A 56873-nucleotide genomic window follows, 5' to 3' on the forward strand; every position below is an offset into this window, starting at 1 on the left:
GGCCGGCACCTCGTTCAACAAGGGTTCGTCCGTCGGCGTCGCCGCCGCCGGCCTGCTGGGCAAGACTTTCCCGAAGACAGGCATCGACCTGTCCGCCGACCGCAACTTCGCCGGCGACTCGACCAGCACGCAGCAAAATGCGCTGTCCGGCGCCATCACCGTGATCGTGCAGGAAGTGCTGCCGAACGGTTTGCTGCGCGTGCAGGGCGAAAAAACCCTGACCCTGAACCAGGGCGAGGAATTCGTGCGCCTGCGCGGCTACCTGCGCTCGGCCGACATCGATTCGAACAACCAGGTGTCATCATTGCGCATCGCCAATGCGCAGATCGCCTATTCCGGCCAGGGCACCCTGGCCGAAGCCAACAAGCCAGGCTGGCTGACGCGTTTCTTCGTCGGCCCATGGATGCCGTTTTAAGGTGACATCATGAAATTTCGCTCCGCCCTGCCCCTGGCAGCCATGCTCGCAGTGCTGTCCGGCCTGTCCCTGCCCGCCAGCGCCGCGCAAGTGCTGCGCAACCTGGTCAGCATCGAGGGCGTGCGCGACAACCCGCTGGTCGGTTACGGCCTCGTCGTTGGCCTGAACGGCAGTGGCGACACGACGCAGGTGAAGTTTTCCAGCCAGTCCGTGGTCAACATGCTCAAGCAGTTCGGCGTCAAGATGCCGGACGGCGCCGAATCGAAAAGCAAGAACGTCGCCACCGTCATGGTCAGCGCAGTGTTTCCGCCCGGCTACCGCCGTGGCCAGGCCATCGACGTCACCGTGTCCTCGCTGGGCGACGCGAAAAGCCTGCGCGGCGGTACTTTATTGCTGACGCAGCTGCGCGCGGCCGACAATGAAACGTATGCGCTGGCGCAAGGCAACGTCGTCGTCGGCGGCCTCAACGCCACCGGCAAGAGCGGCTCGTCCGTCACCGTCAACACGCCCACCTCGGGCCGCATTCCGAACGGCGCCAACATCGAGCGCGAAATCCTCAGCGATTTCTCCACCAAGCCGACCGTCACCCTGAACCTGCGCCACCCGCACTTCGAGACGGCCATCAACATCGTCGAAGCCGTGAACCGCCGTTTCGGCGCCGTCGCCACCACCAGCGACGCCACCAGCGTGGAAGTGCTGGCGCCGGAAAACCCGACCCAGCGCGTGGCCTTCATGGCCAAGCTCGAAGCCTTGAGCATCGACGTCGGCGCCGATACGCCGAAAGTGGTCTTCAATTCGCGCACCGGCACCGTCGTCATCGCCGAAGGCTTGCGCGTGAAGGCGGCCGCCGTCACGCACGGCTCGCTGAAGGTCATCATTTCAGAAAGTTCGGCCGTCAGCCAGCCGGCGCCGTTCGGCCGCGGCCAGACCACCGTCACGCCGCAATCGAAGGTGTCCGTCGACCAGGGCAACGGCAATATGTTCAAATGGCCGGCCGGCGCCAAGCTGCAGGCGATCATCGACGTCGTCAACAGCCTGGGCGCCTCGCCCGACGACATCATGGCAATTTTACAAGCCCTCGACCAGGCAGGCGCCATCGAAGGCGAACTGGTAGTAATTTGATGATCAATATCAACGACAGCAGCAGCGCCCTGCCCTCGGCGCTCGACGACCGCTCCCCCGCGGCGGCCACGCCGGCCGATCCGCGCTACGCGGCCAAGGCCACCGAGGCGGCCGTCAAGTTCGAAGCCTTCTTCATCTCGCACATGCTGCGCCAGATGCGCTCGGGCACGCGCGAGATGGCGGGCGAAGACAGCGTCTTCAAGGACCCCATCAACAGCGACATGCTGGAAATGGCCGACAATCTGGTGGCCGACAAGATGGCCGGCCAGCGCGCCTTCGGCATCGCCGACGCCATCCTGCGCCAGCTGCTGCCGGCGGCCAGCGCCCCCGTTTCAGCCAAAGGCGCTGTCAAAACCGACAATATTGCAGCGGCGCTTAATAAGTCCGTCTGAAGCGTCGCCTGTTGTAGGTAACAACGAATCCAGGCCTGTCCACCCGCACGCGCCACACTCTTCACGAAAGAACCTTGCCCAATGAGCATCATCAGCAATGCATTGTCAGGCAGTATCGCCGCCCAGGCCGCACTCAATGCGGCCAGCCAGAACATCGCCAACCTGCAAACGGCAGGCTATACCCGCCAGGGCGTGCTGCTGTCCTCGCTTGGCGCCGGCGTCGGCGTACGCTCGGCCGGCAATGGCGTGGAAGTGTCGGCCCTCCTGCGCTTTGCCGATGCCTACAAGAGCCAGCAAATGTGGCGCGCCGCGTCCGACCAGGGCGCCCGTTCGCAGACCCAGCCTTACCTGACGCAGCTCGAACGCGTGATGGGCGACGATGCATCGAGCATCAGCAACGGCCTCGACGGCTTTTTCGCCGCCCTCAACGCGGCTGCCGTCGACCCCACGTCGACGCCGCTGCGCCAGCAGATCATCACGGCGGCCGACGCCATGTCGCAGCGCTTCAACAGCATCAGCACCGTCATGGGCAACCAGTTGCTGTCGGTGCACCAGCAACGCGCCGCCATCGTGCCGCAGGCCAATACGGCGCTGCAGAATATCGCCGCGCTGAACCAGCGCATCAGCACCTCGACGGCCTCGGGCACGAACGTGTCGTCGCTGATGGATGCGCGCGACCAGCTGATCGACGGCCTGGCCGCGCAAATGGGCATCGAAGTGCTCGACCAGCCCGACGGTTCGCGCAATGTCTCGCTGAAATCGGGCCAGCCGCTGGTCATCGGCGGCATCGCCGGCTCCCTGAGCAGCACCATGACGGCGACGGGCGACCAGACCCTGAGCCTGGACTTCGCCAAGTCGACGTACACCCTCGACACCGTTGCCATCGGCGGCCAGATGGGCGGCCTCGGCGAATTCGAACAGAACACCCTGAAGCCGCTGCAGCAGTCGCTGCGCGACATGGCCAGCAGCGTGGCCAGCAAGGTCAACGCGCAGCTGGCCCTGGGCCAGACCATGACCGGCACGACCGGCGGTCCCCTGCTGGTGTACGCGAATGACAAGCTGAGCATCACCGCCGGCTTCAACGCCAAGGACCTGGCCCTGTCGCTGACGGGCGCTGCCGGCGACAGCGGCAACTTGCAGAAATTGATCGACATCAAGAATCAATCGATCAATGTCAACTGGGTGGGTTCGGTCCTGATCAGCGACGCCGACACGCAGCTGGTCGGCAAGCTGGGCATCTACAGCCAGCAGAACCAGGCCTTGCTGAAGACGGCCAATACGGTGCGCGCGCAAGCCATCGACGACTGGAAGTCCACCAGCGGCGTGAACAAGGACGAGGAAGCGATGAACCTGGTCGAATTCCAGAATATGTATCAAGCAAACATGAAGGTCATTTCCGTGGCGAATACCTTGTTTGACGCCACTTTGGCAATGATGGGTTAAGGAGAAGATCATGCGTGTCGCCAGTAGCCAGTACCAATCGCTGATCAATATTTCGCTTCAGCAAAACCAGGAACGCATCAATTACCTGACCCAGCAGATGTCGTCGGGCCTGCGCATCCAGCTGCCGTCGGACGACCCGATCGGCAACGTGCGCATTTCGCGCCTGACGCGCGAGCAAGCCATGGTCTCGCAATACCAGGACAATATCGCCACGGTAAAAGTGCGCCTGCTGAAAAATGAAAATTACCTGTCGAGCATGGTCACCGACATGGGCCAGGCGCGCGACCTGCTGGTCTGGGCCGCCGACGGCGGCAATGCGCCGGACGACCTGAATGCGATGACGCAATCGCTGACGGCCATGCGCGACAGCGTGCTGTACACGGCCAACCTGAAGGACCAGGAAGGCCGCTACATGTTTTCCGGCACCGCCACCGACCAGCCCGCCATCAAGTACGACCCGACGGCCGCCGTGGGCGCGCGCTACACATATATTGGCAACACCGACACGCAAACCGTGGTGGTGGGCAATGGCGTGACGCAGGCGGCCAACGTCGACGTGAAAAACCTGGAAGTGTGGCTGAACAAGATCGACCAGGCCATCACCACCCTCAGCGTCCCGGGCGTCAACGCCAACGATCCGGCCGTGCGCACGGTGGTGGGCGCCGCGCTCGACGGCACGGATGACGGCATGGATTTGCTGGCCGGCAAGATCGCCATCTTCGGCGGCGCGCAAAACATCCTGACCACGCTTTCCGGCAACCTGGACAACGTATCGCTGTCGAACAATACCGCCCTGCTGGACTTGAAAAAGACCGACATGGGCGCGGCCGCCATCGAACTGACCGGCTACCAGACGGCCCTGCAAGCGACTTACAAAGCCTACGCCAAGGTGGGCACCATTTCCCTGTTTGACCTTCTCTGACCATCATGCACATCGCTCAGACCTCTTCCTCCTCCGGCGTCAGCGCCAAGGGCGCCGGCACAGCCCGCGTCGTCGATGACGCGTCCGCCGCCATCAACGGCAGCGCCAGCTCCAGCGCGCGCCCTGAAGCGCCGGCGCCGGCGGCGAGGAGTTCGACGGCGAGCCTGAAGCGTGGCCTGAGCAACTGGGATCACCAGCTGCAGGGAGAAATTTCCAACGCCCAGCAAACGCTCGACTACCTGGCGCGCAGCAGCAGCCAGCTGCAGGCGCTGAAAAGCGAGCTGGCCGCCAAGCTGGTCGCGCGCCAGGGCCGCGAGGGGCAGGTCGAGGCGCGCGTGCGCCAGTTCAGCAATACTTGGCGCCAGCGCGCCAGCGCCTCGGGCGGCACGCTCGATGCACAGCTCAGCTACACCAGCCCGCAGCCGGCGCAGCAGAACTTCAGCATCCGCGGCCTGACCATGGCCAGCCTGCAGGAAGGGCCGCAGGAAGTGCTGGCCTTCTCCGTGGGCGGCGCGAACCAGGCCTTGCGTTCCGTGAATATCGAACCGGGTCTCAGCGGCGAGCAGATCATCGCCCGCTTCGACCAGGCGCTGATGCCGTCGGGCATCCGCGTCAAGCAGGGCGAGAATGGCGAACTGGTGTTCAGCACGCCGGAAGCGGCGTGGGCCAACGTGCGCGACAGCCTGTCCGTGCGCGGCAGCGGCATCCGCTACCCGACCGGCCAGATGAGCCGCGTGCGCACGGATGCGGAACCGGCCGCCATCGCGCCGGAAGAATGGAATACCGGCGACGTCGAAGCCCTGCGCGCCACCTTGCAGCAAGTGGTGCAGGCGCTGGCGCACCTGCAGCAGGCACGCAGCTCCGTCAGCCTGGCGCTGGCGCAAGCCACCGGACGGGTGGCGCGGGCGCAGCCGGCGCAGGTCAGCGTCAGCATGGACACGCTGGCGGAAAATTTCACGGAAAAAGCCAGCAAGCCCGGCTATGAATCGCTGCTGGCGATCAGCTCGGCCCTGGTCGGCATCAGCCGCGAGCGCGTGGTCGCCCTGCTGGGACTGGGCTAGGCGCCGCCTGCGCGCCGCGCCGTCACGCGGCGCGGCGCACATTAAAATCGGCGCTCCCCTATCTGCCGGCGGTGAAAATCCGTAAGATGCTGCTGGTGCGCCGGCGCCATGCGATGGCCGCCAGCACATCCCCGTCATCCACACCCGGAGTTCCCTTGATTAAGACCGTCGCCCGGCTGATCAGTCATGCCCTGCTGGGCAAACGCGGCAAGCAGCCGCTCGATATCGCGCGCGTGCGCAAGGTATTGATTTTACGCAATGACAAGATCGGCGACATGATCGTCACCACGCCGCTGCTGCGCGCCTTGAAGCAGCATTATCCCCACTGGCAGATCGACGTGGCCGCCAGCAGCGCCAACCGCGCGCTGCTGGTCGGCTGTCCGCATGTCGACGACGTCGTAATCTGGGACAAGCAATCGCTGCTGCGCGATCTGCGCACCACCATCGCCGAGCTGCGCCGGCGCCGCTACGACGTCATCTTCAACCCCTACAACCGTTTTTCCATTCCCTTGCTGTTGCGCATCAAATGGCTGGGCGCCCGCTATTTGACGGGCTTTGCCATCCCCAAGTACGGCACCTCGACGGCCAGCCTGGGCATGTTCGACCATACGGTGCCGTGCGACCGCAACGCGCACATCCTGCGCAGCTACTTCGCCGCGTTTGCCGCCTTTGGCTTGCGCGACATCGATGAGCGCTACGAACTGTATGGCGTCGATGCGCATGCGGCGCCGGTCGATGCGGCCTGCGACGCCCTGCTGCGCGACTACGCGGGCCTGTTTTGCCTGAATTTCCAAGGAAGCAATACGCAACGCACGGTCAGCGTGGCCGACGCCCAGCGCTGCTGCGCCGCGCTGGCGGCGCGCTATCCGCGCCATGCCTTGCTGGTGATCGCCGCGCCGGGCGGCGAAGCGCGCGCCGGGGAAATCGTGCACGGCGCCGCCCGGCCGAATGTGCTGCTGGCGCCCGCGACCGCTCATATCCTGGCGCTGGCGGCCCTGGTCCGCCGCTGCGAACTGGTGGTGTCGCCCGACACGTCGGTGATCCACCTGGCCTCGGCCTACGACAGGAAAATCGTCGGCTACTATATCCGCACCGACAATTACCGCTGGTTCTACCCGGCCAGCAGCCGCTACCGCGTCCTGCTGGCGCCCGGCCTGACCCTGGACAGCGTCAGCGCCGCCGACACCGTGGCGGCCGTCGAGCAGCTGATGGACGGCGATGGCGAGGCAGGCCAGCCCCTTCAGGCAGCCGGCTGAGCGGCCAGCATGGCGCCCAGCTGCGGCGCCGGCAAGGCATCGGAAAAGAAATAGCCCTGTGCATAATCGCAGCCGGCCGCGCGCAGCAGGTCGCGCTGCACGGCCGTCTCCACGCCCTCGGCCACCACTTTCAGGCCCAGCCGCTGCGCCAGCGCGATGATCGCTTCGCACAGGGCCAGTTCGGCATCGCCCTGCCCCAGTTCGCGCACCAGCGAACGGTCGATCTTGAGAAAATCGATATCGAACTTCTTCAGGCAGCCCAGCGAGGCCTGGCCGCTGCCGAAATCGTCGAGCGCCAGCGCCAGGCCCATGGCGCGGAACTGGCGTAGCCGCTCGCCCACCTGGCGCGCCTCGTCGAGCAGCACGCCTTCCGCCATGTCGATCACGATGGCGCCCGGCGCCAGTCCTTCGCGCGCCAGGTGCGCCGTCCAGTCCTGGTACAGCGCCGCATCGCAGCGAAATTCCACGGCGGACTTGTTGATGCTGATCTGGAATGCGGCGCCGGACGCGGCCTGCCACTGCCGGGCCTGGCGCACGGCCTGGCGGAAGACCCAGTCGCCGATATCGATGATCAAGCCATTGGCTTCCGCAAACGCCATGAATTCGGCGGGCGCGAGCAGGCCGCGCTGCGGGTGGCGCCAGCGCAGCAACGCCTCGGCCCGCGCGATGCCGCCGCCCTGCAGGCTGACGATGGGCTGGTAATGCAGCTCGAACTGTTCCTGCGCCAGCGCCAGGCGCATGTCGCGCGCCGTGTTGCGGCGCAGTTCGGCCGCCTGCTGCAAGGCCGGCGTGAAATAGCTGTAGCAGTTGCGCCCCGCATTCTTGGCCGCATACATGGCCTGGTCGGCATGGCGCAGCAGGGTTTCCGTTTCCTCGGCGTCAGCCGGATACAGCGCCACGCCCACGCTGGCCGATACTTGCGCGCTGTCGCCATCGAGCATGAAAGGCGCGGCCAGCGCCGCGATCAGCCCCTGCAGCACGCGTTCGATGCCGCCCAGCTGGCCCACGCCGGCCAGGAGGACGGTGAATTCATCGCCGCCCAGGCGCGCCACCGTATCCGTCGAGCGCACGCGCTCGCTGATGCGCCGCGCCGCCAGGCGCAGCAGCTGGTCGCCCTTTTCGTGCCCGAAGCGGTCATTGACTTGCTTGAAATGGTCGAGGTCGATGAACAGCAGGGCCAGGCAAGCACCTTCTCGCTTGGCGCGGCGCGCCTCGTTATGCAGGCGGTCGAGGAACATGTGGCGGTTCGGCAAGCCCGTCACCTGGTCGAAGTTGGCTTGCTGCCAGATGCGCTCGGACGCCTCGCGGTGGGCCGTGATGTCGCTGACCAGCGCCAGCGCGCCCAGGTAACCGCCGCCGGAATCGAAGATGGGATTGGTGGCCAGCGTGGCCCACAGCGCGCTGCCGTCGCGGCGCAGGAACTTGAATTCATGGCGCTCGGCGATGCCGTCCTGGCGCCGCGCGATGTTGCGCTCGAGAATGGCGCGCCCCTCGTCGTCCATGAAGGCCACCAGCGGCTGGCCCAGCATGTCCTCGATCTGGCAGCCCAGCATGTGCGCCATCTTCGGATTGACAAAGCTCGTCAGCGCCTGCGCATCGATTTCCCAGATGCCCTCCTCGGCGCTGTGGACGATGCGCCGGAAACGCTCCTCGCTGCGTTCGAGCGCGGCCAGCTTGCCTTCGGCCTGCTCCAGCACCAGGCGCAGCGTCTGCCCGCCAGGGTCGGCGCTGCCCAGCAGGCTGACGGGCAAGCCCGGTTCCGGCGCATCCGGGCGCAACCGCACTTGCAGCTGGATGCGCTCCGGTTCATCGCTGTTGAGCACGCGCTGCACGAACTGCGCGTAATCGTGGCGGAACGCCTCGTGTACATAGGAACGGAACAGCACATGGCCGGGGCAGCCGCGCGCCAGGCCGAACAGTTCGGCGGCGACCAGGTTCAGCTGCAGGATCACGCCATCGAGGCCCAGCACGAAATAGGCGACGGGCGCCAGCAGGTACAAATCGTTGAAATACGCCTGTTCGCGCTCGACCCGCACGCGCGCGGGGCTGAAGACGCCGTCGTCGAGCAGGGGGGCGTCAGGCCGCGGCGCGCCGTCGTCGGGACGCGCGGAGGAATCCAGTCCAGGTACCGCATGCGGTGGTTTGTCCATGGCTATCCTTTGCAGCGCCGCCCAGACAATCAGGCGGACACTGCCCCGAGACTAGCACTTAGCCGGCCCAGTGTCGAGCCATGCGCGCCATGGATAACTTTTCTACAACAAGCGCCTCAGCGTCCGTGCGCCATGGGGCGCCGGCGCAAGCCGAAGTCGTGCCCCACCACCAGCAGGGTGCTGGCCACCAGGCTGGACAGGCCCACGATCAGCTGGATCAGCTTATCGTCAGGCAAGATCCACAACGAGGATGCGGGCGTCTCGCAGCCGGTGGCGGCGCTGATCAGGGGCGCCACCCAGGCCGCGTCCGGCGTCACGTCGAGCACCACCGCGCCATCGGCGCTGGTCTGCATGTAGATGTCGCCGCCTTCGGCCAGGGTGAAGCAGATGCCGACGCCCGTTTCCGTGGCGCGGATATTGTCCTGCATGCTGCGGTTATGTTCCTCGATCCACACTTCCACGTCATACGGCGTTTCCAGGTGCTCCCAGGGGCGGGGGCGGAAACGCGGGCGTTCGTCCGGCGTGGCGGGGGACTCCGGGGTGTTGCTGTCTGCTGCGCCTTGCATGCTCTTGACCTCATCTGCGGTGATACGGCGGAACCAGTTGCCCGCCAGCCCACATTATCCACCGTCTGCCCGTTGCGCGGTATGCCGGCGTGCGCCTTCATTCCATGGAGCCATCAGAAAAACTGACAACTATCAACTTCAAACATCAGCATGACTGACTTAAAATATGCGCCACTTCTTCTTTACAGGCTTTACATGCAAGGCATCAAGCGCAAAATCGTCTACGTCACCGCCTTTGAAATCATCGGCATGGCCATTTCCACACTCTGGCTGACCCTGCTTTCGGGCGAATCGCCCACCAGCACGGGGCCGCTGGCGATCATGATCACCACCATCGCCGTCATCTGGAACCTGCTGTACAACACGGCCTTCGAATACTGGGAAATCCGGCAAGTGTCGCGCACGCGCACCGTGTGGCGCCGCATCCTGCATGCGATCGGCTTCCAGATCACCCTCGTCATCTACCTGATCCCGCTGATCGCCTGGTGGCTCGATATCAGCCTGTGGCAGGCGTTCGTGCTCGACTTCGCGCTGATGCTGATCATTCCCTGCTACAGCTTCATCTTCAACTACTTCTTCGACGGCCTGTTTGGCGTGCCCCTGTCGGCGCAGCAGCCGAAAGAAGAGCCCACCGACGTTCAGGCCGCTTCGCTGAGCAACTGAAGAAAGGACCGCGCCGCCATGCCCAGCGGCCGGTCCTTGCACCACACGAGGTGGATAGGCAGCACCAGGCCATTGCCCGTGTTCTTGAACGCGACGCGGCGCACGCGCCCCGCCGCCAGCGAATCGGCGATGGCCGAGGCGGCGAAATTGCCCCAGCCCAGGCCCGCCTCGACCATGGACAGCGCCATCGGCAAGCTGTCCGTGCGCCAGTAGGACAGTCCCACCACGGGACGCGCATCGGCCAGGTCCAGTTCGCGGCTGGCCACGATGATCTGGCGCAAATTCACCAATTCCTCGATATACAGGGGCCGGCCCGCCTCGCTGGGTGCATGCTGCGTGGAAATAATCGCCAGCAAGGCATCGCTGCCCACCAGCTGGAACTGCTCTTCATGGTTGATGCGCCCGCCGCCGAAGGCCATGCAGGCGCTGATGCGGCCCCGGTGCAGCATGTCGAGCACGTCATCCTGCGGCGCCGTCAGCACCTCGATGTCGAGCAGCGGGTGGCGCTGCGACAAGGCCCGCACGGCGCGCAAAAAAGGCGCATGATCGAGTTCTGCCGCGATGCCCAGCGAAATGCGGCTTTCCAGGCCTTGCGACAATTGCTGCGCATGCAAGTGCAACTGTTTCAGCTGGTCGGCGATCAGGCGCGCATGGGGTATCAGGGCCACGGCGGCCGGCGTGGGCACGGCTTCGCGCGCACCGCGGTCGAACAGGACGATCCCCAGTTCCGCCTCGATATTCGCGATCGCCATGCTGACGGCCGACGGCGCCCGCCGCAAGGCGCGCGCGGCGCTGGAAAAGGAACCGCCGTCGACGACGGCCAGGAACAGTTCGATGTTATGGCTGGACAGTTTCATGGGGCAGGAAGGGAAAAGCGGCACTTTTGCGCGCGCCGGCGGTCAAACAGCAAGGACAAGCACAGGAGCAGCCATGCATCATGCACTCACCTACCGCCGCGGCGGCTATGTATCGGACTTTACCCGCTTTATCGATGGCTATCTGCAAGCGCATCCCGAGGTGCAGGCCAGCCAGCGCCGGGGCTGGCGCATCTTCTGGGAGCGCCCCGTGAATTTCGACGCATGGCGGCGCGCCGGCAACGATAGCGTGCCGGAGCCGCCCTACCACTACGATTAGCGAGCAAGCGCCTGACAACATCGTCGTGGCATCGTCGTGGGGCAGCGACTGGCGGGCAGGACTCCAGCCGTACCAGGGCACGGCTGCAGTGGCCATCGCAGGCCGCAAGGCGCGCCGCGCGCGGTTGGGCCTGGCGCTTACCCTTTCCAGGTGCGCTGCAGCCCCGTATCGGCATGGATCCAGCCGCCACGGGGGCCGGAACGGTAATAGAAGCCCACGCCGCCCTGCTTGAAGCTGCGCACGAGCGAACCGAGCACTTCCGCGTTCAGGTTGGCCACGCGGATGTCGGCGGCACGGCCCGAGATGTGCAGCGACTGGCGCGCGGCCGGCACGCCCGCTTCGCGCAGCCGGCTGTTCGACTCGGCCGTGCGGTAGCCCGACAAAATCTCCAGCGGCTGCTCGATGCCGTAGCGGGCCACGAACGCTTGCGTGCCCCACAGGGTTTCCAGCAGTTTCGGGTCGATCGGCGCCGTCTTCTTGCCGTTGACGTCGCGCAGCAGATGGCACAGCTCCTGGTAGGCTGAATCGATGACCTCGCCATCTTTCCAGTACAGCAGTTTCGCCTTTTCATTGCTGGCCGGGCGCACCACTTCCAGCGTGCGCGGCTTGAGCCAGAATTCCAGGTCCAGCGCCTGCGCGTCGAAGATGTCGGGTGGCGGTTCCAGCTCCGTGATGGGCTGGCGCGTCTGCGAGGTGACGGAGCGGTCGATGCTGGCCAGCTGCGTCGGCTGCGGCGGCACGCCCGTGCGCGGGGCGCGCGGCTTGGCGCTGGCCGTGGCCGAGGCGGGAGCGGCCGTGCGCGAGGCGCAGCCGATGAGGGGAGTGGCAACCAGGCCCAACGCGGCCAAGCTCATACCGTGGTGTAGAAAATTTCTGCGCGATGCCATAGTCATTCCAATATAACGATACGAATACTATAGCGTATTGTGCTGCGAAGAAAAACCCTCAATGCCTATCGTACGGGCCTGATTGCGGCCCATGGCGCCTCAGGCGGCAAAAGCGACGGGCGCGATCGCCCCTTTTGCCTGTGCCAGCGCCGTCAGGGGCTTGTCCAGCAAATAGCCCTGGGCCACGATGGGCAAGCCCGTAGCCGCGGCGATGCGCTGCAGCGCGGCCAGCGCGGCCGGCGTATCGAGGCGCTTGAAGACGACGCGTATCTTGGCCGCATGGCAGAGGGTGACGAAACTGGCGGCCGCGTCCTCGTCGCTGAGGTTGCCCGCGTCGAGCTTGAAGGCGTGCGGATGCAGGCGCTCCAGCATGCCCGTGGCCTCGTGCACGCTGGCCACGTTGATGGCCAGGCGGAAACCGTTGCGGCGGTAGTTGTCGGCCACGTAATTGAGCAGCCAGCCCTGGTTCGGCGTAACGGCCGGCAATTGCAGCACGATGCGCTCGATCGGCAAGCCCAGCGCGTCGAGGATGCGCTGGAAGGCGTGGCCATGGTTGCTGCTGACGGCGCTCAGCAGGCGGTCATGCACGTTCAGGTACAGGTCCGACTGTTCCGCTTCCGGCTGGCGGAAGAAATTGATGGCGTGCAGCATGCGGCACAGGCGGTCCAGCTCCACGGATTCATCGTCGCTGGCCGCGTGGTCGAGCAAACGCCACAGCGACAGGCCCTCATCGGCCCTGGAGACGCTGCGCGCCAGGCCTTCGAAGGCCACCAGCTTGCCGCTTTCCAGTTCGCGCAGCGGCTGGAAGGCGCTCGTCATGGTGCAATTGAAGAAGCGCCCCAGCGCCCTGCCCTCGTCATCGAGCCAGACGCTGGTGCCGGCCTGGGTTTGGTGCGACAGGCGGGCCAGGTAGTTTTTCAGGACGGGAAACGGCATGGAGGGCTCCTTCATCGGGCTGCACCAAAGCCCCTTATGGGGACGGCGGTGCCAAAGTGTGCAGACTAAGGCAAGGCGAATCGCAGGAGAACGAATGGTTTCGCCGTTTGATATGCGCCCAGCGCATAAGGAGAAGACAACGGCCGGCGCATAACGATAGTCAGAAACATTCCTTCCCGCCCCCTGGTGCAGGCTTTACTGTTGCCGTGTACCGATATCATCAGGAAGGGCCGCCATGTGCCAGTTACTCGCTATGAACAGCAGCAAGCCCGCCGCGCTGGGTTTTTCATTCGCCGGCTTCGCCGAACGGGGCGGACGCACGGACGAGCACCGCGACGGCTGGGGCATCGCCTATCATTCCAGTAGCGGCTGCACCCTGCTGACGGATCACCTGGCCGCCATCGATTCGCCGCTGGCGGCCACGGTGCAGCAGCATCCCGTCAAGGCGAAGAACATCGTCGCGCACATCCGCAAGGCCACGCAGGGCCGCATCGCGCCGGAAAACACGCACCCGTTCGCCCGCGAGCTGTGGGGCAAGACCTGGTCCTTCGCCCATAACGGCGACTTGAAGACGTGGGCCGCGCCCGCCAATGCGCATTACCGCGCCAGCGGCGACACGGACAGCGAACAGGCGTTCTGCCACTTGCTGGCCAGCCTGCGCGCGCGCTTTCCCGGCGGCGAACCGGCACGCGGCCTCCTGCGCGCCGCCATCGCCGAGGTCGCCACAGAGATCGCCGCGCATGGCAGCTTCAATTTCATCCTCTCCGATGGCGAGGTGCTCTTCGCCCACTGCTCCACGCATCTGCACTACGTGATCCGCGAATACCCATTTTCCGTGGCGCAACTGATCGACTGCGAGCGCAGCATCGACTTTCGCCAGCACAACCACCTCGACGACCGCATCGCCGTCATCGCCACGCATCCGCTGACGGAAAACGAGGACTGGGTGGCGTTCGCGCCCGGCGAATTGAAACTGTTTGCCGGCGGCACCCTGCTGCAGGCGAGCGAGACGGCACCGCAAGGCGTGTATATCCAGATCAGTTACTGAAGGGAAATTGTGAGGGAGATGCTCAAACGGAGGAAAAGGCCCGCCGCCGGATGGGCGGGCTGAGGGGAATAGCCGTCAGGCCGAGTTGCAGTTGCAAAAGCGCTTGCGCTTGGGATCGCCGCTGGCCAGGCCGGCCGGGTCGATCTGTTTCCAGCAAAAAATGGTTTCCACGCCATACGGCGAGCGCACATTGCCCGCCTCGACATAGCCCTGCTTGACGAAAAAGGCCTGGCTGCTGGCCGTGCTGTGCAGCTGCAGGGCCTTGATGCCCCACTCCCGGGCCTGCTCTTCCAGGCGTTCCACGAGGGCCTTGCCCGCGCCCCGGCCTTGCGCCTCGGGCAGCAGGTAGCACAGGGCCAGCTTGCCGGCACGCGTCAGCAGGCCGACGCCGACGACGGCGCCCCGGTCGACGGCGACCAGCGAAAAATTGGTGGGCGAGGCAAACCAGCACGCCACCATCTGCGGTGTTTTATTGCCCAGCCAGGCTTCCAGGATGGCCGGATCATCGCGATGATCGAGGCTGCAGCATTCGACGATCGAGCGTCGTAATACATTGCACGCTTCGAATGCGTCAGTCGATGTTGCAATACGAATTTCAAGACTCATGTACGCTCACAAAATATTCCAGTTGCCGATACAGGCGGTTTTCACCCTGTAGCGCGCAATTCGACTATACACCAAGCGGCGCTTTCGGGTTTTTTCGCGCCACGCCACGGGTCGGTTTTACCCATGGCATGGCGTTGCAGATCAGCGCCCATCCCCGTAGATGAATACACCCCCTGCCGGGATAAACTCTAGGCCCTGCCACGCATCTTGCCCACGAATGTTTCCAAAAAACGATATCTGTTTTTTAGAGGAAACGGGAATCGGATCTAAGCATATTACGAAAAATTCGTTTCTTTTCCGGCCGGAATTTTAGACTATGTCTATCTATTCTCACAACAAGAGTTCAACATGACCCATACCAACGCCGTATCGACGACCGTATCGACGCTCAGCCAACGCTCGCGCCGCTGGTTCCTGGCCAGCGCCCTGGCCGCCTCCGCTGCCGCCATGAGCCTGCCGATGTCCGCCAGCGCGGCCGAACCGGTGGTCTTGCTGAATGTCTCGTATGACGTCATGCGCGAACTGTTCAAGGACGTGAATCCCGCATTTATTGCTGAATGGCAAAAGAAAACGGGCGAAACCATCACCATCAAGCAATCGCACGGCGGCTCCAGCAAGCAGGCGCGCTCCGTCGCCGATGGCCTGGAAGCGTCCGTCGTGACCATGAACCAGGCCAACGACATCGATCTGCTGGCCGACCGCGGCCTCGTGGTGGCCGATTGGGCAAAAAAATTCCCGAATAACGCGGCACCGTTCTATTCGACCATGGTGTACCTGGTGCGCAAAGGCAACCCGAAACAGATCAAGGATTGGGACGACCTGGCCAAGCCCGGCATCAAGGTCATCGTGCCCAACCCGAAAACTTCGGGCAATGGCCGCTACACCTACCTGGCCGCGTGGGGCTATGCCGTGAAAAAAGGCGGCACTGAAGCGCAGGCGCGCGACCTCGTCACCAAGCTGTTCAAGAACGTGCCCGTGCTCGACGGCGGCGGCCGCGGCGCCACCACCACCTTCACGCAGCGCGAAATCGGCGACGTGCTGGTGACGTTTGAAAATGAAGTGCAACTGGTGCGCAAGGAATTCGGCGACAACTTCGAAGTCGTGTATCCAAGCATCTCCATCCTGGCCGAGTCGCCGGTGGCCGTCGTCGACAAGGTGGTCGACCGCCGCGGCATCCGCAAGGAAGCCACGGCCTACCTGCAATACCTGTACTCGGAACCGGGCCAGGAATGGGCCGCGAAGCACTTCCTGCGCCCGCGTTCGGCCGCGGTCGCGAAGAAATACGCGGCCAGCTTCAAGCCGATCACCCTGTTCACGGTCGATGACGTATTTGGCGGCTGGAAACAAGCGCAAAAGAAACACTTTGACGATGGCGGCGAATTCGACAAGATTTATCAGAAGTAAGTTTGCGCTACAACAAAAAAACCGGGACATGTCCCGGTTTTTTTATTGCCGCCACGCCGTCACTGTTTCTTCAGCAGCAGCTTAAATTGCGGCAGCCAGCGCTCGCCCGACTGGATTTCGCTATGCGCCTCGTAGGCGTCGCCCGACGGCGTCCAGCGCACGCGGTACGTCAGGACCTTGCCGCCGGCGCCCACGTACTGCGTGGCGGGAAAGTCGAGGCCACCATCGGCCGGCAGCATCGTGCCACGGCTGTAGCCGCCGCTGTTTTCCACGTACAGGAAGGCCACCTGGTTCGCCGCCGCGTCGTGGTAATACGTGGTTTCGCCCACGTAATCGGGCTTGCCGGGGCTGCGCACCGTATGCACGTCGCGCAGCATCTTGCCGCCATATAGCCACTGGAAACAGTGCTCATCCGTTTGCCTGCCACCAGGGAACTCGCCCTTCCAGCAATGCCCGGCCAGGAAGGCCATCGGCTGCAGCGCCGCGACGGCTTGCGCCTGCACGGCGGACGAGGATAACAGCAGCAGCGGCAGCAGGATGCGCATGGTGGAACTCCCGTTGGTAAGCGTCCAGTATAGGCGAATAATATGCTTGCGTCAGCGCTGACGCACGCTTTGCGCATAACGATATGCGCATCGATTCGTGGTCAAAACGGCGCGCGGGCCGTACTCTGGCCATGTCGCGCCGCACGGCGTATTACGGGAATAAAGGAAACATCATGGCTATCTCGGAAGTGAATGTACGCAACCAGTTTCGCGGCAAGATCAAGGAAATCATCTTCGGCCCCGTGGTGTCCGAGGTGGACGTGGAAACGCCGCACGGCATCGTCACCTCGGTGATCACCTCGCGCTCGATCAAGGACCTGGACCTGAAAGTGGGCAGCGAAGTCATCGCGCTCGTGAAATCGACGGAAGTGTCGATCGCCAAGATCCAGTAAGCGCCGTCTCCCCCATGCGCCGCGCCCCGCCATCCTGGCGGCGGCGCGGTTTTTTTGTCTTACGGCTTGATATACACATACCCTTCCTGCGCCTGCAGGCGGGTCACCTCGGCCACGCCCGACGGCACGATGACGGCTTCGGGCAAGACGCGCTGGCGGTCGATCTTGCGGCCTTCGAGCGTGTTATTGCAGACACGAAATCCCACGCCGCGCCGCGCCAGCTCGCGCACCGCGACGTCGTACGGCGTCCCATCCTTGGCGATGGCGCCATCGAGCAGGAAGTCGATGCCGGCGCCATGCGCGACGAGCACGATGGTGGCCTGCGGGCTGGCGTCCAGGTGATTGCGGATATTCCTCAGCGCAGCCGTGGCATTGCTGGCGTCATTGACGTGATAGACGACTTTTTCCGCCTTGGCTTCTGCCTGCGCCGCGCTGGCGGCAGTGCAGGAAAACAGGGCGAGGAGGACGGCGGCGAAGCAGCGGCGAAACATGTTCATGGGATTCCCATTCAGTGGCAGATTAAAAACATTGCCATCATATCAATCCCTGAACAAATACGTAAAGGTCCGGCTGACGGGCAGTTTTTCCGTGCTGCCCCGCAGCAGCACCTGCATGCGCTCGGCGTCGATGCGTTCGGCCGCCGCGATGGCGCTGACATTGACCATGGTGCCGCGGTGGATTTGCCAGAATTGCTCAGGATCAAGCCCGCCCAGTAAATCCTTCAGCGGCGTGCGCACCAGCGCTTCCGCGCCGGCCAGCACGACGCGCGTGTACTTGGTGTCGGCCTGGAAGAACAGCACGTCATTGACGTCGATCAAGCGGATCTGCTTGCCCACGCTGGCCTTGATCCATTTCAGTTTTTCGCGCGGCGGCGCCGGCAGCGCCGCGCGCAGCGAGTGCAGCAGGCTGGCCATGTCGGCCGGCTGCGCATCGAGCTTGCCGCGCAGGCGGGACAGCGCGCGCGCCAGCCGCTCGCCCTGCACCGGTTTCAGCAGGTAATCGACGGCGCCCGCGTCGAACGCGTCGACGGCATACTGGTCATACGCGGTGACAAACACCACGTGCGCGCGCGTGCCGATGCGCTCGGCCACTTCCAGGCCCGACAGGCCGGGCATGCGGATGTCGAGGAACACCACCTGCGGTTCATGCTCGAGGAAACCGTCCCAGGCATCGTTGCCGTTTTCCGCCACCTGCACGATGCGCGCCTCGGGCCAGGCCAGCGCCAGCATGGCTTGCAGGCGCTCGCGCATCAGCGGCTCGTCTTCGGCGATCAGGATGGTGGCGTTCATGCGGCCATCTCTTTCGTCATGACATTGATCGGCAACACAATCTCGGCCACCACCCCGCCCTCGGCCCCATCGCGCACCTGCAGGCTGGCGGCGGCCGTGGCCAGCCGCAGCCGGCCGCGCACATTCTCCAGGCCCAGGCCGCCGCCGGGCACGCCGCCCGCGCCCAGGCCCACGCCCGTATCCCGCACGCGCAGGCGCATGGCGCCATCCGCGTCCAGCACGGCCGAGACGGCGATCTCGCCGCCGCGCAGCGACGGTTCGATGCCATGCTTGATGGCGTTTTCCACCAGCGTCAGCAAGATCATGCTGGGCACCGGCGTCCGCGCCAGGCCGGGCGGCAAGTCGAGCCGGAAGGACAGGCGCGCGCCCATGCGCACCTGCATCACTTGCAGGTAGGCTTGCACCACGTCGAATTCCGTTTGCAGCGGCACCTGGTCGGCGCGCATCTCGGCCAGGCTGGCGCGCAGGAAGGCGATCAGGTTGGCCGTCAGCGCGGCCGCCTGCGCCGCGCCCTGGGCGCCCTGCTCGGCCAGCTGCTGCACGGCGCCCAGGGTATTGAACAGGAAATGCGGTTCGATCTGCGCCCGCAGCAGCCGCAGCTGCGATTCGCTCAGTTCGCGCGCCAGGCGGTCGCGCTCGGCATCCTGCTGCAGCTGCAGGGCCAGCGCCTCGTACTCCCTGTTGCGCCAGACGACGACGATCATGACGGGCACCAGATACACGAGGCCGGAAACGAGCGCGGCCCAGGCGCCCACGCGCGCGCCGCGCTCGAGCGCCGCGCCGACGGAACTGTTGCCCTCCAGCATAGAGCGCAGGATGCCGATGCCGACGCCGGCCAGGGCGGGCAAGACCAGCAGCAACAGCGCCTTGAGCTTCTGTTGCGCCAGCTTGCGGTAATTGAACCAGACGCCCAGCACGCCCCACGCCATCGCCAGGCCGAGGACATTGCTGAGCACCACGGCCTTGGCCCAGCCTACCCTGTCGGGCAGCAGCAGGTGCAGCGCGACGCCAATCAGGCTGAACAGCAGCACCAGCCTGGCCGCCGCCAGGTAAAAGCCGGCGCCCCGGTACTTGAGCATGAAGGCATGGAATTGCTGGCGCTCGATCGGCGTCAGGGTAACCAGCCGCAAGGCCACCCAGCGCCGCCAGCCAGGCGGCAGCTGGGCCGCCGTATCCGGATGCGCGAGTACCCTGAGGGTTTCATCGTCGTAACAGCGATACCATCCAGCAAATTTTTTCCACATGCTGCGTTCTCCCAGTCGCGTTAATCAGGCATGAACGCAGTCTACGGCGCGCCGTTTCCAGGGCACAGCGTCGGGCGACGAAACACGAAGCGGCAGGCATCAACGACGAAGCGCGCGGCGCGCATCGGGGACGTGCCGGCCAATATTGCTGAAATAATACGAAGTTTCCATAACGAAATCAATAATTGCGTAACAATTTTCACTCCGGCAAGAATAAGCGCTTTTATTTGCCAAATTGGCCGCAACGCCGCCTGTGGCGCGCCTGTACCGTAGACATCGCTTGATCTTTAATGGTATTGTCTACACTTGGCAAATATTGCCTCCGAGATACATGCCGCGTTCCCTCGCGGCCCTGTCCCGGCTTTGCGCGCAGCGCCCACGGTGGCGCCCCAAAACTGCTTTCCCACATACGATCCCATGCTCAAAAAAATGTTCGCCGCGGTGCTGATGACGCTTTCGACAGCGGCCATCGCCGTGCCTTTCGGTTCCCAGTCGATACTGGTGGTCGAAGACGGCACAGGTAAAGTCTTGCTTGAAAAAAATTCCAACGTGGTGGTGCCCATCGCCTCGCTGACCAAACTCATGACAGCCATGGTCGTGCTCGATTCCAAGGCCAATATGCAGGAAGAGATCAGCATCGACCGCGAAGACGTCGATACGCTGAAACACAGCACCTCGCGCGTGCCCGTGGGCGCCACGCTGAGCCGGCACGACGTGCTGCAACTGGCGCTGATGTCGTCCGACAACCGCGCCGCCGCCTCGCTGGCGCGCACCTTTCCCGGCGGCCCGACCGCGTTCGCCGTGGCCGTCAACGCCAAGATCAAGGCGCTGGGCATGCACCAGACCGTGATCGAAGAGCCGACGGGCCTGTCGCCGAACAACCAGTCGACGGCGGCCGACCTCGTCAAGATGGCCGTGGCCGCCTCGCGCTACCCGGAAATCAGCCGCATCACCACCGATTCGAAGGACGTGATCCAGATCAAGGGCCGCGACGTGGAATACCACAACACGAACCGCCTGGTGGGCGCCAAGGGCTGGGATATCGGCTTGTCGAAGACGGGCTACACGAATGAGGCGGGACGCTGCCTGATCATGCGCATCAAGTCGGCCGGCAAGTTCGCCACCATGATCCTGCTCAACGCGCGCGCCAATTCCGTGCGCGCCATGGACGCCGTCAATATCCGCCGCATGCTGGCGGCCGAGAACGGCATCGAAGAGCCAAAGGTGATGCGCGCCTCCGTCAGCCGGCACAAGAAGGCGCCGGCGAAGCCATCGAAGCGTCGCCGCGCACGTTAAGCACGGCTGAGAAAACGCCCATGGCGGCGTTGCAGTGCCTGGCCGTACTAGTCGTACTGCCTGCGGCACTGCGCCTTGCCCTAAACGTTTTTCAGGCGTGCTTTCATACCGGAAAAATACTTATTTCGCTTGCCGGTTGGTCATCACCACGCCGGCTATCGTCACCGCGCCGCCCACCAGCATCGAGGCCAGCACGGGTTCGCCCAGCAGCGCCGCCGCCAGCACGATGCCGAACACGGGCACGAGGTTGTTGAAGACGGCCGTGCGCGACGGGCCCAGCGCCTTGACGCCCTCGTAATACCAGACAAAGCCGATCACCGTGCCGAACACGCCCAGGTAGCCGATGGCGGCCCACACTTGCCAGCCGAAGCTGCGCCACGGCACGCCCGGAAATTCCACGGCCGCGCCCACCAGCAGGAAAGCCAGGCCCCACATCGATGCATACGTGGTGGCGGCGATCGGGCTCAGGCCCTTCAGCGCGACCCGGCCGATCAGGGTGTAGGCGGCCCAGCTGGAGATGCCGCAAAACATGAAGACCTCGCCGGCGCCGATGCCGCCGCCCGTGCCGTGCAGCACGCCGGCGATATCGCCGCGCGTGATGACGATGGCCGTGCCGCAGAATGCCAGCATGATGCCCAGCCACTTGAAGGAACCGAGCCGTTCGCGGAACAGCATGGCCGAGGCCAGCGCCGTGACGATGGGGTTCAGGGCCACGAACAGGGCCGTGCGGCCGGCCGGCATGCGCGACAGCGCCGCCAGGAAGCACAGGTTATACAGGAAGATGCCCGTCAGGCCCAGCGCCGCCGTCGTCGCCAGCTGCTTGCGGTCCAGGCGCGGCAAGCCCCCTTCGAGTTTCCATGCCAGCACGACCAGCAGCAGCACGGCGACGCCGAAGCGTCCGCTGGCTGCCGTCATCGGCGGCATCTGCTGCGCCAGCACGCGGCCCGCGATAAAGGTGCCGCCCCAGAACAGGGCGACGAAAATCAGTTTGAGGTAGACGAGCGGCGATTGCACGGAAGGCAAGGCGGCTGACGGTACGGCGGTAGTGCGCATGGAAAGTCCTATGATGTCGCTTGTGCAGCGGACGCTGTACGTATATATTAATACTAATATTAACTCATGAAATAATGAGCAAATACTCATAGCTCAACAAAACCACACCATGACCTTCACGCAACTGGAAATATTTACCCTGGTGGCCGAACTGCACGGCTTTTCCGCCGCCGCCGCGCAGCTGGGCATCAGCCAGTCGGCCGTCTCGCATGCGCTGAAAGCGCTGGAAAAGGAGATGGGCGTGGACCTCATCGTGCGCCACCAGGCCTCGGCCGAGCTGACGGACGTGGGCCGCCAGTTGCTGGTGCGCGCGCGCGAAATCCTCGGCCTGTCGGAAGCCATGCGCCAGGAGGCGGCCGACGTGCTGGGCCAGCGCCAGGGCACCTTGCGCATCGGCTCGTTCGGCCCCACCTCCTCGCTGAATCTGCTGCCCGCCATCACGGCGCAGTTCCGCCTGCGCTATCCGGGCATCGACCTGCGCATCGACGAGGGCGCCGACCATGAAGTGGTGCAATGGATACGCGAGCGCAGGGTCGACGTGGGCTTCGTCGTGCTGCCCGACGAGCGTTTCGACACGGCGCCGCTGGTGGAAGACCAGATGATGGCGCTGGTGCCGCGCAGCCACCCATTGGCGCAACTCGACACCATCACCCTGGCGCAGCTGTGCGAAGGGCCGTTCATCATGTCGGAAGCGGGTTGCGCCTGCCTGATCGAGCCGCTGTTCGCCAACGCGGGCCTGCAGCCGCACGTGCCCTACCGCATCAGCCAGGTGATCACCATCCTCGACATGGTCAGCCGCGGCGACGGCCTGTCCATCGTCGCCGAGCTGGCCCTGCCGCAGCGCCTGCGCGAGCAGTATCCGGAGCTGGTCGCCCTGCCATTGAACCCGCCCGTCAGCCGCAAGGTGGGCCTGGCCGTGCGCGACCGGCGCCAGAACACGCCGGCCACCAACGCCTTCTTCGACGTGGCAAAGCAGATGGCGCCGACCCTGGCGCCCCGGCGCGCCTGACACCCGACTTAAAAAGTCTCCCACTCCTCGCTGCGCTCCGCCTTGACGGCGGCCATCCTTGCCGGACGGCTGGCGAGGCGCGGCGCGACGGGCGCGCGCACCACGGGCCTGGCTGGCGGCGACATCTGCTGCGCCGGCGCCGGCCCGTCATCGAGCTTGAACACGCTGACCACCTGCGACAGGGTGCTGGCCTGGTCTTGCAGGCTTTCCGCCGCGGCGGCCGCCTCTTCCACCAGGGCCGCGTTCTGCTGCGTCACCTGGTCCATCTGCGCGATCGCCTGGTTCACCTGTTCGATACCGGAACTCTGTTCCACGCTGGCGGCCGTGATTTCGCCCATGATGTCGGTAACGCGCCGCACGCTGTCGACGATTTCCTGCATCGTCGCTCCCGCTTCGCCGACGAGCCGGTTGCCCGTGTCGACGGCGCTCACGGAATCGTCGATCAGCAGCTTGATTTCCTTGGCGGCGGCGCTGGAACGCTGCGCCAGGCTGCGCACTTCCGTGGCGACGACGGCAAAGCCGCGTCCCTGCTCGCCCGCGCGCGCCGCTTCCACGGCCGCATTCAAGGCCAGGATGTTGGTCTGGAAGGCGATGCCGTCGATCACGCTGATGATGTCGACGATCTTGTGCGACGAGGCATTGATCGAAGTCATGGTCTCGACCACTTGCGCCACCACTTGCCCGCCCTTGCTGGCCACGCTGGAGGCCGAACCGGCCATCTGGTTGGCCTGGCGCGCATTGTCGGCATTCTGCTTGACGGTGCTGGTCAGTTCCTCCATCGAGGCGGCCGTTTCTTCCAGCGAGCTGGCCTGCTGCTCCGTGCGCGACGACAGGTCCTGGTTGCCGGCGGCGATTTCCGACGACGATATCCGCACCGATTCGCTGGCCGTGCGGATCTTCACCAGCACCACGGCGATCTTGTCGACGAAGCGGTTGAAGGCGCCGGCGATCTGCGCCAGTTCATCGGCGCCGGAAGCGTCGAGGCGGCGCGTCAGGTCGCCCTCGCCCGAGGCGATGTCGTCGAGCGCGTCGCGCACCAGTTCCAGGCGCTTGAGCATCTTGAATACCAGCAGCGACAGCAGCAGCGCCGCCGCACCCGTCAGCAGCAAGGCCGTCACCGTGGCCGTCGTCAGCATCGTCTGCAAGGCTTGCATGGCTTCCTGCTGGTCGAGCACCACGGCCAGCAGCCAGTCCGTGCCCGCCACGCGCGTCACATACAGCTTGCCGTCGCGCCCGCCCAGGCGCACGGCGTCGCTCTGGCGCGCGCTTTCCAGCCGGTTGATCTGCGCGGCCGACAGCGCGGCGTCGAGTTTCGATACCGGCTGCAGGCTCAGTTCCTTGTCGGCGTGGGCGATGATGGTGCCGCCCTGGTCGATCAGGAAGGCAAAGCTGTGCGGCGTCGGCTTGATCGCCACCACGTTCGCAATGACGGTATCGAGCAGCACGTCCGCGCCCGCCACGCCCGTCGGCGCGCCCTTGGGGCCCACGGGCGCCGTGAACGACACCACCAGCTTGTGGCTGGCCGCATCCACGTACGGCGGCGTCAGCATCGGCACGCCGGCCTTGACGGTATCCGTGTACCAGGCCCGCGCCGTGGGATCGAAATCGGCAGGACGTCCGGGATGGGTGAACACCGAGCGCTTGTCCGCGTAGCCGATGAACACTTCCGCGAAATCGCCGGCCTGCTCGGCGATCTGGAAGGCGCGCAGCGGATCGGGCGTCTCGGCCGACATCACGACGGAGGCCATGACCTTTTTCTTGCCATCGACCCATTGCGCCAGCACGGCCGACTGGCTTTGCAGCAGTTGCTGCATCTGCTGGTCCGATGAGGCCAGCATGCTGCTGCGCGTGGTGACGTAATTAGCGACCGAGAGGGCCAGCATGGACAGCACGACGATGGCAACGCAAATCAGCACCAGCCGCGTGCGCAACGATGAAAACATGGTGTACTCCTTGAGTGTGATTTTGATGGTGTAAGGCGGCAATGCTGCCGTGAATGCCCGCCCCAGCATTCTCACACAAAAAATTGGAACATTATCACTCAATATCCGGAATACACAATATTTATTACCTCATAGCAACACCCTCGGTCATGAATGTAACTGCCATGATTGCATCCTGGTCAAGTTTTCGGCCAGGGGATCGCTCAGCCTATCAATGCGCGCAGCCCGCTGGCGCGCTGCGTGCGGCGCAAGATCGCGTCAAACAGCACGGCTTGCGTGGGCGAGACGAGGGTAAAGAAATCGCGCGCGCGCGTGATGCCCGTGTAAACCAGCTCGCGCGCCAGCATGGCGCCGCCTTCCTGCGGCAGCACCAGCACCGTGTGGCGAAATTCCGAGCCCTGCGACTTGTGCACCGTCATGGCGAACGCCGTTTCCACATGGCGCAAGCGCGTGGCCAGCACGCTGCGCACGTTGTCGCCTTCCAAGAAGTACACGCGCAGGGAACCGGGCCGCGCCGGGTCGCGCAGGGTCAGGCCGATGTCGCCATTGAACACGCCCGTGCCGTAGTCGTTGCGCGTGACCATCACGGGACGGCCCACATACCACTCGCTGCGGCGGATCCAGCCTTCCTTTTCCAGGCACAGCTCGATGGCCGCGTTCAGGCCCGCCACGCCCCACTCGCCTTCGCGCACGGCGCACAGGATGCGGAACGACTCGAACGCGTGCAGCACGGCGCGCACCCAGTCGTCATGTCGCGCATGCGCTGCTACGCCGGCATGCACCAATTCCAGATAGGGCTGATAGCCGCCCGGCGCCTCAGGACGTCCGCGCAGGGCCAGGCGCAGCACGTCTTCCTGCTGCGCGGGCACGATCCACGCCACCTTGCCGCCGCTGTCGCGCGCCAGGCACTCTTGCGCGGCGCGGGGCTGGCCCGCATTCACGGCCAGCGCCAGTTCGCCGATCGGGCCGCTGAAGCGGTGGCTGTGGCGCAGCATCACCGTCTGCTGCGCCAGCGCGCCGGCCGCCCCCGCAAAACCGGCGGGTATGGCCACGCCGCTGGCCGCCAGCGCGTACGCGATGGTGTCGGGCGCATAGCCGCCCGCCTGCGCGTCGTGGCACAAGTCGCCCAGCACGGCGCCCGCCTCCACGGACGCTAGCTGGTCCTTGTCGCCGAGCAGGATCAAAATGGCCGTGGGCGGCAAGGCGTCGAGCATGGACGCCATCATCTCCAGGTGCACCATCGACGCTTCATCGACGATCAGCACGTCGACGTCGAGCGGATTGCCCGCGTGGTGGGCGAAGGCGCGCGTATCCGGACGCGCGCCCAACAAGCTATGCAGGGTGCGCGCGGCGCCCATGCGCCGCGCCAGCTCCAGCAAGGGCAGCGCCGCGCCCGCCTTCGCCGCCAGGCCCTCCAGGGCCTTGTCGATCGACTGTTTCAGGCGCGCGGCCGCCTTGCCCGTGGGCGCGGCCAGCGCGATGCGCAGCTGTTCCGGCTGCGGCGAGACGGCAAACAGCAAGGTCAGAAGGCTCGCCACGGTGTACGTCTTGCCCGTGCCCGGGCCGCCCGTGATGATGGCCACCTTGCCGCGCAGGGCGATGGCGCACGCCACCTTCTGCCAGTCCGGAGCGCCATCGCTGGTGGGCTGGTCGAACAGGATATCGAGCCATTGCCGCACCTGCGCCAGCGGCGGATTCGCCAAATCCTGCGCGCGCGCGGCGATTTTCCCGCCCACCAGGGTCTCGTCGCGCCAGTAGCGGCGCAAATACAGGCGCGCGCCATCGAGCACCAGCGGCTGGCGCACATCGGCGGCGCCCACCTGCCACACCTGCGGCGCAGCGGCCAGCAGCGCGCACCAGCCATCGACAGTGCCCGGCAGCGGGCCCGATACGGCCAGCACGGCGTGCCACAGCTCCTCGCTCCAGCCCAGCAGCTGCGACGGTTCGCCGGCCAGGTCGGCCAGCATCAAACAGCTGTGGCCCCGCCCTTCCAGCTCGGACAGCACCACGCACGCCACGCCCACGGCGGCCGTATCGGGTCCGGCGGGCGCATCTTCGTCCAGGGTGACGATGAAACGGGCAAAGGCGGCGCTCAGGCGGCGCAGGTGGCCCGCCTCGGCGACGCCGTCGAAATGGGTGAACAAGGCGTCCAGGGCCGCGTCATGCTTCATGGTGTTCCGTTTCTTCCAACAGTTGATCGAGGCCGTCCAGCAATTCCAGCTGCGGCGCCAGCCAGTAGCAGCCATGCGTGTCCGCATTCGCGATGCCGCGCAGGAACAGGAAGATGGCGCCGCCCAGGTGCTGGGCGGGGTCATACTCCGCGCCGAGCCGGCTTTTCAGCAGCCGGTGCAACGCCAGCATGTAGATGGCGCCCTGGATGTCGTAGCGGTGCTGCGCCATGCCGGCCGCCAGCGCCGGCGTGTGGTAGGCGGCGTCATTGCTGCCCAGCGCATTCGACTTGTAGTCGAGCACCCAGTAGCGGCCCGCCCTTTCGATGACCAGGTCGGCAAAGCCTTTCAGCATGCCGTGCAGCTGGCGCCGCGGCAGCACGGGACGCGGCGCGCCATCGAGCAGCAATCGCGTGCACAGCTTATCGAGCGCCTCGGTCGACAGGTGCTCGCTGGGGAACCAGAACTCCATCTCCGACAGGGTGCTGTCCAATTCGGACAGCGAAGCGCCGAGCAGCGGCAGCGGCGTGACAGCCACTTCGCGCAGCCAGGCGATGGCGTCTTCCTGGCGGTGGCCCCAGCCGGCCCGCTCGCAGCGCGCGGCCAGGCGCGCGTCGAAACTGGCCGCGTTGACGCAGTCGAAGCCTTCGCTGCCCATCCATTCGAGCTGCTCGTGCAGGAAATTGCCAGGCACGGAACCGCGCGGGAAACGGTGCCATGGCGCGTCGCCCGTTTGCAGCGACGGCACGGCGGCCACGCCCGTGCCGTCTTCCAGCAGGGTCTCTTCCAGCGCCCGCTGCGGCACGTGCACGCTGGCCACGGCGCCGATCTGGCGCGTCAGCGAGGTAAAGCTGCCCACCGACCAGTCGCGCTCGAACTCTCCCGCAAACACGGGCGCCGGGCGCAATTCGGGACGCCGCTCGACGCGGTCGAGCACCGTACAGGCGTCGGGCTGCGCCAGCGACCCGACGCAGATGGCGTCGCAGCTGCCCGCCACCTGCTGCCAGCGCAGCAGCAGCTGGTCGGCCGGCAGCCTGTCGCCGCCCGTCAGCAGGTAGCCGAGCGCCGATTCGTGCAGGGTGTTGTCCCCTGCCTTGCGCGCCGCCAGCGCCGCCACGCCCAGCCACAGGAAGTGGCGCGCGCGCGTCAGCGCCACGTACAGCAGGCGCAAGTCTTCCTCGATGCGCGCCTCTTCCACCAAGGCCATGGCCTCGTCGGACAGCGACAGGTCGAGGCGGCGTTCGCCGTCCTCGCCCGCATACTCGAAGAAGCTGCGGTTGCGTTTATCCACCTTGCGCGCCGTGACGGCGAACGGCAGATACACGAGCGGGTATTCGAGGCCCTTGGACTTATGCACGGTGATGACCTTCACCAGTTCCGCATCGCTCTCCAGGCGCAGCACGCGCTCGTCACCGCTCTCGCCTTCGCCGGCGATCTGCTCGGCCAGCCAGCGTATCAATGCCTGTTCGCCATCGAGCTGGCGGCTGGCCGACTGCAGCAGTTCAGCCAGGTGCAGCAGATTCGTCAAGCGCCGCTCGCCGCCCGTCTGCTGCAGCAGCATGGCCGGCAGCTGCAATTCATGGATGAAGCGGCGCAGCATGGCCAGCACGCCCTGGCGCTGCCAGATCAAATGCAGGGCTTTGAGCTGCTCGACCCGGCGCTCCCATTCCAGCTCGTCGCTGGACAATCGCGCCAGCTCGCCCAGCGGCAAGCCGATGGTGCGCGTGGCAAACGCGGCGCGCGCCAGGCCGCCGTCGAGCGGGTTGGCCAGCGCCGCCAGCCAGCGCAGCACGTCCTGCGCCTCCTCGCTGTCGATGACGGAATCCTTGTCGGACAGGTACACGCTGGCGACCCTGCGGCGCGCCAGCGCGCGGCGGATGGCCGCCGCTTCCTTGCGGTCGCGCACGAGGATGGCGACATCGGCCGGCTGCAAGCGCGTAAAACCGTCGGGGCCGGTGAAGCCCGCCTGCGGATCGCCCAGCATGGCGACGATGTGTTCCGCGCAGTGCTGGGCGAAATATTCGCGGTAGCCGTCGCCGCGCAGCGCTTCGTCGCTGGCGCAGGCCGCCAGCAGGGCCGGCAGCGGACCGCCGGCGTTCACCAGCCGCTCGTCGCGGCCCTTGGCGTCGACAGCCTCGAACGGCAGCGGATTTTCATCCCCTTTGCGGTAGCGGAAGGCGCCGGCCGGCACTTCGGCGCGCTCGGCGTGCAGGAACAGCTGGTTGACGGCCGCCACCAGCGGCGCCGTCGAACGGTAATTGGTGCCCAGCTGGTAGTGGCGGCCGTTCGTCGCGCGCCGCGCCGCCAGGTAGCTCTGGATGTCGGCGCCGCGAAAGCCGTAGATCGACTGTTTCGGGTCGCCGATCAGGAACAGGCCCAGCGACGCATCGTTGTCGGCGATGCGGTACAGCAGATTGAAGATCTGGTACTGCGCCGGCGCCGTATCCTGGAATTCATCGACCATGGCCAGCGGATACTGGTCGACGATGCGCTGGCGCAGGGCCGCGCCATTCTCGCCGGCCAGCGCGTCGTGCAGGCGCTGCAGCATGTCGGCAAAGCCGAACTGGCGCGACTGGCGCTTCAATTGATCCATGCGCCGCGCAATCGCCGCCGCCGCATGCAGGTGCAGCTTGTGCGCCAGCGGCGTCAGGGCCGCCAGGGCGATCCCCAGCGCCTCCGTATGTTCGAAGCACTCGGGCACCTGCGCCGTGAAATTCTTGGCAAACGCATCCTCGATGCCGAACGGCGTCAGGCGCTCCCACGCCTTGGCCGTGATGGCCGGCTGCAGCAGCAGCGGATCCTGCGCCCACTTGCGCAAGCCATCGAACCATTTCGCCAGGTTTTCCGGCTTCATCTTGACGCCATTAAAACACTTGGGATTGACGGCGCGGTGCTCGTTGATCCACGCCGCCATCCGGTCGGCGCGTTCGACCCAGCCCGCCTTCAAGGTGGCCAGCTGCGCGGCCAGGGCCCGCTGTTCGCGCGCGATCAGGGCCGACAGCGGCTCATCGTCGGCGATCCGCATGGCGCCGGCGCGGCGCGCCAGGTCGCGCACGCCTTTCTTCAGGACGCCGACGTCGGGCCAGCAATCGAGCAGCACCTCGAGCGCCTGCGGCGCCAGCGGATAGACTTGCTGGCGCCAGTAATCGTGGGCCGCATCCTCGAACAGGGCCTGCTCGTCGCTGACCAGCTCCTCGTCGAACAGGCTGCCGCTGTCGAACGCGTGCTCGCGCAGCATGCGCTGGCACCAGGCGTCGATGGTGAAAATGGCCGCCTCATCCATCGTCTCGGCGGCCAGCATCAGCCGGTGCGCGGCCTTTTGCCGTTCGCTTTCGTCCGGATAGGACTCGAGCAAGGCATCGAGAAAGGAGTCGCTGCCGCCGGACTCGTGGCGGAAATACGCGGCCGCCTCGATCAGGCGCTCGCGCACGCGGTTCGACAGCTCGCGCGTGGCGGCGCGGGTAAACGTCATCACCAGGATATCTGCCGGCAGCAGCGGGCGCACGAAACGGCTGGCGTCATCGCCATGCCCCAGCACGAGGCGCACGTACAGCGCGGCGATGGTCCAGGTCTTGCCCGTGCCGGCCGAAGCCTCGATCAGGCGCGAGCCATGCAGCGGGAACGCCAGGGGGTTGAGCAAATGGCTCGTCATGCTTCTTCTCCGGCGCCATCGACAGGCGCGCTGATCGGGTCGAGGGTGATGTGTGCGCGCAGCCATTCGGCCAGCGGGCCATACAGCTCGCGCGTGCAGTCCTGCCACGCCTCCTCGAGCGCCAGCGCGGAAAAATCGGGCCACAGGCGCGCCAGGCACAGCTCCTCGCGTTCGCCCGAGACTTCAAAGCCGCCATCGTAGACGGCGCGCGGGTCGCCATCCTGCACCAGCGCCAGGCCCGTCTTGCAAGCCGTCGGCAACGGATGGTTCATGCCTTCGCGCCATAGCGCCAGCAGGGTCGCCAGCGCCGCGCGCGAACTGGCGGCATCGAGCGGCGCCATGCAGACGATGGCGTCGCGCGCCACCAGGTAGCCGGTGACGGAAAGGCCGAGGGCGGCGGCGGCCAGCTGGCGCAGCCACATCAGCATCAGCTTGTCGCCGCGCGCCTGGCCGGCCTTGTTCATCACTTTCGAGGAAATCTGCATCAGCCAGGCCGTTTCCTGCCCGTTGCTGCATAATTTGTCGAGCCAGTCGTCGATCTGCACGTCGCCGAACGCCAGGTTCACGGCGCGCTTGTCGGCCGCCAGCGGGAACGAGGCGCGCAGCGACAGCCAGGCGCTGCGCACGGGCAGCAGCGCCTCGACCAGCTGCTCCTGCACCTGCTGCCCGATCAGGCCGATCGGCAGCACGCCCTCGCGTGCCAGGCGCTGCGCCCTGCCCTGCAGGCTGGCGCGCACGTCGTCGAGCGCTTCCACGGCGCCCGCGTCGTCGAGCATGGTGTCTTCCAGCAGATAGCGCTCGAGCGCATTCAGGCCAAACGGTTCCTCATCCTCGCCCAGCATGGCCGCATCGGCAAAATGCACGCTGAGGCGGCGGCGGAAGAAATACTTGACGGGCTGGCGCAGGAAGCTGGCCAGCTCGCCCAGTTTCAGGCGCGTGCCGGGATCGAGTTCGTAGGGCCCCAGCGGCAGCGTCTCGGCCTGCGCCTGCGCGTCGGCATGCGCCACGCGCCATTCGCGCGCATACGTGAGCAGGCCGCCGGCCTCGAAATAGCGGCGGCTGAACGGCTGCAGCGCATGCACCGTCGTCAGGCTGGCCAGGTGGCGGTCCAGCGACCAGCCGGCCGCCAGATAATCGCGCAGCTGCGACACCAGCACGGAGGGCGGCTGTTCGGAATTGTCGCGCACATTGCGCCCCACCCAGCTGACGTACAGCTTGTCGCGCGCGGCCAGCAGGGCTTCCAGCATCAGGTAGCGGTCGTCGTCGCGGCGCGAACGGTCGCCCGGGCGCGCCATGCCCGGCAGCGCCAGCAGGTCGAAATCGGCTTTCTGCGCGCGGCGCGGGAAGTCGCCATCGTTCATGCCCAGCAGGCAGACGACGCGGAACGGCACGGCGCGCATCGGCATCAGCGTGCAGAAGGTGACGCCGCCGGAGACGAATTGATGGTTCAGGGTCGGTTCGTCGAGCGCGCCCAGCCACGCCACGCGCAGCACGGACAGCGGCACCGGTTCGATGAAGCCCGCGTGCTCGCAGGTTTCCAGCCAGCCCTGCAAGGCGCCTTCCAGCTGCGCCAGGGTCAGGCGGTCGCCCTCGTCGTCGGCGTCGAAAAAGGCCGCCAGCAGCGCGCGCGCCTGCTCGCCCCACTCGGCCGGCGTGCGCGCGCCGGCCAGCACGCCGCGCCAGTGCAGCAGCGCCTCGACCAGCTGCGCCAGCGAGCCCGCCAGCGCCGCATCGAGGCCGCCCACTTCCGCATACGGCTCGATGCCGCCAAAGCTGACGCCAACGCCGCTGGCATAGCCGAGCAGCATGCGCCGCACGCCGAAGATCCACGCATTCTGTTCGCCGGCCGCGCCCAGTCCCAGGCCGCTGCGGTGATGCTGGTCCAGGCCCCAGCGCACGCCGGCCCCTTCGATCCAGGCGCCCAGGGTGACCAGGTCGTCCGGCTGCAGGCCGAAACGGGCCGCCAGCGCCGGCACGTCGAGCAGGTCGCGCACCTCGCTCTGGCGGCAGCGCTGCTGCGGCAGCTGCAGCAGCCACTCGAGCGCGACGAGCAGCGGATTGACGCTGCGGTCCTTCACGTCGCCGATCTCGAAGGGGATGAAACGCTCGTCGTTGCGCCGGCACTGGCCAAACACGGCGTGGATGGCGGCCGTGAAGGTGTCGATGTCGGGCACCATCACCACCACGTCGCGCGGGCGCAGGCCCGTCTCGCCGCTATGCGCAAACATGGCCAGCAGCTGGTCGTGCAGCACCTCCACCTCGCGCTGCACGCTGTGCGCCACGTGGAATTCGATCGAGCGGTCGGCCGCCTCGGGCGGCGTTTGCGCGTGTTCGGCCAGCGGGCGCAGTTCGCGGATGGCCACCTGCACCTGCTGCAGCAGGGTCTCGCCCGTTTCCTCGCCGAACAGGTCGATGCGCAGGCTGTCGTCGCGCCCTTCGGCGGCTGCATGCTCGTCGAATTCATCGAGCATGCGGATGAAGTCGCGCCCCTGCCTGCCCCAGCTGGCCAGCAGCGGATGGCTGTGCGCATGCAGTTCTTCGAGCGGAATCTCGGCCAGGTCGGTGCCGTTGCGCTGGCGCTGGCGCTTGTTTTGCGCGCGCAGCAAGTCGCGCCCGTCGATGATGTCGCCCCAGTAGAACTGGCACGGATTGGGCACGGCCAGCACCACCTGCGTGTGGCGCGCCAGCGCGGCCAGCGCCTGCAGGGTTTGATACGGCAGGGCCGACACGCCGAACAGCACCACGCGGCGCGGCAGCTTGCCGGCCGCTTCCTCGCCGGCGGCAATCGCCGCCAGGAAGGCGTCATGGATGTCGGCGCGGCCCGTGTCGCGCTCGGCCGCGTCGACATCGAGGCCCACGGCGCGCCACAACTGCGCCTGCCAGCGCTGGTCTTCCCTGAGCGCGATGGACTCGCCGCGCGCCGTGCGCAGCATGTCGCGCCCCGCCGCCCAGTCGGCCAGCCAGTCGGCGCGGTAGACCTGGTACTGGTCGAACAGGTCGGCCAGGCGCTCGGCCAGCTGCAGCCGGCGCTCGGCATCGCCATCGGCCAGGAAATAGCGCAGCGGCGCGAAAACGGGATCGGCCAGCAGCGACGGCAGCAAGCGCATCAAACGCCACGTCAGCGGCGACTTGTCGAACGGCGACACGCGCGGCACGCGTTCGCGGCCCAGCATGCCCCGGTAGCTTTCCCACAGCAGGCGCGCCGGCAGCGCGATGCGCGTGGCGGCGCACACGCCCATCTCCTCGGCCAGCGCGATCTTCAGCCATTCGGCCACGCCATTCGACTGCACCAGGAAGATGTCGGTCTCCAGCGGCGCCAGCGGATGGTTGCGCAGCCACTGGAAGACGGCGGCGCGCAGCTGCTCCAGCTGGTTGCCGTGCAGGATGAGGAGGCCGGGCGTGACGGGAGTTTGCATGCTGTTCCGATGAATTGGCGCGCCTGCGGCCATCGTGGCGCAGGCGCAAAACGCGTATTATCGCCGCTCCCGCGTCAGGGGGCGTCGCTGGCGGCAAATTCCAGTGAAATTTGTTCGGCCACCTGCGCCAGCGCCGGCTCCAGCGCCGCCAGCAGTGCGCGCGCCTGCTCCATGCCGCCATCGCGGCGCAAGCCTTCGATCGACTGGCACAGCGCGGCAAACGCATGCGCGCCCACGGCCAGCGCCGACGACTTGCTGCGGTGCCCCAGGTCGGCCAGGCGCCCCAGGTCCTGCAGCGCCATCGCCTGCTCCATTTCGGCGATGCCGTCGCGCGCCGTATCCAGGAACAGCTGCGCGTACTTGCGCATCTTGACGCTGTCGTTGCTGAAGGTCAGGGCCAGCGTGGCCAGGTCGAGGATGGCCGTGTCGCGCCGCTCGGGCGCCGCGCGCGGGACCGGCGCCATGCCGTCCGCCCGGGCCGCCAGCTGCCCATGGCCGATGCCGCCACGCAGGCGGAACCATTTCGCCAGCAGGTGGAACAGCAGGTTGGGCGCGATCGGCTTGGTGACGAATTCGTCCATGCCCGCCTCGAGGCAGCGCGCGCGGTCCTCGCTGCCCGCGTTGGCCGTCATGGCGATCACCAGCAGGCCGGACAAAAGCGGGTCGGCGCGGATGCGGCGCGTCGCCTCGAAGCCGTCCATTTCCGGCATCTGCACATCCATCAGCACGCAGTCGTAGCGCTGCCGGGACAGCAGCTCGAGCGCTTCGCGGCCATTGCCGGCCACGCACACGGTGGCGCCCGCGTCTTCCAGCAGTTCGCAGCCCACCTGCTGGCTGAAGACGTTATCTTCCACCAGCAGGATGGAGGCACCGCGGATCACGCCCAGCACCTCCGGCTCCACCTGGGCGATGCTGTCGTCGCTGGCCGGCACGCTCTTTTCCAGGCGCGCCGTGAACCAGAAGGTGCTGCCCAGGCCCGGCTGGCTGTACACGCCCACCTTGCCTTTCATCAGCTCAGCGAGCTGCTTGCTGATCACCAGTCCCAGTCCGCTGCCGCCATACTTGCGCGTGGTCGACGGGTCGGCCTGGTGGAAGGAGCGGAACAGCTGCGCCACCTCCTCCTGGTTCATGCCGATGCCGCGGTCCTGCACCTCGAAGCGCAGCATGCTGTGGCTGCCGCGCTCCTCGGACTGGCGCACGCGCACGAAGATGCTGGCATTGTCGGAAAACTTGATGGCGTTGCTGACCAGGTTCAGCAAGACCTGCTCCAGGCGCAGCGGATCGCCGCGCCAGCGCTGCGGCAGGTCGAGCGCAATATCGAACTGCAAGGTCAGCCCCTTGACGGCGGCCGCGTCGCCCAGCTGGCTGGCGATATTCGCCAGCAAGGTATCGAGGCGGAAGTCCAGCACTTCCAGTTCCAGCTTGCCCGCCTCGATCTTGGAAAAATCGAGGATGTCGTTGATCAGGCCCAGCAGGTGCTGGCCCGAATGGTAGATTTTTTGCAGATAGTCGCGCTGGCGCACGTCGGCCACCGACTTCAGGGCCAGGTGCGCCATGCCGATGATGCTGTTCATCGGCGTGCGGATTTCATGGCTCATGTTCGACAGGAAGTCGCTCTTGGCCTGGCTGGCCGCATCGGCCTGCTCCTTGAGCCGGTGCAGCTCCGTGACGTCGGTGGACAGGCCGATCAGCCCCGTCACGGGACCGGGCAAGCCGAGTGGCACCTTCACGCTCCACAGGTGGTGCACCTGGCCTTGCGCGTCGACGAAGCGCTCCTCGCCGACGAACTTGGCGCCGCTGTCGAAGACCTGGCGTTCCGTGCGCTGCGCGGCGGCAGCCGCATCGCCGACCATCAATTCCCCATCCTGGCGGCCGATCACCTGTTCCGCGGAGCGCCCCAGGATCGTCGCCGTGCGCGCGTTCACGTAGCGGTAGCGCAGGTCGGCATCCTTCATGTAGACGTAGGCGTCGACGCTGTCGAGCACCGTATCGAGCAGGACGCGCTGCGCCACCGCGCGACGACGCGAGCGGTACAGCGTGTAGATATAGCCATAGATCAGCAGGGTGCCCGCCATGCCGACGGCCAGCGCCAGCCACGGAAAATAGCGGTCGAAGCCGCTGTACAGCTCCGCCTTGCGGACGCGGAAATGGGCTTTCCACAGGCCGCCCTGGTAGGCCACCGGCAGCACCTGGTCGAAATACGCGGCATCGCTGCCGGGCCGGGGCGGCGCCGCGGCCAGGTCGCCGTCATCGTTGAACAGCAGGCGGTCCTGCGGCGTGATACGCAGCACGCCATCGGCGGGCAGCGCTTCGGCGGCGCTGTACAGGGTCAGGTGCAGCGGTTCGAGCGCGCTGCGTTCGAGCGCGCTGTGCACGAGCTGCGCCACGCCGAAGCCGATGCCCACGGACCCCTGGTAGGCGGCGCGGCGCTCGGCCACGCTGCCCTGCGGCATGCCGTTGCGGTACACGGGCAGGCGCATGCCCAGGCCCACGTGCGCGGGCGGCCCCTTGATCATGATTACCTGTCCCGACGCGCTGATTTCGCCGCTGTCGCGCGCCTGGTTCAGGGCCCGCGCCACCAGCGGATTGGCGCCGATATCGACGCCCATGCGTTCACCCAGCAGGGAATCGGGTTCCAGGTAGGTCAGCACCGTGTATTCGGGCCGCTCGCCGGCGGGCCGGATGGTGAAGGCCGGATAGCCGCCCGGCGCCAGGCTGCGGTCCTGGCGCACGGCCTCGATAAAGGCCGCGCGCTGCGCCTGCGTGACCGCCACGGCATAGTTGACCGATTCGATGGCGGGAAACTGGCGCGCGATATCAAGGCCGCCGACATAGTCGTGGAACTGCCGGCGCGTCAGCGGGTCGCTGGTGCGGAACAGGGCTTCGAGCCCGCGCAGCAGGTCGGAATAGCTTTTCACGCGCGTGGCCAGGCTGTGCTGGGCGCCGTGCGTGAGGTTGTCGAAACGCTGCTCGGCATCGTCGTTGACGGTGCGCGCCGCCCCCGCATACAGCGCGCCGCCCACCGCCAGTGCCAGCAGCAGTCCTCCCGCCCAGATTCCGATGCCTGATACCGCCCCGCCCTTGCTCAAAGTGTGCATTGTCGATCGCTTATTCCGGTTCCTCGAATGTGGGGCGCAAGTGCGCACAGCACGAGGATACTATCAAAGCCCCCGCCCCACGCGTTTGCGGACGAAAAAAAGCCCGCGCGATGGTTGCCCTGGAAAGCACCTGGTAGCTAGCCCGCCTGCAGCGCCTCGGCCAGGAAATCGCAAAAGGCGCGCACCTTCTGCGGCACATGGCGGCCGTCCGGGTACAGCGCATACACGCCGCGCCTGGCCATGCCGTGCGACGGCAGCACGCGCGCCAGGGCGCCGCTGGCCAGCAGCGGCGCGGCAACGAACGACGGCAGCGCGCCCACGCCCATGCCGGCCACCAGCATGTCGGCCAGCAGCAGGCTGCTGTCGGCGGAAAAGCGCACGGGCAGCACGATGCTGCTCGCCCCTTCCGGGCCGTCGAGCTGCCAGATGCCGGGACTGTCGGCCAGCCGGTAGGCCAGGCAATCGTGGCCGTGCAGGTCGAGCGCCTGCCGGGGTGTGCCGCGCCGCGCCAGGTAGGCGGGCGCCGCGCAGATCATCTGCTCGACTTCGCCCAGGCGGCGCGCCACGAGGGTCGAATCGGCCAGCGCGGCGCGGATGCGCAGCGACACGTCATAGCCCTCGCCGACGACGTCGCGCAGCCGGTCGTCGAGGGTCAGCTCCAGCTTCACCTCGGGATAACGCGCCATGAACACGGGCAGCAGCGGCGACAGCACCTTCAGGCCGAACGACAGCGGCACGTTGACGCGCAATCGCCCCGCCACCTTGCCGGCGCAGCCGCGCGTGGCCAGTTCCAGCGCGGCGATCTCGTCGAGCAGGCGGCAGCATTCGAGGTAGTAGGCGCGGCCGCTGTCCGACAAGCTCATGCGCCGCGTCGTGCGCACCAGCAGCAGGGTGCCCAGCCGTTCCTCGAGCTGGCGCACCTGCTTGCTGATGGCGGCCGCCGACTGGTTCAGCTCCAGCGCCGCCTTGCTGAAACTGTCGCGTTCTACCACGGCGCGAAATACGCGCATGTGCGCGAGGACATCCATCATTCTTTCCTTCTGGTTAAATATATTATTATTTTATCGCTGATTATCATCGAAATGGAAAACAATATGATGGTGGCTTCTCATTCACCGTCATGCAAGGAGTTCCCATGTCCCCATTCTCTTCCTCCCTGAAAACCCTGCCCTTGCTGCTGGCCCTGCTGGCTGGCGCAGCACACGCCACGCCGGTCAGTCCGGCCGCCGCCCCGCCCGAAGTGGGCATCAGCCCCTGGGGCCCGAAAGACGAGATCGGGCGCCTGAACCTGATGACGCCGGCCTCGCGCGCCGCCATCCTGGCCCGCATCGACGGCGGCAAGAGCTATGACCTGGCCGTCGATTTCTATATCGGCATGCCCAGCTGGCAGGCGGCAGGCGACCCGCCCTACCTGATGTGGATGACGCACACGCCGAAAGGCAATGTGGTGGCCGACTCGATGAACGTGGGCGAGCAGATGAACCGCCACGTCAGCTACACGGGCTCGGCCGTCTCCATGTATGCACACATGGGCACGCATATCGACGCCCTCAACCATTTCGGCTTGAACGGCAAGATCTGGAACGGTTTTACGGAAGAGCAATACCTGGGCGACCGGGGCTGGACGGTGACGGGCGCGGAAAAGCTGCCGCCCATCGTCGCGCGCGGCGTGCTGATCGACGTGGCCGTGGCCAAGGGGCTATCGCAGCTGCCCGACAATTACCGGGTCACGCGGCAGGATTTGCGCGCCGCGCTGGCACGCCAGAAGGTGACGCTGGAAAAGGGCGACGTGGTGCTGATACGCACGGGCCGCATGCAGGACTATGAGCAGGCGCAAGCGTACATGGCCAATCCGCCCGGCCTGTCGCTCGATGCCGCCAAATTCCTCGTCGAAGATGGCGGCGCCATGGTAGTGGGCGCGGATAACCTGAGCTTTGAAGCGTTTCCGTCCGAAGTGGCCGGCAACTACCTGCCCGTACACACTTATCTGCTGGCGCAGCAGGGCACGCCCATCATGGAGCTGGTCGACCTGGAAGCCTTGTCGCGCGACAAGGTCTACCAGTTCGCCTTCATCGGCGCCTCGCTGAAATTCCGTGGCGGCGACGCGGCGCCCATCCGCCCCGTGGCCCTGCCGATCCGCTAAGCCGTCCGCTTCAGGCGGAAACGGCCAGCGGCCGGCCCGCGCCATGGTCATCCCAGGCATCGGCACAGCGCACCACGTCGCCCACGACGATGATGCTGGGACTGCCCAGGCCGCTGGCCAGCAAGTCGCCGGGCAGGCTTTGCAAGGTGCCCAGCAACTGGCGCTGCGCCGGCAGGCTGGCCGATTGCACGACAGCCACCGGCGTGCCGGGCGCCATGCCGCCGGCCAGCAAGCCGGCCTGGATGGCCGCCACCCTGGCCACGCCCATGTAGATGACGAGGGTGAGGCCGCTTTGCGCCAGCGCAAACCAGTTCGGCTCAGACGCGCCATCCTTGCCATGTCCCGTGACGAAAATCGCGCCTTGGCTCCAGCCGCGGTGCGTCAGCGGCACGCCGATGCCCATTGGTGCGGCCAGGCCGCTGCTGATGCCGGGTATGACCTCGACGGCCACGCCATGGCTGCGCAGATAGGCGCGCTCTTCGCCGCCGCGCCCAAACAGATAGGGGTCGCCCCCTTTCAGGCGCACCACCCGCTGGCCGGCGCGCGCTTCGGCCAGCATCAGGCGCTCGATGAACGCTTGCGGCGTCGAGGCGCAGCCGCCCCGCTTGCCCACCTCGACCACGCGCACGCCGGGCGCCGCATGCGCCAGCACTGCGGGATTGACCAGGTCGTCAATCAGCACCACGTCGGCCCGCGCGATGGTTTTCACGGCTTTCAATGTCAGCAAGTCCGGGTCGCCGGGACCGGCGCCCACGAGGGTAACGCAGCCTTGTCGTGCCATGATGCACTCTCCAGTCAGAAAAAATGGCCAATGGCGAACGACGCCGCATACGCTTCCGGCGCGCTGCCGTCCCACAGCACGCCGTCGCACAGGGTCGAGCTGCGCATGAGCGCCGTCGGCACGGGCGTCTGCGTCATTTCCGCCGCCTGGCGGTACAGGTCGATGCGGTTCACCTGCCGCGCCACGCCCAGATAGTCGGGTTCGTCGCGCAGCAAGCCCCAGCGCCGGTGCTGGCTCACGAACCACATGGCGTCGGACAGGTAGGGAAAATTGACGGCGCCGCCATCATGGAATTTCAAACCGTGCGCATCGTTCCAGGTCTTGCCCAGTCCATCCTGGTAATGGCCGAGAATGCGCGGCGCCAGCAGGTCCTGCGACGTATTCAGGTAGGCCGGCTCGGCCAGGATGGCCGCCATCGCCAGCCGGTTGGCATCGCTGGCGTCGATCCAGCGCCCCGCCTCGAGCACGGCGGCGATGAGGGCGCGGCAAGTGTTCGGGCAGGCGCGCGCGAACGCGGCGCTGGTGCCCAGCACCTTGCCCGGATGGTCGGGCCAGATATCCTGGCTGGTGACGGCCGTCACGCCCACGCCATCGACGATGGCCTTGTAACCCCACGGCTCGCCCGCGCAAAAGCCATCCATCTGGCCGGCGCGCAAGGCCGCCACCATCTGCGACGGCGGCACCGTCATCACGCGCGCGTCGCGCAGCGGGTCGATGCCGTGCGCGGCCAGCCAGTATTGCAGCAGCATCGCATGGTTACCTGTTGGAAAAGTATGCGCAAACGCAAGCGGTCGTCGCATGGCGCGCATGGCCGTCGCCAGCGACGGGCCATCGACGGCGCCCTCGCGCGCCAGCGCCGCCGACACGGTCACGGCCTGGCCGCTGTGATTGAGGTTCATCAGCACGGCCATGTCGCTGGGCTGGCCGCCGATGCCCATCTGCACGCCATACACGAGGCCGTACAAGACGTGGGCCGCATCGAGTTCCCCGCTATGCAATTTGTCGCGCACGCCGGCCCACGACATCTCGCGGCTCAGTTCGATCTTGATGCCATATTTCTCATCCAGGCCCAGCCTTGCCGCCATGACCAGCGAGGCGCAATCGGTCAGCGGCAAGTAGCCGATGCGTATCGTCTGTTTTTCCGGATGCAGCGATCGCATCACGTGGGCGCTGGCGCCCGTTTTCTCTGTCATACCATTCCTTACTGATAAGTACTGTTTTGCCGCGCCGGCAGGGGCAAGGCCATGCCCATCCAGCAGCAAGGAACGTGCCTGTGCACGCCCTGTCCGCTGAAGCTGGAAACGCACCGGAATGGTGCATTGCACCACCATGTATCAGGAAAGGCGCGATTCATCCCAGCAAGTCTTCCACGTCGAGGATGCGCTGGGCGATGTCCGCCAGTTTCAACTTCTTGTTCATGGCCATGCTGCGCAGGCGCTGGTAAGCCTGCTCTTCCGTCAAGCCGTGGTGCGTCATCAACAGGCCCTTGGCCCGCTCGATGACCTTGCGCTCCTGCAACTTGTGCCGCGTGTCGAGCAATTCCGCGCGCAGTTTTTCTTCCTGGCGAAAGCGCGCCAGCGCCACGTTCAGCACGGGCTGGATGCGCTCGGCTTGCAGGCCGGCCACGATATACGCGGACACGCCGGCCGCCATGGCCGCATCGATGCTGGCCGTGGCGCCGTCTTCCGTGAACAGCACGATGGGGCGGCGCTCGTCGCGCGTGGCGATGACGATGTGCTCGAGCACGTCGCGCGCATCCGATTCGGCGTCGATGATGATGAGGTCCGGCTGCAGTTGCGCGATGCGCTCAGGGAGGTAGAGGTCGGCTGGCAGCGAGGCGACGATGTCGAAGCCCGATTCCAGCAAGCCGATACGCAAGGCATTGCCACGCCGGGCTTGCGCCGCCAGGGCCACGTCCGCGTGCACGCCGTGCTCGACGATGGGATTGACGACAACAATGCGCAAGGGGCGATCCGGCGCTGGCGGGGTACGGCTGGACGTCATGGGGGCGATCTGCAGTGGCTAAACGATTAATCACTGCAGTAAGCAAGAAGCGAACCAGATGGAATTACTTCAGGGTCGGCATGGCAAACTCGGCGCCCGCCGCCGTCGACGCCGGCCAGCGCTGCGTCACGGCCTTCTGCTTCGTATAGAAACGCACGGATTCCGGGCCATGCGCGTGGTGGTCGCCAAACAGGCTGCGCTTCCAGCCGCCGAAGCTGTGGAAGGCCATCGGCACGGGGATCGGCACGCTGACGCCGGCTTTTTCCATCCCTGCCCGCCTGCGCGCGGTGCGTGTACCCGCGCGCCGCGTGCAGTCTGGACCGGTTTATTTCAAGGTCGGCATGGCAAACTCGGCGCCCGCCGCCGTCGACGCCGGCCAGCGCTGCGTCACCGCCTTCTGCTTCGTATAGAAACGCACGGATTCCGGGCCATGCGCATGGTGGTCGCCAAACAGGCTGCGCTTCCAGCCGCCGAAGCTGTGGAAGGCCATCGGCACGGGGATCGGCACGTTCACCCCTACCATCCCCACCTGCACGCGGTGCGTGTATTCGCGTGCCGTATTGCCGTCACGCGTGTAGATGGCCGTGCCGTTGCCGTACTCGTGCGCGTTGACCAGATCCAGCGCGGTGGCAAAATCGGGTACGCGCACGATGCACAGCACGGGACCGAAGATTTCTTCCTTGTAGATCGTCATTTCCGGCGTGACATGGTCGAACAGGCTGCCGCCGAGGAAAAAGCCCTTTTCATGGCCAGGCAGGACGAAGCCGCGCCCATCGCTGACCAGCTTGGCGCCTTCCTTGACGCCGGTGGCGATGTAGCCGGCGATCTTGTCCTTGTGCACTTGCGTGACGACAGGGCCCATTTCCGCCTTCAAATCCATGCCCTGCGTAATCTTTAACGCCGCGATGCGCGGCACGAGCGCCTCGACCAGCTGGTCGCCCACATTGCCCACGGCCACGACAACGGAAATGGCCATGCAGCGCTCGCCGGCCGAGCCGAACGCCGCGCCCATCAGCGCATCGACCGTTTGCGCAATATCGGCGTCGGGCAAGACCACCATGTGGTTTTTCGCCCCGCCCAGCGCCTGCACGCGCTTGCCCTGCGCGCAGCCCGTGGCATAGATGTATTCGGCAATCGGCGTGGAACCGACAAAGCTGACGGCGCGCACGTCCGGGTGGTGCAGCAAGCCGTCCACCGCCTCTTTATCACCCTGCACCACGTTGAAGACGCCGTCGGGCAAGCCGGCGTCGGTCAGCAGCTGCGCCAGCAGCAGGCTGGCCGACGGGTCGCGCTCGGACGGCTTCAAGACAAAGGTATTGCCGCAGGCTATGGCCATCGGGAACATCCACATCGGCACCATGACGGGGAAATTGAATGGCGTGATGCCGACGCACACGCCCAGCGCCTGGCGGATCGACCAGGCGTCGATGCCGCCGGCCACCTGCTCCGAATACTCGCCCTTCATCATTTGCGGAATGCCGCAGGCGAACTCGACCACTTCGATGCCGCGCGTCACTTCGCCCTTGGCATCCGTGAACACCTTGCCGTGCTCGGCCGTGATCAGGGCCGCCAGCTGGTCCGAATGTTCTTCCAGCAATTCCTTGAACTTGAACATGACCCTGGCGCGGCGCAAGGGCGAGGTTTGCGACCAGGCGGGAAAAGCCGCGTGGGCGGCGGCCACGGCCGCGTTCAGCTCCGATGGCGTGGCCAGCGCCACTTTCGCCGTCACTGCGCCCGTGGCGGGATTGAAAACCTCGCTCGTGCGCTCGGAGCGCGAAGCCATGGGGTTGCCACCGATAAAGTGGCCAATCTGCTGCGTCGTCATTGTGATTCCTTTTATTTGGTGTTCATCAGCCATTCATGGGCCGGGTCGTTCTTGAAGTGCCACACGCGTTTCGGGCCGGCCATCACGTTCAGGTAGTAGCCGTCATAGCCATACGGCACGGTGACGGGGTGGTAGCCGCGCGGCACCATCACGACATCGTGGTTTTCCACGGCCATCGCTTCGTCGATGCTGCGGTCATCCGTGTAGACCCGTTGATACGCGAAACCCTGCTCGGGATTGAGGCGGTGGTAATACGTTTCCTCCAACGAACTTTCCAGCGGCACATTGTCGCTATCGTGCTTGTGCGGCGGATAACTCGACGAATGGCCGGACGGCGTCAGCACTTCCACCACCAGCAAGCCATCGGCCTCTTCCGTTTGCGGCAGGATGTCGCACACATAGCGCGTATTGGCACCCTTGCCACGCACGGAGCGCGTCATCGACTGCGGGTCGATCAGCCGCGCCGCACGCTGGGTCGTGGCCGGCGCGCTGCACAGCGCCACTTCGGCTGCGGTCACGGCCGTGATGCGCACTGGCATGCCGCACGGCACATACACGGCATACGGCGAACGCTCCTCGAAGACGCTGGCGCGTTCGCCGATGTCGCGCCACTCCTGTTCACCGGCCTTGACGGTGACCGTGCCCGTCAGCACGACGATGCACAGTTCGCGCATCCCCGTTTCCTGGCTCAACCGTTCTCCGGCCGCCAGGCGGTGGGCGGCAAAGCCCACATGCGTCCAGCCGGCGGACTCGGGCGTGACTTCCACGATCTTGCCGCCGGCCTGGCTGGCCTTCACCAGCAGCGGGCTCATGCCGCCTCCCGGCCCAGGCGGGGAATCGCCTCGACGAGCTTGGCAAGGCAATCATGGCCCATCTTCGCGTACTGGTAGCTGGGGGCGACGGCCGGATCCTGTTCCGCTTCCACCACCAGCCAGCCTTCATAGCCGTGCAGATACAAGCGCGTCAAAATCGCCGGAAAGTCGATGCTGCCGTCGCCGGGCACGCTGAACGCGCCATTGATGACGGCTTGCAAAAAGCTCCAGTGGCCATTGCGCGCCAGTTTCACCACGTTGGGCCGCACATCCTTGCAATGCACGTGGCAGATGCGTTCGATATGCTTGTTCAGCACGGCCAGCGCGTCGCCGCCGGCGAACGTGATATGACCGGTATCGAACAGCAGTCCCACTTCCGGCCCCGTCAAGGCCATCAATTGATCCACGTCCGCCGGGGTTTCCACGTAAGCGCCCATATGGTGGTGGTAAGCGAGGCGCACGCCGTGCGCCAGCAAATGCGCGGCAAAGGCCGTCAATTTATCGGCATACGCCTGCCATTGCTGCGGCGACTGGAAACGCGGACGCTTATACAGCGGGCGCGCTTCGCCCTGGATGGCGTCCGCCACTTCGCCATACACCATGACGGTGGCGCCGCTGTCGGCCAGCAAGCGTAAATGCGCTGCCACGGAAGCGATCTCTTCTTCCACGGAGCGCTGCGCCAGGCGGCCCGAATACCAGCCGGAAACGCATGCCAGGCCATACTTGCCCAGCACCGCATTCAGGGCGGACGCTTCCTTCGGGAACTTGTTGCCCAGCTCGAAACCGGCATAGCCGATCTCGGCGCCCTCCTTCAGCGCCGTTTCCAGCGGCGTCTCGCCGCCCAGGCTCGGCAAATCGTCGTTCATCCACGAGATCGGGTTGATGCCGATCTTGACATTCCATGTGTTCATTTCAATTCCTTTGTTTCTGGCGATCGGTTTCATAACGGGCGCGGGCAAGCTGCACGCCAGCCTGGGTCGACACTTCCGGCACGGCCACTTCCCACCAGCAGCCGCCCTCTTCGGTCGTGCGCGTATCGTCCGTATTGATGCAGATCACATACGTGCGCGGCGCGGCGCGGGCGCGCAGCATGGCTTGCTCCAGTTCGGCAATGGAAGCCGCATGTTCGCTGAGGGCACCCAGCGCGCGCGCATGCAGGGCAAAGTCGATGACGGGAGCGCCCTCGCCCGCCTGCAGGCAGTCGGCCAGCATATTGTTGAACGGCGCATTGCCGCAAGCCTGCTGCAGGCGGTTGATGCAGCCGTAGCCACGGTTGTCGAGCACGACGATGATGAGTTTCTTGTCCAGCATGACGGAAGTGGCGATTTCCGAATTCATCATCAGGTAGCTGCCATCGCCCACCATGACGATGACTTCCGCCTGCGGTTTCGCCATCTTCACGCCGAGGCCGCCGGCAATTTCATAGCCCATGCACGAATAGCCGTATTCCATGTGGTAGCCGCCGGGCGTACTCGTCCGCCACAGCTTGTGCAGTTCGGCCGGCAAGGTCCCTGCCGCGCAGACGACGATGTCGCGCGACGTCGACTCCGGCGATGAGCGCTGCACGGCGCCGATGACTTCGCCGTCATACGGCAGACCGGCGACTTCGCGCTGGCCCGTGATGGCCAGCACGGTGTCGCGCCATGCCTGGCCCGCCTGCTGCGCGCGGTCCATCCACTGGCCGGCGCTGTTCCAGCCGTCGAGCCGGCGCGACAGGCCCTGCAATCCCAGAGTGGCGTCCGCCTGCAAGCCCAGGCCACGGCCCTTCAGCACGTCGAAACTGTTCACGTTGACGCTGATCAGTTGCGCTTGCGCAAACAGCGAGTTCGACCCCGTCGTAAAGTCCTGCAAACGCGTGCCGACGGCCAGCACGACGTCCGCCTCCGCTGCCAGCGCATTCGCGGCCGGCGACCCCGTCACGCCGATGGCGCCCAGCTGCAGCGGGTGATTCCACGGCAAGGAACTTTTCCCCGCCTGGGTTTCCGCGACCGGTATGCCATGGCGCTCGGCAAACGCCTGCAAGGCGGCGCTGGCCTTGCCGTACAACACGCCGCCACCGGCCACGATCAGCGGCTGTTTCGCGCCCTGCAGCAAGGCGGCCGCCTCGTCCAGTTCGCATTCGACCGGCGGCACGGCGCGGAAACGCACGATTCTCGGTTCAAAAAAATCGGCCGGATAGTCATGCGCCATCGTCTGCACGTCTTGCGGCAGCGACAAGGTGACGGGGCCGCAGGCGGCCGGGTCCGTCAAGGCGGCGATGGCGCGCGGCAAGGCCGTCAGCAACTGTTCCGGATACACGATGCGGTCGAAGTAGCGCGACAGCGGCTTGAAGGCGTCATTCACCGTGACGCTGCCGTCGCCCATGTCTTCCAGCTGCTGCAAGACCGGGTCCGGTGCGCGCGAGACGAACACGTCGCCGGGCAACAGCAGCACGGGCAGACGGTTGACGTGGGCCAGGGCGGCGGCGGTGAGCAGATTCGTGGCGCCGGGGCCGATGGACGTGGTGACGGCCATCATGCGCCGGCGCATGTGGGCCTTGGCATAGGCGATGGCCGAGTGCGCCATCGCCTGCTCGTTGTGGGCGCGGTAGGTGGGAAATTGCTCCCGATACTGGTACAGCGCTTCGCCCAGGCCGGCCACGTTGCCATGGCCAAAGATGGCGAAGGCGCCGCCGAACAAGGGAATCAAGCCCCCCTCGCCATCGTCCGTGCGCAGGGCGGCCAGGTAGCGCACCAGGGCCTGCGCCATGGTCAGGCGGATGGTCTTGTGCAGGGTCGCGCTCATGCCGCACGCTCCAGGCGGTTGCGCGTGCGCTGCCACAGGGAAATCAGCTGCTCGAAGTTGGCGCGCACGGCGGCGATCAGGCCCGCATCGTCGAGTTCGCCGGCCAGCCAGCGGCGGCTCGGCTCCTGGAAGATCGTGCGTCCCACCATGAAGCCACGGCAAGTGGTGCTGGCACTGGCCTGTTCGAAACTGGCGGCCAGCGCGGCGATGGGGGCATTCAAGCCCAGCAGCACCACGCCACGGCAGTACGGATCGCGCTCGTGCACGAGGGCATCGATCGCTTGCCACTGCTTGGCCGTCATGCTTTCCAGCTTCCACCATTCGGGATAGATGCCCAGGTTGTACAGGCGCTTGACGGCGCGCAAGACCGTATCGTCGCCGTGCGGCAGCCAGTCCGGCGGTATGACTTCGAGCAAGAGTTCGTGACCGCTCACTTGCGCCGCGTCATACAGGGCCTTGATCTGCGCTTCCTGTTCCAGGCGGTTTTCCACGGCGTCGTCCGGATGCAGCTGCACCAGGCACTTGATCACGTGTTCCTTCGGCCAGCTGACGAGATGCGAGCCGATGGAGCGGCCCCAGTCGAATTGCAAGGGATTCGAACCGGGCAATTCCACGGGACGGCCTATCCACCAGCCGCGTCCCGTCGCATCGTTGAGGGCGTCGACGCCATAGCGGCCATCGATCAGCACGCCCGTCTTGCCCGTCAATTTCAATGCCGTTTCCGTCTGCGCCACGGCTTGCACCATCAGCTGTTTCAAGGCGGAGATACGCGATTCGGGCGCCCCCGTCTGTTGCGCCAGCTCGAAAAATTGCGTGCGGTGGTCGAAGGCGAACACGCACAGTTCCTCCCACTGCGGGCGCGCCACCGTCGTGCGGTGCAAACGGGACAAGGTGGCGTCCTGGTCCGGCTGCGTGAGTTTCGCCGCGTTGGCGAGGAAGTAGTCGAGTTCGACGGGCGACGGCATGGCCGGCGCGCAACCGTGGCGCGACACGACCAGCGCGCCGCAGCCATTCGCATAGCGGCAGCACGCTTCGTAATCCTCGCCGCGCAGCCAGCCTTTCAGGAAACCGGAAAGGAAGGCATCGCCCGCGCCCAGCACATTGAGCACGTCGACGCGCACGCCACGGTAGTTATACGCATCGTCGAGGCTGGCCGGCACCACGCTGTCGATGACGGCGCTGCCCAGCGGGCCCCGCTTGACGACGAGCGTGGCCACGGTGGCGGCCCGCACGGCGCGCAAGGACGCCATGATGTCGGCGCCGCCGCCGGCGATCATGAATTCCTCTTCCGTGCCGACGATCAGGTCGAACTGCGGCAGGATGGCCTGCAGGTGGCGGGTCACGCCCTCGTTCGAGACGAAACGCGTTTCGCCATCGGCCTTGCCCGACAAGCCCCACAGCACGGGCCGGTAATCGATATCGAGCACGGTGCGCACATTGCTGGCCCGCGCCAGCGTCAGCGCCTGCATGCTGACGCCATGCATGGCAGCCGTGGAGAAATGCGTGCCGGTGATCAGCAAGGCTTTGCTCGAGGCAATGAAGGCCGCATCCACCGACGCCGGGTCGATGGCCATGTCGGCGCAATTGTCGCGGTAAAAAATCAGGGGAAAGGTATTCTTGTCCTTGATGCCCAGCATCACCAGCGCCGTCAGGCGGTCGCGGTCGATGCCGACATGGCTGACGTCGCAGCCTTCCTTCGACAAGGTATCGGTGAGGAATCGTCCCATGTGGTCGTCGCCCACCTTCGACAGCATGGCCGATTTCAGGCCCAGGCGGGCCGTGCCGAAGGCGATGTTCGCCGACGAGCCGCCCAGGTACTTGGCGAAGCTGGTGGCGTCTTCCAGCGGACTGCCGATTTGCTGCGCGTACAGGTCCACCGCCAGACGGCCCAGGCAGATCACGTCGAGCGCGCGGCCCTGGGCAAATTGTGTGGAATTATTCATGGCTATCCTTAAATCGTGACACCGTCGAGTTCACTCATCAGCGTTTGCATTTCCGCGCCGCCCGCCATCATGTCCAGCAAGGCATCCTTGGTCACCGTCTCCTTGGTGAACGTGCCCAGCGACTTGCCCCGGTTCAACAAAGTAAACGAATCGCCGACCGGATATGCATGGTGCACATTGTGCGTAATGAAGATGACGGAAATGCCCCGTTCGCGCGCCTTGTAAATCAGTTTGAGCACGTTGAACGATTGTTTCACGCCCAGGGCCGCCGTCGGTTCGTCGAGGATCAGCACGCGGGCGCCGAAATGGATGGCGCGCGCAATGGCCAGGCACTGCTTCTCGCCGCCCGACATGGTGCCGATGGCCTGGTGCGGGTCGCGCACCATGATGCCCATCTCGGCCAGCTTGGCGCGCGCCGTCTCGGCCGCATACTCGATATCCATCACCGGCACCAGGCCCAGCAGCTTTTTCATCGGCTCGCGGCCCATGAAGAAATTGCGCGCCACGGACAGCAGCGGCACCAGCGCCAGGTCCTGGTAGACGGTGGCCACGCCCATGTCCAGTGCTTCGCTCGGCGAATTGAAGACGACGGGCTGGCCATCGACCAGGTATTGACCGTCGGTCGGCTTGTGCACGCCGGCCAGGGTCTTGATCAGGGTGGACTTGCCGGCGCCGTTGTCGCCCAGCAAGCAATGAACTTCCCCCTCGCGCAAGCGCATGGTGATGTTTTGCAGCGCCAGCACGGAGCCGAAACGCTTGCTGACATTCTCCAGAGCAAGAATATAGTCGCTCATGATTTACCTCGCTTCCGTGACGCGTGAGCGTACAAAGTTATTGAACAGCACGGCGATCAGCAGCATCACGCCGAGGAACACGCGGAACCAGTCCGAATTGATATTGGTGTACGTAATGCCGATCTGCACCACGCCGAAGATCAGCGCGCCGAAGCAGGCGCCGACGACGGAGCCGTAGCCGCCCGTCAGCAGGGCGCCACCGATGACGGCCGCGATGATGGCTTCGAATTCCTTCTGCATGCCGCGGTCGGCGGCGGCCGAACCCACGTCGCACACTTGCAAGGTAGCAAACAGGCAGGCGCAGAAGGCCGTGAAGACGAACAGCGAGATCTTGACCTTGCGTACAGGCACGCCCACATTCTTGGCCGCGTTGGCGTCGCCGCCGACGGCAAACATCCAGTTGCCGAAGCGGGTGCGCGACAGCACGAAAGCGGCACCGGCGGCCAGCACCAGCCACCAGGCGATGACTTTCGGCACGCCCTTGACGAGCGGCGAACCGTCGTCGAGCACGGCGATCCAGCCGTGTGTTCCCATCCACTGGAACAGTCCCGTGGCGAAGTTACCGTGGAACAGCAAGCTGGCCAGCCAGTCCTGCGCCGCCAGGTCGCCCACGCCGCTGACGATGGTGCGGTTGGCGAACATGATCGACAGGGCCAGGGTCAGGCCGCGCAGGATGAACAGGAAGGCCAGCGTGACGATGAACGATGGCAGGCGCGTCTTGATGACGATATAGCCGTTGAGCCAGCCCAGCGCCATGGAACCGGCGAAGGCGAAGATGATGGCGGCCCACAGGGGCCAGTGGAAATAAATCGTCGGGATGGCGATCATCATGCCGGCAAAGCCGATCATGGAGCCGATCGACAGGTCGAATTCGCCGGCGATCATCAACAGGCAGGCGCCGATGGCGATGATGCCCAGGTAGGACGCCACCTGCATCCAGTTGACGACGCCGTCGAGGTTGAACATGCCGGAATCGCCGGCCGTGATGACGAAGAAGGCAAACACGAGCACCGCGCCGGAAATGGAGGCGAACTCGGGACGGCCGAAAAACCGTTTGACCCAGCTGGTCGCGCCCACGCGCTCGTCGGCGGCGGCTGGTTTGCTGGAGGCGCCGGAAGGCGGGGGAGGATTCATGCCGGGGCTAGCCAGGCTGGATTTGAGCGCAGTCATACAAATTCCTTTTAGTAATACTTGCAACAATTCCTGCTACCGATGTCAATTACTTTCCTGCCAGCATCGCTGGCGCCAGGCGTGTTCAGTCCCGCCCGCCGCCAGCCCGAGGGCGGCGGGCGGCGGGCCGGAACACTCTGGAACGCGATGAATTAACGGTATTGACCGGCGTACTTTTCGACCTTGGCGATGTTTTCCTTGGTCACGAAACCGGGGCCGGAGCTGATGTGGCGCGGGCCATAGATGGGCGTCAGGCCGTATTCCGCCAGGCGCGCCTGGTATTTCGGATTGGCAATCAGGATTTCCTTGACCTTGGCCAGGTCCGTGATCTTTTGCTGTTTCATGATGGCCATCACGGCGACGGGAATGTAGCCTTGCAGGTAGGGTTGCTGGTCGATGGCAAACTGGATGCTGCCATCCTTGATGCCCTTGGCAATTTCTTCCGACAGATCGAAACTGGCGAAGTACATCTTGCCTTTCAGGCCCAGTTTCTCGACGGCGCGCATGGCGGCCGGCGCCGAATCCGGTCCCAGCGCCAGCACGGCCTGGGTCTTCGGATTGCTGCGCAGATAGGCGCTGACCTTGCTTTCGATCACGCCAGGATCGACACCGTTGGTATCGAGCGTGGATGACTTGAAGTCGACGCCCAGCGCATCGGCAAAGCCGCGGCAGCGTTCGAACGACGAGGCATTCATCGCATAGTGGTTCACGCACACGAACGATTTGATGCCCGCTTCCTTGGCCCGCTTGCCGGCGCCCAGGCCCGCGTCATACTCGGGCTGGCCCACGTGCATGATGGCTTTCAACTGTTCGCTTTGCGCCAGGGTGCCCGAATTGATGGTCACGAGCATGATTTTCTTGGCCACCACCGTGCCCAGCGGCTTTTGCAGCACGCTGAAGTCGGCGATGTCGGCGATCAGGCCATCGTAATTGCGCGCGGCCGACTGCTCGATCAGGCGCGCCATGTCGGCCAGGTCGCCGTTCGGCGGATTGCGGTAGTCGACCGTGACGTTGAAGTCTTCGCCGGCTTGCTTGATGGAATTTTTGATCGTGTTCCACCAGGAATCGGAATCGGGCGCATGGCTGACCATGACGAATTTCTCGCCGGCAGCGTGGCTGGCGCCGCCGCTCAGGCCCAGGCCCAGTCCCAGGCTGGCGATGGCCAGGCACTTCATCAAACCCTTGCTTTTATTGCTATGCATGAATGTCTCCTAGACGGATTAATTTTTATAGTTGCGAGCTTTTATGAAGGGTGTCATCGGCCTGGCCTTGCGGCACGCAAACCGATGCACTGCGCACAGCTTAGGCCACAAAAAAGACAAATGCAATAAAATTTTCAAAATAAATATAAATAGAAATTTGTTTCTATTTTTAGGATTCCCTCCTATAATTCTCGCCAGAACCAGCCGCCGGACAAATTGATATGCCAGCGCGGCCCCGCAAGCACACAGAGGAAAAAATCATGGCAGCCACCGCCCCCATCGAACAATTGATGCAGCACATTGCCGCCGAGTACGACAACCTGTCGCGCCAGCTGAAAGTCATCGCCCAGTACATCGAGAAGCACCGGGCCAGCCTGATGCTTGAGCGCATCAGCGACATCGCGGCCGCCTGCGACGTGCAGCCGTCGGCCATCGTGCGCTTCGCGCAGCGCTTCGGCTACACGGGCTTTTCCGAAATGCAGGATGTGTTCCGCCAGGCATACACGGACCAGGCCAGCGCCACGCCCGACTACCAGCAGCGCATCCGCAAGCTCATTTCCACGCGCGACACGGCCCTCAGTGCGGGCGACCTGACGCGCGAATTCGTCGGCGCCAGCCGCGCCGGCCTCGACGACCTGGCGGCCGGCCTCGACGACGCGCAGCTGGAAGCGGCCGTCAATCTGCTGCTGAAAGCGGACAACATCTATGTGATCGGCGTGCGCCGGTCGTTTCCGATCGCCTCCTACATCGCCTATGCGCTCGAGCATACGGACAAGCGCGTGCACCTGATCAGCGGACTGGGCGGCATGCACCGCGAACAGATGCGCAGCGTGCGCGAACGCGATGTGGCGATCGCCATCAGTTTCTCGCCTTACGGCAAGGAAACCCAGCAGTGCATCAAGGCGGCGCAAGACAAGGGCGCCAAGGTTCTCGTGATTACCGACAGCAAGCTGGCGCCGCTCGCGCGGGCCGCCGACGCGCTGTTGACCGTCACCGAGGGCAGCGCCTTCGCCTTCCGCTCGCTGACCAGCACCATCTGCCTGTGCCAGGCGCTGTTCATCGCGCTGGCTTACAAATTAGAGCTCGACATCGAAGAAATCCACACCCCAGGAGAACATGATGATTGAAGTAGCGTTGTTCGGCGCCGGACGCATCGGCAAAATCCACGCGGCCAACCTGGCTGCCCAGCCGGGCGTCCGGTTCAAGTACGTGGTCGACGTCAACGAGGAAGCGGCATCCGCGCTGGCCGTCTTGCATGGCGGCAGCAGCGCCACGGTGGAAGCGGCATTGGCCGACCCGGCCATCAAGGCCGTCGTCATCGCTTCCAGCACGGACACGCACGCGGACCTGATCCTGCGCTCGGCCGCCGCCGGCAAGGCCATCTTTTGCGAAAAACCCGTCGATCTGACGATAGACCGGGCGCGCGCCTGCGCCGCCGCCGTCAAGGAAGCCAAGGTCATGTGCATGCTGGGCTTCCAGCGCCGCTACGATCCCACCTTCAATGCCGTCAAGACACGCATTGAAGCGGGCAAGATCGGCACGCCCGAATTGCTGATCGTCACCAGCCGCGATCCCGGGCCGCCGCCGGTCAGCTACATCAAGGTGTCGGGCGGCATCTTCAAGGATATGCTGATCCACGATTTCGACATCTTCCGCTGGATACTCGACGACGAGGCCGTCAGCGTGCACGCCACGGGCAGCTGCCTGGTGGACCCGGCCATCGGCGAGGCGGGCGACCTGGACACGGCCGTCGTCACCATCCGCACGGCCAAGGGGCGTTTGTGCCAGATCAATGCCTCGCGCCGCGCCGCCTACGGCTACGACCAGCGCTTCGAAATACTGGGCAGCGCCGGGATGCTGCAGGCGGGCAACCACAAGCCGACGGAAGTGACGGCCTATGGCGCCGTCAACGTCAGCGTGGACAAGCCGGAAGATTTCTTCCTCGAACGCTATCGCGTGGCGTACGCGCAGGAAATGGCGCACTTTTTTGACGCCCTCAGCCACGGCACGCCGCTGCGCACCACGGTGCACGATGGCTTGAAGGCGCTGGAACTGGCCGAGGCGGCCACCCTGTCGTGGCGCGAACAGCGCGTCGTGGCTGTGTAAAAAGACAATAACAAGATACTGGAGACCAGATGTCATCCCCAACATTGAAAGTAGGCATCGTCGGCCTGGGCCGCCTGGGCCAGCGCCATGCCATCAACCTGGCGCAGCGCGTGCCGAATGCGCAAGTCGTGGCCGCCTGCAGCCCCGTGCAAGCGGAACTGGACTGGGCCGCCGGCACGCTGGGCATCGCCACCGGCTACGCCGACTACGACGCGCTGCTGGCCCACCCGGGCCTGGACGCCGTGTTTCTCGTCACGCCCACGTCGCTGCATGCGGACCAGATCATCGCCGCCTTGCGCGCCGGCAAGCACGTGTTTTGCGAAAAGCCGCTGTCGCTGGACCTGGCCGACTGCCTGAAGGTGGAAGCGGAAGCGGCGCGCCATCCGCACTTGACGGTCATGATCGGCTTCGTGCGCCGCTTCGACGCCAGCTACCATGACGCGCAGCAAAAGATCGCCCAGGGCCTCGTCGGCAAGCCCTACCTGGTGCGTTCGCAGACGTGCGACCAGAACGACCCCAGCGGCGCCTTCATGCGCTTCGCGCCCACCAGCGGCGGCATCTTCCTCGATTGCAGCGTGCACGATATCGACCTGGCGCGCTGGCTGCTGGGCAATCCCGTACCCAAACGCGTGTATGCGAGCGGCACCAATGCCATCCACACGGGCTTGCAGGCGTTCGGCGACGTCGACAATGGCCTGGCGACGGTCGAGTTTAGCGATGGCAGCATGGCCAGCTTCATGGCCTCGCGCACCATGGCGCATGGCCATGAAACCTTGACGGAAGTGTTCGGCACTGGCGGCAGGCTGGCCGTGGGCAGCAATCCGCGCCTGAACAGGGTGGAAATTTCGGATGCGCATGGCGTGCGCAATGAATGCACGCCGGACTTCTATGCCCGCTTCGCCGACGCCTTCTTGATCGAGGCGCAGGAATTCACGGACGCGGCACTGGGCCGGCGCACCCTGTCGCTGACCCTGCACGACGCGACGGAAGCGACGCGTATCGGCCTGGCCATGACGCAAGCCATGCGCGAAGCGCGGCCAGTGGAGTTCTAGCCATTTGCAAACAGCCCAGGCGGCCGGTGCGGGAAACGGCTGCCTGGGTTCCATAGCCAGCCGCAAGCCCATGGCGCCGAGGATGGCCGTGAGCGTGCTCAGCGAGGGATTGCCATCGGCCGACAAGGTGCGGTACAGCTGGGTAGGATAGAGCCGGGCCGCCTGCGCCACGGCGGGCACGCCGCCAAGGGCGCGCGTCAGCTGGCGCAGCACGCTCAGCAGTTCGCCATGGTCGCCATCGACGAGGATATTGTTGATCAGTTCAAGGGCGAAATCGGCATCGCCGCGGTACAGCTCAGCCATCGCCTCCTCATGCGAGCGGTCTCTCGGTGGCTTGCGGATATCCTCTTTCATGTCCCCTCTCCTTCCAGTCGTGCCAGCAGGCACAGGCACGCCATTGCGCTATACAATAAGTGCCTGCCCAACCGCGAAAAGCCCTGCCACCATGACGCATACCGACAGCAACTCCCCTTCCCTTGCCGGCGTGGCCGAACGCTACGTCAAGCTGGTCCTGGCCATGGGCCGGCACGACGCGTCATATGTCGACGCCTATTACGGCCCGCCGGAATGGCAGGCAGCCGCGCTGGAACAGCAACAGGGCTTGCGCGATATCCAGGCAGCCACGAACGAAGCGCTGGCCCTGCTGGGCGACGAATCTTGCCTGCGCGCCAACAACCTGCGCAAGCAATTGCAAGCCGTGCTGGCCAAGGCGGAGATGCTGCAGGGCGTGCGCCTGGATTTCGACACGGAAAGCGCGCGCCTGTACGACGCCGTCTCGCCCCATCACAGCCGTGCCCACTATGAACAGCTGGTGAGCGAAATCGACGCCCTGCTGCCTGGCGCCGGCACGGTGAGCGACCGGATCAACGCCTTCCGCAGGCAATTCATCATTCCCGCCGACAAGCTGCGCGCCGTGATGGACGCGGCCATCCGCGCCGGCCGCGAGCGCACCCTGCAGTACATCGCCCTGCCGGAAGGTGAAGATTTCGTGCTGGAATTTGTCACCGACAAGCCGTGGAGCGGCTACAACTGGTACAAGGGCAACTACCAGAGCGTGATCCAGATCAATACGGACTTGCCCATTTATATAGACCGCGCCGTCGACCTCGGCTGCCATGAAGCGTATCCGGGCCACCACGTCTACAAC

At 65.5% G+C, this 56873-nt stretch carries 47 protein-coding genes and 2 pseudogenes (2 of these 49 only partly in view); 19 read left to right on the forward strand and 30 right to left on the reverse strand.

Annotation, left to right across the window (positions count from 1 at the left end; all coding sequences use genetic code 11):
- The 7 genes from flgH to YQ44_RS15270 all read left to right on the forward strand — a co-directional run.
- On the forward strand, positions 1 to 415 hold the 3' portion of the coding sequence (gene flgH, locus YQ44_RS15240) for a flagellar basal body L-ring protein FlgH (RefSeq protein WP_442905823.1). It extends 248 nt beyond the left edge of the window; the window shows 415 of its 663 coding nt (coding positions 249-663); its start codon lies off the left edge, out of view; its stop codon occupies positions 413 to 415.
- A gap of 9 nt (positions 416 to 424) precedes the next feature.
- Complete coding sequence (locus YQ44_RS15245; protein WP_071324116.1) at positions 425 to 1537, forward strand: flagellar basal body P-ring protein FlgI; 1113 nt, start codon at positions 425 to 427, stop codon at positions 1535 to 1537.
- The gene (locus YQ44_RS15250; RefSeq protein ID WP_442905940.1) at positions 1537 to 1929 is read left to right on the forward strand and encodes a rod-binding protein; all 393 of its coding nucleotides are present in this window, start codon (positions 1537 to 1539) and stop codon (positions 1927 to 1929) included. The genes YQ44_RS15245 and YQ44_RS15250 overlap by 1 nt, the downstream gene beginning before the upstream one ends.
- Positions 1930 to 2010: 81 nt before the next feature.
- A complete protein-coding gene (gene flgK, locus YQ44_RS15255) occupies positions 2011 to 3372 on the forward strand; it encodes a flagellar hook-associated protein FlgK (RefSeq protein WP_071324117.1) in 1362 nt (453 codons plus the stop codon).
- A gap of 10 nt (positions 3373 to 3382) precedes the next feature.
- Complete coding sequence (flgL, locus tag YQ44_RS15260) at positions 3383 to 4294, forward strand: flagellar hook-associated protein FlgL (RefSeq protein ID WP_071324118.1); 912 nt, start codon at positions 3383 to 3385, stop codon at positions 4292 to 4294.
- Between the two features lie 5 nt (positions 4295 to 4299).
- Positions 4300 to 5355, forward strand: a complete 1056-nt coding sequence (locus YQ44_RS15265) for a hypothetical protein (protein ID WP_071324119.1) — start codon at positions 4300 to 4302, stop codon at positions 5353 to 5355.
- A gap of 155 nt (positions 5356 to 5510) precedes the next feature.
- The gene (locus YQ44_RS15270; RefSeq protein ID WP_071324120.1) at positions 5511 to 6611 is read left to right on the forward strand and encodes a glycosyltransferase family 9 protein; all 1101 of its coding nucleotides are present in this window, start codon (positions 5511 to 5513) and stop codon (positions 6609 to 6611) included.
- Here the strand turns inward: YQ44_RS15270 and YQ44_RS15275 are convergent.
- The gene (locus YQ44_RS15275; protein ID WP_198043697.1) at positions 6596 to 8761 is read right to left on the reverse strand and encodes a putative bifunctional diguanylate cyclase/phosphodiesterase; all 2166 of its coding nucleotides are present in this window, start codon (positions 8759 to 8761) and stop codon (positions 6596 to 6598) included. The genes YQ44_RS15270 and YQ44_RS15275 overlap by 16 nt on opposite strands.
- 116 nt (positions 8762 to 8877) lie before the next feature.
- Positions 8878 to 9327 (reverse strand): hypothetical protein, encoded by a 450-nt coding sequence (locus YQ44_RS15280; protein ID WP_071324121.1) that lies wholly within the window; start codon positions 9325 to 9327, stop codon positions 8878 to 8880.
- A 195-nt stretch (positions 9328 to 9522) separates the two neighbouring features.
- Here YQ44_RS15280 and YQ44_RS15285 point away from each other — a divergent pair, with 195 nt between their 5' ends.
- Complete coding sequence (locus YQ44_RS15285; protein WP_071324122.1) at positions 9523 to 9990, forward strand: PACE efflux transporter; 468 nt, start codon at positions 9523 to 9525, stop codon at positions 9988 to 9990.
- Here the strand turns inward: YQ44_RS15285 and YQ44_RS15290 are convergent.
- Positions 9966 to 10847, reverse strand: a complete 882-nt coding sequence (locus YQ44_RS15290; RefSeq protein ID WP_071324123.1) for a LysR family transcriptional regulator — start codon at positions 10845 to 10847, stop codon at positions 9966 to 9968. The two genes, YQ44_RS15285 and YQ44_RS15290, sit on opposite strands and share 25 nt — an antisense overlap.
- 73 nt (positions 10848 to 10920) lie before the next feature.
- Here YQ44_RS15290 and YQ44_RS15295 point away from each other — a divergent pair, with 73 nt between their 5' ends.
- Positions 10921 to 11124, forward strand: coding sequence for a DUF3460 family protein (locus YQ44_RS15295; protein WP_071324124.1), 204 nt, complete (start codon positions 10921 to 10923; stop codon positions 11122 to 11124).
- A gap of 137 nt (positions 11125 to 11261) precedes the next feature.
- On the opposite strand, the gene YQ44_RS15300 is transcribed toward YQ44_RS15295, so the two are convergent.
- On the reverse strand, positions 11262 to 11978 hold the full coding sequence (locus YQ44_RS15300; protein WP_071324125.1) for a YcbK family protein: 717 nt from the start codon (positions 11976 to 11978) through the stop codon (positions 11262 to 11264).
- Positions 11979 to 12110: 132 nt separating this feature from the next.
- Complete coding sequence (locus YQ44_RS15305) at positions 12111 to 12947, reverse strand: EAL domain-containing protein (protein WP_071324126.1); 837 nt, start codon at positions 12945 to 12947, stop codon at positions 12111 to 12113.
- A gap of 253 nt (positions 12948 to 13200) precedes the next feature.
- On the opposite strand from YQ44_RS15305, the gene YQ44_RS15310 reads away from it, so the two are divergent.
- Positions 13201 to 13995: a class II glutamine amidotransferase gene (locus tag YQ44_RS15310; protein WP_071324127.1), complete on the forward strand. Its 795-nt coding sequence runs from the start codon at positions 13201 to 13203 to the stop codon at positions 13993 to 13995.
- Positions 13996 to 14070: 75 nt separating this feature from the next.
- Here the strand turns inward: YQ44_RS15310 and YQ44_RS15315 are convergent, their stop codons facing one another.
- A complete protein-coding gene (locus YQ44_RS15315; protein ID WP_071324128.1) occupies positions 14071 to 14601 on the reverse strand; it encodes a GNAT family N-acetyltransferase in 531 nt (176 codons plus the stop codon).
- Between the two features lie 348 nt (positions 14602 to 14949).
- Here YQ44_RS15315 and YQ44_RS15320 point away from each other — a divergent pair, with 348 nt between their 5' ends.
- Complete coding sequence (locus YQ44_RS15320; protein WP_071324129.1) at positions 14950 to 16005, forward strand: sulfate ABC transporter substrate-binding protein; 1056 nt, start codon at positions 14950 to 14952, stop codon at positions 16003 to 16005.
- Positions 16006 to 16064: 59 nt separating this feature from the next.
- On the opposite strand, the gene YQ44_RS15325 is transcribed toward YQ44_RS15320, so the two are convergent.
- Positions 16065 to 16550, reverse strand: a complete 486-nt coding sequence (locus YQ44_RS15325; protein WP_071324130.1) for a hypothetical protein — start codon at positions 16548 to 16550, stop codon at positions 16065 to 16067.
- 173 nt (positions 16551 to 16723) lie between these two features.
- On the opposite strand from YQ44_RS15325, the gene YQ44_RS15330 reads away from it, so the two are divergent.
- On the forward strand, positions 16724 to 16942 hold the full coding sequence (locus tag YQ44_RS15330; protein ID WP_034757699.1) for a TOBE domain-containing protein: 219 nt from the start codon (positions 16724 to 16726) through the stop codon (positions 16940 to 16942).
- 59 nt (positions 16943 to 17001) lie between these two features.
- Here the strand turns inward: YQ44_RS15330 and YQ44_RS15335 are convergent, their stop codons facing one another.
- From YQ44_RS15335 to YQ44_RS15345, 3 genes are read right to left on the reverse strand one after another with little or no spacing between them, the layout of a single operon-like run.
- Positions 17002 to 17439: a DsrE family protein gene (locus tag YQ44_RS15335; protein ID WP_071324131.1), complete on the reverse strand. Its 438-nt coding sequence runs from the start codon at positions 17437 to 17439 to the stop codon at positions 17002 to 17004.
- A 42-nt stretch (positions 17440 to 17481) separates the two neighbouring features.
- Complete coding sequence (locus YQ44_RS15340; RefSeq protein WP_071324132.1) at positions 17482 to 18231, reverse strand: LytR/AlgR family response regulator transcription factor; 750 nt, start codon at positions 18229 to 18231, stop codon at positions 17482 to 17484.
- A complete protein-coding gene (locus YQ44_RS15345) occupies positions 18228 to 19475 on the reverse strand; it encodes a sensor histidine kinase (RefSeq protein WP_071324133.1) in 1248 nt (415 codons plus the stop codon). Before YQ44_RS15345 ends, YQ44_RS15340 begins: the two co-directional genes overlap by 4 nt.
- 417 nt (positions 19476 to 19892) lie before the next feature.
- Here YQ44_RS15345 and YQ44_RS15350 point away from each other — a divergent pair, with 417 nt between their 5' ends.
- Positions 19893 to 20771, forward strand: a complete 879-nt coding sequence (locus YQ44_RS15350; RefSeq protein ID WP_071324134.1) for a serine hydrolase — start codon at positions 19893 to 19895, stop codon at positions 20769 to 20771.
- 120 nt (positions 20772 to 20891) lie between these two features.
- On the opposite strand, the gene YQ44_RS15355 is transcribed toward YQ44_RS15350, so the two are convergent.
- Complete coding sequence (locus YQ44_RS15355; RefSeq protein WP_071324135.1) at positions 20892 to 21824, reverse strand: DMT family transporter; 933 nt, start codon at positions 21822 to 21824, stop codon at positions 20892 to 20894.
- Between the two features lie 109 nt (positions 21825 to 21933).
- Between YQ44_RS15355 and YQ44_RS15360 the strand changes: the two genes are divergently transcribed.
- On the forward strand, positions 21934 to 22833 hold the full coding sequence (locus YQ44_RS15360) for a LysR family transcriptional regulator (protein ID WP_071324136.1): 900 nt from the start codon (positions 21934 to 21936) through the stop codon (positions 22831 to 22833).
- An 8-nt stretch (positions 22834 to 22841) separates the two neighbouring features.
- Here the strand turns inward: YQ44_RS15360 and YQ44_RS15365 are convergent, their stop codons facing one another.
- The 6 genes from YQ44_RS15365 to YQ44_RS15390 all read right to left on the reverse strand — a co-directional run bounded on the left by YQ44_RS15365 (position 22842) and on the right by YQ44_RS15390 (position 38138).
- Positions 22842 to 24776 (reverse strand): methyl-accepting chemotaxis protein, encoded by a 1935-nt coding sequence (locus YQ44_RS15365; protein ID WP_083412153.1) that lies wholly within the window; start codon positions 24774 to 24776, stop codon positions 22842 to 22844.
- 203 nt (positions 24777 to 24979) lie between these two features.
- Positions 24980 to 26947, reverse strand: a complete 1968-nt coding sequence (recD, locus tag YQ44_RS15370; RefSeq protein ID WP_071324137.1) for an exodeoxyribonuclease V subunit alpha — start codon at positions 26945 to 26947, stop codon at positions 24980 to 24982.
- On the reverse strand, positions 26937 to 30596 hold the full coding sequence (recB, locus tag YQ44_RS15375; RefSeq protein WP_071324138.1) for an exodeoxyribonuclease V subunit beta: 3660 nt from the start codon (positions 30594 to 30596) through the stop codon (positions 26937 to 26939). The genes recD and recB overlap by 11 nt, the downstream gene beginning before the upstream one ends.
- Positions 30593 to 34012, reverse strand: coding sequence for an exodeoxyribonuclease V subunit gamma (gene recC, locus YQ44_RS15380; protein ID WP_071324139.1), 3420 nt, complete (start codon positions 34010 to 34012; stop codon positions 30593 to 30595). Before recC ends, recB begins: the two co-directional genes overlap by 4 nt.
- A gap of 74 nt (positions 34013 to 34086) precedes the next feature.
- A complete protein-coding gene (locus YQ44_RS15385; protein WP_071324140.1) occupies positions 34087 to 37110 on the reverse strand; it encodes a CHASE domain-containing protein in 3024 nt (1007 codons plus the stop codon).
- 137 nt (positions 37111 to 37247) lie between these two features.
- Positions 37248 to 38138 (reverse strand): LysR family transcriptional regulator, encoded by an 891-nt coding sequence (locus tag YQ44_RS15390; RefSeq protein ID WP_071324141.1) that lies wholly within the window; start codon positions 38136 to 38138, stop codon positions 37248 to 37250.
- Positions 38139 to 38245: 107 nt separating this feature from the next.
- On the opposite strand from YQ44_RS15390, the gene YQ44_RS15395 reads away from it, so the two are divergent.
- Positions 38246 to 39253, forward strand: coding sequence for a cyclase family protein (locus YQ44_RS15395; protein WP_071324142.1), 1008 nt, complete (start codon positions 38246 to 38248; stop codon positions 39251 to 39253).
- Positions 39254 to 39263: 10 nt separating this feature from the next.
- Here YQ44_RS15395 and cobA read toward each other — a convergent pair whose 3' ends face one another.
- The 12 genes and pseudogenes from cobA to YQ44_RS15455 all read right to left on the reverse strand — a co-directional run bounded on the left by cobA (position 39264) and on the right by YQ44_RS15455 (position 52568).
- Positions 39264 to 40034, reverse strand: a complete 771-nt coding sequence (gene cobA, locus YQ44_RS15400) for a uroporphyrinogen-III C-methyltransferase (protein WP_071324143.1) — start codon at positions 40032 to 40034, stop codon at positions 39264 to 39266.
- 14 nt (positions 40035 to 40048) lie between these two features.
- The gene (locus tag YQ44_RS15405) at positions 40049 to 41227 is read right to left on the reverse strand and encodes a CmpA/NrtA family ABC transporter substrate-binding protein (protein WP_071324144.1); all 1179 of its coding nucleotides are present in this window, start codon (positions 41225 to 41227) and stop codon (positions 40049 to 40051) included.
- Between the two features lie 157 nt (positions 41228 to 41384).
- Complete coding sequence (locus tag YQ44_RS15410; protein WP_071324145.1) at positions 41385 to 42038, reverse strand: ANTAR domain-containing response regulator; 654 nt, start codon at positions 42036 to 42038, stop codon at positions 41385 to 41387.
- Positions 42039 to 42102: 64 nt separating this feature from the next.
- Positions 42103 to 42360 (reverse strand): annotated as a pseudogene (locus YQ44_RS15415) (methylmalonate-semialdehyde dehydrogenase (CoA acylating)); the annotation flags it as partial.
- A 3-nt stretch (positions 42361 to 42363) separates the two neighbouring features.
- Entirely contained in the window at positions 42364 to 43863 is a 1500-nt protein-coding gene (locus YQ44_RS15420) for a CoA-acylating methylmalonate-semialdehyde dehydrogenase (RefSeq protein ID WP_071324147.1), read from the reverse strand.
- Between the two features lie 11 nt (positions 43864 to 43874).
- Positions 43875 to 44675, reverse strand: a complete 801-nt coding sequence (gene iolB / locus YQ44_RS15425; RefSeq protein WP_071324148.1) for a 5-deoxy-glucuronate isomerase — start codon at positions 44673 to 44675, stop codon at positions 43875 to 43877.
- Positions 44672 to 45586: a myo-inosose-2 dehydratase gene (gene iolE / locus YQ44_RS15430; RefSeq protein WP_071324149.1), complete on the reverse strand. Its 915-nt coding sequence runs from the start codon at positions 45584 to 45586 to the stop codon at positions 44672 to 44674. The genes iolB and iolE overlap by 4 nt, the downstream gene beginning before the upstream one ends.
- Before the next feature lies 1 nt (position 45587).
- Complete coding sequence (gene iolD / locus YQ44_RS15435; RefSeq protein WP_071324150.1) at positions 45588 to 47459, reverse strand: 3D-(3,5/4)-trihydroxycyclohexane-1,2-dione acylhydrolase (decyclizing); 1872 nt, start codon at positions 47457 to 47459, stop codon at positions 45588 to 45590.
- Positions 47456 to 49402, reverse strand: coding sequence for a bifunctional 5-dehydro-2-deoxygluconokinase/5-dehydro-2-deoxyphosphogluconate aldolase (locus tag YQ44_RS15440; protein WP_071324151.1), 1947 nt, complete (start codon positions 49400 to 49402; stop codon positions 47456 to 47458). Before YQ44_RS15440 ends, iolD begins: the two co-directional genes overlap by 4 nt.
- A gap of 8 nt (positions 49403 to 49410) precedes the next feature.
- Positions 49411 to 50196, reverse strand: coding sequence for an ATP-binding cassette domain-containing protein (locus YQ44_RS15445; RefSeq protein ID WP_071324152.1), 786 nt, complete (start codon positions 50194 to 50196; stop codon positions 49411 to 49413).
- 3 nt (positions 50197 to 50199) lie between these two features.
- Positions 50200 to 51330, reverse strand: a complete 1131-nt coding sequence (locus YQ44_RS15450) for an ABC transporter permease (RefSeq protein WP_071326527.1) — start codon at positions 51328 to 51330, stop codon at positions 50200 to 50202.
- Positions 51331 to 51518: 188 nt separating this feature from the next.
- Positions 51519 to 52568, reverse strand: a complete 1050-nt coding sequence (locus YQ44_RS15455) for a sugar ABC transporter substrate-binding protein (RefSeq protein ID WP_071324153.1) — start codon at positions 52566 to 52568, stop codon at positions 51519 to 51521.
- Positions 52569 to 52828: 260 nt separating this feature from the next.
- Between YQ44_RS15455 and YQ44_RS15460 the strand changes: the two genes are divergently transcribed.
- Genes YQ44_RS15460 through YQ44_RS15470 form a run of 3 tightly spaced genes read left to right on the forward strand, consistent with a single transcriptional unit; the run spans position 52829 to position 55726 of the window.
- On the forward strand, positions 52829 to 53695 hold the full coding sequence (locus tag YQ44_RS15460; protein ID WP_071324154.1) for a MurR/RpiR family transcriptional regulator: 867 nt from the start codon (positions 52829 to 52831) through the stop codon (positions 53693 to 53695).
- Entirely contained in the window at positions 53688 to 54674 is a 987-nt protein-coding gene (gene iolG / locus YQ44_RS15465; RefSeq protein ID WP_083411878.1) for an inositol 2-dehydrogenase, read from the forward strand. The genes YQ44_RS15460 and iolG overlap by 8 nt, the downstream gene beginning before the upstream one ends.
- Positions 54675 to 54703: 29 nt before the next feature.
- The gene (locus tag YQ44_RS15470; RefSeq protein ID WP_071324156.1) at positions 54704 to 55726 is read left to right on the forward strand and encodes a Gfo/Idh/MocA family oxidoreductase; all 1023 of its coding nucleotides are present in this window, start codon (positions 54704 to 54706) and stop codon (positions 55724 to 55726) included.
- 27 nt (positions 55727 to 55753) lie between these two features.
- On the opposite strand, the pseudogene YQ44_RS29555 reads toward YQ44_RS15470, so the two are convergent.
- Positions 55754 to 56029: pseudogene (locus YQ44_RS29555) on the reverse strand (helix-turn-helix domain-containing transcriptional regulator); the annotation flags it as partial.
- A 142-nt stretch (positions 56030 to 56171) separates the two neighbouring features.
- Here YQ44_RS29555 and YQ44_RS15475 point away from each other — a divergent pair.
- A protein-coding gene (locus YQ44_RS15475; protein ID WP_071324157.1) for a hypothetical protein crosses the window boundary here: on the forward strand, positions 56172 to 56873 show its 5' portion. 516 nt of this gene lie beyond the right edge of the window; the window shows 702 of its 1218 coding nt (coding positions 1-702); the start codon lies at positions 56172 to 56174; the stop codon falls past the right edge of the window.

It is taken from the genome of Janthinobacterium sp. 1_2014MBL_MicDiv (assembly GCF_001865675.1).
Classification (GTDB): domain Bacteria; phylum Pseudomonadota; class Gammaproteobacteria; order Burkholderiales; family Burkholderiaceae_D; genus Janthinobacterium.

What these genes read in the sequence shown, in the direction of transcription:
- YQ44_RS15245 (WP_071324116.1), top strand. Translation starts at nt 425, where the DNA reads ATGAAATTTCGCTCCGCCCTGCCCCTGGCAGCCATGCTCGCAGTGCTG.
- YQ44_RS15250 (WP_442905940.1), top strand. Translation starts at nt 1,537, where the DNA reads ATGATCAATATCAACGACAGCAGCAGCGCCCTGCCCTCGGCGCTCGAC.
- flgK (WP_071324117.1), top strand. Translation starts at nt 2,011, where the DNA reads ATGAGCATCATCAGCAATGCATTGTCAGGCAGTATCGCCGCCCAGGCC.
- flgL (WP_071324118.1), top strand. Translation starts at nt 3,383, where the DNA reads ATGCGTGTCGCCAGTAGCCAGTACCAATCGCTGATCAATATTTCGCTT.
- YQ44_RS15265 (WP_071324119.1), top strand. Translation starts at nt 4,300, where the DNA reads ATGCACATCGCTCAGACCTCTTCCTCCTCCGGCGTCAGCGCCAAGGGC.
- YQ44_RS15275 (WP_198043697.1), bottom strand. Translation starts at nt 8,761, where the DNA reads ATGGACAAACCACCGCATGCGGTACCTGGACTGGATTCCTCCGCGCGT.
- YQ44_RS15280 (WP_071324121.1), bottom strand. Translation starts at nt 9,327, where the DNA reads ATGCAAGGCGCAGCAGACAGCAACACCCCGGAGTCCCCCGCCACGCCG.
- YQ44_RS15285 (WP_071324122.1), top strand. Translation starts at nt 9,523, where the DNA reads ATGCAAGGCATCAAGCGCAAAATCGTCTACGTCACCGCCTTTGAAATC.
- YQ44_RS15290 (WP_071324123.1), bottom strand. Translation starts at nt 10,847, where the DNA reads ATGAAACTGTCCAGCCATAACATCGAACTGTTCCTGGCCGTCGTCGAC.
- YQ44_RS15295 (WP_071324124.1), top strand. Translation starts at nt 10,921, where the DNA reads ATGCATCATGCACTCACCTACCGCCGCGGCGGCTATGTATCGGACTTT.
- YQ44_RS15300 (WP_071324125.1), bottom strand. Translation starts at nt 11,978, where the DNA reads ATGAGCTTGGCCGCGTTGGGCCTGGTTGCCACTCCCCTCATCGGCTGC.
- YQ44_RS15305 (WP_071324126.1), bottom strand. Translation starts at nt 12,947, where the DNA reads ATGCCGTTTCCCGTCCTGAAAAACTACCTGGCCCGCCTGTCGCACCAA.
- YQ44_RS15310 (WP_071324127.1), top strand. Translation starts at nt 13,201, where the DNA reads ATGAACAGCAGCAAGCCCGCCGCGCTGGGTTTTTCATTCGCCGGCTTC.
- YQ44_RS15315 (WP_071324128.1), bottom strand. Translation starts at nt 14,601, where the DNA reads ATGAGTCTTGAAATTCGTATTGCAACATCGACTGACGCATTCGAAGCG.
- YQ44_RS15320 (WP_071324129.1), top strand. Translation starts at nt 14,950, where the DNA reads ATGACCCATACCAACGCCGTATCGACGACCGTATCGACGCTCAGCCAA.
- YQ44_RS15325 (WP_071324130.1), bottom strand. Translation starts at nt 16,550, where the DNA reads ATGCGCATCCTGCTGCCGCTGCTGCTGTTATCCTCGTCCGCCGTGCAG.
- YQ44_RS15330 (WP_034757699.1), top strand. Translation starts at nt 16,724, where the DNA reads ATGGCTATCTCGGAAGTGAATGTACGCAACCAGTTTCGCGGCAAGATC.
- YQ44_RS15335 (WP_071324131.1), bottom strand. Translation starts at nt 17,439, where the DNA reads ATGAACATGTTTCGCCGCTGCTTCGCCGCCGTCCTCCTCGCCCTGTTT.
- YQ44_RS15340 (WP_071324132.1), bottom strand. Translation starts at nt 18,231, where the DNA reads ATGAACGCCACCATCCTGATCGCCGAAGACGAGCCGCTGATGCGCGAG.
- YQ44_RS15345 (WP_071324133.1), bottom strand. Translation starts at nt 19,475, where the DNA reads ATGTGGAAAAAATTTGCTGGATGGTATCGCTGTTACGACGATGAAACC.
- YQ44_RS15350 (WP_071324134.1), top strand. Translation starts at nt 19,893, where the DNA reads ATGCTCAAAAAAATGTTCGCCGCGGTGCTGATGACGCTTTCGACAGCG.
- YQ44_RS15355 (WP_071324135.1), bottom strand. Translation starts at nt 21,824, where the DNA reads ATGCGCACTACCGCCGTACCGTCAGCCGCCTTGCCTTCCGTGCAATCG.
- YQ44_RS15360 (WP_071324136.1), top strand. Translation starts at nt 21,934, where the DNA reads ATGACCTTCACGCAACTGGAAATATTTACCCTGGTGGCCGAACTGCAC.
- YQ44_RS15365 (WP_083412153.1), bottom strand. Translation starts at nt 24,776, where the DNA reads ATGTTTTCATCGTTGCGCACGCGGCTGGTGCTGATTTGCGTTGCCATC.
- recD (WP_071324137.1), bottom strand. Translation starts at nt 26,947, where the DNA reads ATGAAGCATGACGCGGCCCTGGACGCCTTGTTCACCCATTTCGACGGC.
- recB (WP_071324138.1), bottom strand. Translation starts at nt 30,596, where the DNA reads ATGACGAGCCATTTGCTCAACCCCCTGGCGTTCCCGCTGCATGGCTCG.
- recC (WP_071324139.1), bottom strand. Translation starts at nt 34,012, where the DNA reads ATGCAAACTCCCGTCACGCCCGGCCTCCTCATCCTGCACGGCAACCAG.
- YQ44_RS15385 (WP_071324140.1), bottom strand. Translation starts at nt 37,110, where the DNA reads ATGCACACTTTGAGCAAGGGCGGGGCGGTATCAGGCATCGGAATCTGG.
- YQ44_RS15390 (WP_071324141.1), bottom strand. Translation starts at nt 38,138, where the DNA reads ATGGATGTCCTCGCGCACATGCGCGTATTTCGCGCCGTGGTAGAACGC.
- YQ44_RS15395 (WP_071324142.1), top strand. Translation starts at nt 38,246, where the DNA reads ATGTCCCCATTCTCTTCCTCCCTGAAAACCCTGCCCTTGCTGCTGGCC.
- cobA (WP_071324143.1), bottom strand. Translation starts at nt 40,034, where the DNA reads ATGGCACGACAAGGCTGCGTTACCCTCGTGGGCGCCGGTCCCGGCGAC.
- YQ44_RS15405 (WP_071324144.1), bottom strand. Translation starts at nt 41,227, where the DNA reads ATGACAGAGAAAACGGGCGCCAGCGCCCACGTGATGCGATCGCTGCAT.
- YQ44_RS15410 (WP_071324145.1), bottom strand. Translation starts at nt 42,038, where the DNA reads ATGACGTCCAGCCGTACCCCGCCAGCGCCGGATCGCCCCTTGCGCATT.
- YQ44_RS15420 (WP_071324147.1), bottom strand. Translation starts at nt 43,863, where the DNA reads ATGACGACGCAGCAGATTGGCCACTTTATCGGTGGCAACCCCATGGCT.
- iolB (WP_071324148.1), bottom strand. Translation starts at nt 44,675, where the DNA reads ATGAGCCCGCTGCTGGTGAAGGCCAGCCAGGCCGGCGGCAAGATCGTG.
- iolE (WP_071324149.1), bottom strand. Translation starts at nt 45,586, where the DNA reads ATGAACACATGGAATGTCAAGATCGGCATCAACCCGATCTCGTGGATG.
- iolD (WP_071324150.1), bottom strand. Translation starts at nt 47,459, where the DNA reads ATGAGCGCGACCCTGCACAAGACCATCCGCCTGACCATGGCGCAGGCC.
- YQ44_RS15440 (WP_071324151.1), bottom strand. Translation starts at nt 49,402, where the DNA reads ATGAATAATTCCACACAATTTGCCCAGGGCCGCGCGCTCGACGTGATC.
- YQ44_RS15445 (WP_071324152.1), bottom strand. Translation starts at nt 50,196, where the DNA reads ATGAGCGACTATATTCTTGCTCTGGAGAATGTCAGCAAGCGTTTCGGC.
- YQ44_RS15450 (WP_071326527.1), bottom strand. Translation starts at nt 51,330, where the DNA reads ATGAATCCTCCCCCGCCTTCCGGCGCCTCCAGCAAACCAGCCGCCGCC.
- YQ44_RS15455 (WP_071324153.1), bottom strand. Translation starts at nt 52,568, where the DNA reads ATGCATAGCAATAAAAGCAAGGGTTTGATGAAGTGCCTGGCCATCGCC.
- YQ44_RS15460 (WP_071324154.1), top strand. Translation starts at nt 52,829, where the DNA reads ATGGCAGCCACCGCCCCCATCGAACAATTGATGCAGCACATTGCCGCC.
- iolG (WP_083411878.1), top strand. Translation starts at nt 53,688, where the DNA reads ATGATTGAAGTAGCGTTGTTCGGCGCCGGACGCATCGGCAAAATCCAC.
- YQ44_RS15470 (WP_071324156.1), top strand. Translation starts at nt 54,704, where the DNA reads ATGTCATCCCCAACATTGAAAGTAGGCATCGTCGGCCTGGGCCGCCTG.